This window comes from Proteus sp. NMG38-2, from assembly GCF_020640995.1.
In the GTDB taxonomy this organism is placed as follows: Bacteria; Pseudomonadota; Gammaproteobacteria; order Enterobacterales; family Enterobacteriaceae; genus Proteus.
In genome coordinates this window covers 2,421,255-2,478,925 of sequence record NZ_CP085481.1, presented here as the reverse complement: position 1 = coordinate 2,478,925, position 57,671 = coordinate 2,421,255, and the positions used below count along the sequence as shown (strand labels likewise).

The following is a 57,671-nucleotide window of genomic DNA, read 5'->3' as shown; positions in this document are numbered from 1 at the left end:
ATTTTTATTTAGCATGGTTAATACACGCATTTTAGCAAACAGAAAATCTGCTGACTGAGGAAGTTGGCGCGCAGGATATTGGCTAGCTCGGCTTCTTGCATCGGATAATCGGCTATCCGGTAAGGGGTGCGTTAATAACATTTCAGGCGGTTTAGAACTATAGCGAACTTGGTCTGCAAGAATTTGCATAAAATCAGGCATCCCTTTGGGATCAAATCCAGCTCGATAGAGTGTTTGAATTCCAATACGATCTGCCTCTTGCTCGTTCATTTGTGTAAACGTGATCATATTCTGCTGCATCCCCGCCATACTCCCCGTAAAGGTTGCAAGCCCAGCGTTGGGATTGGCCATAAATATCAAAATAGAACCTAATACGCCAGCAAGTGCAAGAGGGGTTGTTTTTGCCTGATCTTCTAGCATTCGTGCTAAATGACGTTGAGTAACATGCGTGATTTCGTGAGCCATAACAGAGGCTAATTCACTTTCAGTTCGGCTATAGCGAAAGAGTGCGGAATGTAAAACAATGTTTCCCCCAAAATAAGCAAAGGCGTTAATATTGGGGTTATTAACTAAATAAAAGTGAAAAGGAGTTTTTACTGAGTTGGCATTAGAAACGAGTTTCTGCCCTAAATTATTAATGTAGTTAGAAAGTAAGGGGTCAAAAACTAATGGTGCACTATTTCGCAGTTGGCGAGTATAGTACTCACCCATAGCGATTTCTTGATTAATACTTAGCGTTGAACCTGCAGTGGTTCCCATATCAGGTAAAGAATCTTCAATATCAATCGCAGCATGTGCTGGCACTACTGATGTTGATAGCAACGCAGAAACAAGAAGCGCGACTAATGGTTTTTTAAGTCTGAGTTTCATACAACTATATCCTGATGGCTATCTTAACGAAAAATTAATAATTAATGATGTATGATAGCAAAACCTAACGTAAAATCTGTCAAAAGATTATTGCTTATATGAATGAATACATATAGCTCTATTGTTCTGATTATTATAAAGGATCTTTATTTTCATGCTGGACTTGCTTGTTCAATGGTACAAACGCCGATTTGCTGATCCACAAGTTATCGCTCTTGTGGTTATCTTAATTGCAGGCTTTTCAATTCTGTACTTCTTCAGTGGCATACTCGCTCCTTTGTTAGTGGCAATTGTACTTGCCTATCTTTTAGAGTGGCCAACTCATTTACTTGAGAAATTAGGATGTGCCCGAATTTGGGCCGTATCGATAATTCTGACACTTTTTATCGGTATTAGTGCCATCGTTATTTTGATTTTAGCACCAACGGTTTGGCAACAAGGGATGACTCTAATTTCAGATATCCCAAATATGATCAATAAGTTCAATGCATTTGCACATGAATTACCTGATCGTTTCCCTGCATTAATGGATGCGGGTATTGTTGATATGATGGCAGAAAACTTACGTAGTAAGTTCTCAACAGTTGCGGAATCTGTCTTAAAGGTGTCTTTAGCTTCATTAATCGGTGTTATCACACTTTCTATTTATCTTATTCTTGTTCCTTTAATGACGTTCTTTTTGCTTAAAGATAAGCAACAAATGCTTAATGCTGTGCGTCGTGTTTTACCAAAAAATAGAATACTGGCAGCGCAAGTTTGGATTGAAGTTAATCAGCAAATAACCAACTATATTCGCGGCAAAGTGACAGAAATGGTTATTGTTGGCATTTTTACTTATTTTGTTTTTGCCTTCTTCGATCTACGTTATTCCGTACTGCTTGCTGTTATTGTCGGTGTCTCTGTTTTAGTGCCTTATGTTGGTGCTGTTTTAGCGACGATCCCTGTGATTGTTATTGCGCTTTCTCAATGGGGATTAGGATCTGATTTTTGGGCGTTATTCATCGCTTATCTTGTTGTTCAAGGATTAGATAGCAACTTATTAGTACCGATTTTGTACTCTGAAGCAGTGAACATGCATCCTTTAGTTATTATCTTATCCGTAATTATATTTGGTGGCATGTGGGGATTTTGGGGTGTTTTCTTCGCTATACCATTAGCAACATTGATAAAAGCAGTATTGCATGCATTACCCGATGAAATTGCGAATGAGCAACATATAAAGAAAAGCTAAGTATCGCCTTGAATGTATTAACAAAAAACAAATAAAAAACAGACAGTGTAAACTGTCTGTTATCTTATCATTTTAACCATTTATTATGGATGCTGAGCGAGATATTCGAGAACGATTTGATGGTGATTAGTTGTTTTAAAGCTATCAAAAACATGTTCAATAACGCCGTTTTTATCAATTAAGAAAGAAGTACGATGAATACCATCGTAAGTTTTTCCCATAAATTGCTTTTCTCCCCAAATACCAAATTCTTCTGCAACTTTATGATCTTCATCTGAAAGCAACGTGAAATTTAACATCTCTTTTTCAGCGAAACGGAAAAGTTTTTCTGATTTATCTGTGCTGATACCTAGCACTTCAACTTTGGCTTTCTTTAATGCATCCATTTCATCACGTAAGCCACAAGCTTGAGTTGTACAACCCGGTGTCATTGCTTTAGGGTAAAAGTAAACGAGCACACGTTGGCCAGCGAAATCAGATAAATTAATTGTTTCTCCATCTTGGTCGGGCAGACTGAATTGAGGCGCCTTTTCACCGGCTTTTAATGGGTTCATTTGGTCATTCTCCATTTTTTACTGTTTCATCATCAGACTATTTACGATACTTATTGTGCCTTGAGCATTTAGCTCTGTACATAACTGATTGAATTTCTCATTAATAACAAGACCGTGATCATCTAATGGATTATGCGCCGTGATTTGTATCTCTAAACGGGCAGGAGTGCCATCTTCTGACAGGTGGGTTTTAGAAATTAATTCAGCAAGATTAAAATTATGCTGGCTAAACAAATTAGTAAAGCGTTCTACAATACCGGGTGCATCTTCAATATCAACCTTCGCTGCAATGGTAGAAGGATAGGTAATGGGAGCCCCATTTTTAGTTCTTTTCATGACGGTCAATAAATCAAGTTCCGCACTTTTAATCGGCAACAACGCTTCTAACTGTGCGATAGCGTTCCAGCCACCTGAGAGTAGCATGATAAACGTAAACTCTTGACCAAACATCGCAAGTCGGCTGTCCTCGATATTACATCCACATTGGCTGACTAATTGTGTAATGGTATCAACAATACCTGGGCGGTCAGCGCCTAATGCAGTAATGACGAGAAAATGTTTATCAGGTATGGGCAAAATGAGGTTCCTTTTGACTTTCAGTTTATTCTTAACAGGTAAACACAAATTTTGATTTCTGCCAAGATCCCTTGCTCACTATCTTCAATTATTATATCTCTTTAATTCATATCAAAGAATATTAGCAAATTTCATTAGAAACCTAGAGTTAAGTAGTTTTCAATAGAGCAATGAATGAGTACCATTGAGTATACGTCTATCTCGGAGCAATGATTATGGTGAATAACGAATTTAATTTTACAGGCAGTATGGTGGCATTGGTTACACCAATGGACGCAAAAGGCAATGTTGACCGGGTTAGTTTACGTAAATTAGTTGACTATCATGTTAATGCAGGCAGTGCTGCCATTGTTTCTGTCGGTACAACAGGAGAGTCAGCAACATTAAGTCATGACGAGCATGTTGATGTCGTTTTAATGACATTAGATATGGCAGATGGGCGTATTCCTGTAATTGCAGGTACGGGTGCCAATGCAACATCTGAAGCCGTTTGGTTTACACAACAATTTGAAAACAAAGGTATTGTGGGTTGTTTAAGTGTGACGCCATATTATAATAAACCTTCACAAGAAGGCTTGTATCAGCATTTTAAAGCGATTTCTGAAAGCACTGCACTACCACAAATCCTGTATAATGTGCCAGGACGTACTGGATGCGATTTATTGCCAGTAACAGTTGCACGTTTAGCCAAGTTGGATAATATTGTGGCAATTAAAGAGGCGACAGGGAACTTAAGTAGGGTTAGTCAAATCCAAGAGTTGGTTAATGATGATAGTTTTATCTTATTAAGTGGAGATGACGCATCATCATTAGACTTTATGCAACTTGGTGGTCACGGTGTTATTTCGGTTACTGCTAACGTTGCTGCGTCAGAGATGGTAGAATTATGTCGATTAGCAAATGCGGGTGAGTTTGCAAAAGCACGTGAACTTAATCGACGTCTGATGGACTTGCATCATCAGTTATTTGTTGAACCTAATCCAATCCCAGCTAAATGGGCGTGTCAACGTATTGGATTGATTGAAGACGCCACATTGCGCTTACCTATGACTCCGTTGACATCATCAGGTCAGCAAATTGTCGAGAAAGCGCTGTTAACAGCGGGAATACTGTAAAACTTAGGGAATTTTAATGGCAACACTATTGCATAAATCAAAGATTATGAAAGTCGCGGGTCTGTCGCTGGTGGTTTTACTGGCAGCCTGTTCAAGTGATCAGCGCTATAAACGTCAGGTCAGTGGTGATGAGTCTTATTTAGAGACGGCAGGGCTAAAGAATTTAGCTATTCCGGCGGGTATGGTGTTGCCTTTGCAAAATGGGGAATATGATATTCCAACCCCTAAAAAAACTGAGCCAGTAGGTTTAGCGCTTGATATTCGTCCACCGACTCAAGCTCTGAACTTATTAAGTGGTTCACGTAGTGAAAATAATGCAGATAACAGCAAACTGTTCTTACCTAGCACACCTGAAAATACAACACTATATGAGCAAGTAACGGCTATCTTAAAGGATAAAGGCGTTGCTATTGTAAAAAGTGATGCAGGGCAAAAAGAAATTCATACTGATTGGATAACATGGTTACGTGCAGATGAAAACGTGCCTTTCCAAACACGTCAACGTTTAGTAATAGCTCAAGCGGGTAATGTAATTTCATTAACCGTGACTAACGAAGGTTTACGCCAAGGCGAAACAGATGTTACTGATCCAGCTGAAGTGAAACGTTATAATATTTTAATGCTTAATGAACTGGTTGATGGTTTAAACCGTATGCGTAATTTAAGCGAAAATACAGCTACAAGTAATCTTCAGGGTATTATTGATGTCCAGAGTGGCAGTGATAATGCAGGGCTTCCAGTGATTATTGTACGTGCGCCATTCGATGTTGTTTGGGATAGATTGCCAATCGCATTAGAAAGCGTGGGAATGAAAATGGGCGACCGCACACGTTCTAAAGGTTCAGTTGAAGTGACCTATAAAGGAATGAGTAGCGCAAATTGGAGCTCGTTAGGTGTTGATAGACCAACTGTAGAAGAAGCGGATTATAAATTACAAGTAGGTGATTTAAATAACCGTAGTAGCCTACAATTTATTAGTGATAAAGGTAAGCCATTAACACAATCACAGAATGATCAAATGGTTGCAGCATTGAAAGCCGCTTTCAGTAAACCTGTGAAATAAGTATTCCGCTTTATAAAATAAAGAGAAACCGCACAATTGATATTGTGCGGTTTTTTTATGTCTTTAATAGGTAAAAGTTATCTATTCTTATTTTTATTTCTAGAGATTTAAATAGAGATTCACTATTAAATCTGTCATAAATTGAATGCTCTTTTAATGATAATGTTAAATTTGATGTTATTAATAATATTAATCTTAATGCAATGATCTTAAATCTATGTAATATTGCATCAATTCTTATTCTTAATAAAAATAACAAAGCATTCTCTGACTATATGAAGGAGTATTTATGAGTGCGGGTGATATGATTATTCACTTGATATTAAGTGGGATACTTATTGTAGGTGTTTATCAATTCTATTTTTTTACTCAACGATATACATTGAGAGAAGTGAAAGTAATTAATTCACCTGTTGATGAAAAAATTCCTTTCTGGCCTTGGTGGTCATGGATTTATAGTTTCTTATATTATCCAGCAATTCTATATCTTAACTGGATTATTCAAGACTCAAGACAATTTATTATGATTGTTTTTAGTTATATAGTTCTGTTGGTCATGCAAATGTTTTTCTTTGTAGTATTTCCTGTTGCAACCCCTGCACATTGGCGAACCATTAATCCAGGAAAAACGGCATCAGAAAAATTTCTTAAGTTTGTTCAACACTTTGATGACTCATCAAACTGCTTCCCTAGTATGCACGTTTCAGTTGCAACACTTACGGCTTGTCTTGCTTATGCAACACTAGGGCCTTGGGTTTTCTTATTCCCATTATTTATTGCTTTATCTTGTATGTTTACTAAACAACACTATTTAATTGATTTGCCAGCAGGTGCCTTATTGGGTTGGTTTGCTTATGAAATTTATTGCTTTATTATGTAATAAAATTTTTATGCCATTTGTATTCGTAGGAATATTTGAAAAATACAAAGATAAATGAATAAAAATAGCTTATTGCAATTTAGTAATAAGAGATATAACCAAATTAGTTTCTAATAAAAAAGAAATTAGTTTGGTTTTTTTATTCACAATAACTAAAAATAGGTGTAATGAAAAATGAATCAATCAATTATTAAAAATAATATAACTCTAAAAAGGAGATGATACAGTGGTATAAACTAAAAATATTCTTATTTTGATTTTTTATATTATCTATATTCTATACTTTATTATAGAAATTCTTTTTATTATTTTTAGTGGTTAATTATTGTTACTTTTAATGCTAAAGCTAATAATTTGCTTTTATTGTCTATAAACAGTGTTGTTATCAGTACGTTATCTTCAAGATTTTTTAGTGATAGTTCTCACGTTTTAAAAGCTTTTTTATCTAATCTAGAGTAGAGTATGGGAAGCAAATTTCTTGTTAAACCTATCACATCTTTGGAGTGTGTCAGATGCAGAAAAAAGCTGAGTTGTATCGTGGAAAGGCCAAGACAGTCTATACCACTGAATCTTCTGATTTTCTTATCCTTGAATTCAGAAATGATACATCAGCGTTAGATGGCCAACGTATTGAACAGTTTGATCGTAAAGGCATGGTAAATAATAAATTTAACCATTTCATTATGAATAAACTGGAAGAAGCGGGTATCCCAACGCAGATGGAACGTTTGCTTTCTGATAATGAAGTGCTAGTCAAAAAACTCGATATGGTGCCTGTTGAATGTGTTATCCGCAATCGTGCGGCTGGCTCATTAGTTAAACGTTTAGGCGTTGAAGAAGGTATGCTTTTAAACCCACCTATTTTTGATTTATTCTTAAAAGATGATGCACGTCATGATCCTATGGTGAATGAATCTTATTGTGAAACCTTTAATTGGGTATCTAAAGAAAACCTCGCAGAAATGAAACGTCTTAGCTATAAAGCAAACGATGTCCTTAGTGAATTGTTTGATAAAGCAGGACTTATTTTAGTCGATTTTAAACTCGAATTTGGTCTATTTCACGGCAAAGTTGTATTAGGTGATGAATTCTCTCCTGATGGTAGCCGTCTATGGGATAAAAATACCTTAGATAAAATGGATAAAGATCGTTTCCGTCAAAGCTTAGGCGGATTAATTGAAGCATACGAAGAAGTTGCACGTCGAATCGGTGTTTCTTTAGACTAAATACGCAAACGATTACGTCAAGTTAAACAAGATGTAATTAGAAAAGGTCAGCTTAAAAACTGACCTTTTGTCTTAATAGAAGCATTTTAAATGAAATATATTAAACAAATATAGCAATGCTACTAAGCAACTATGGTGATAGCTTAATTGAATTACGTTTAATAATAAGAAAATTTATCGTAATCCTAAGCTTTCTAATAATTGTTTAATTTCATTATTAAGTGCAAGGCTATCAATATATTGGTTAATCAGTGGTGTAGGCTGGATAAGTGCATACTTGCACAAAAATATAAGGAAATAACCTACATACACATCAACGGCAGTCAGATTTTTGCCACAAATATAAGGATTAGCACTAGCTAGCCCCGTTTCTAAACAATGAAAGGCTCGTTCAAATGAACCAAAACCAGAGGATTTTTGTTGTTCTTCATTCAACTCTATACCGAGATCTTTGACTGTAAATGCCGCTTCAATGGGTCCTGCGGTAAAAAAGAACCAACGATAATAAGCTGCACGTTCGGGGGAATTTAGTGCAGGTGCAAATCCTTTCTCAATAAACTTATCCGCTAAATAAGCACAAATAGCTGCAGACTCAGTAACGACGATTTCGCCATCAACTAATGCAGGAACTTTTGCCATTGGATTAATGGCAAGATATTCAGGGGTACGCATTGGTTCGCCATATTCTAATTCAACACGCTGATAAGGCACATCTAATATTTTTAAGAAAAGCTCAACTGTGTTACCGCGAGACATTGTATTAGTATAAAGAATAAGTTCACTCATGATGTTTCCTTACTGTGTTGATTAATATGATGTTATTTAAACTGAAATAGCTAAACTATGAACAGTAAGGAAGATATTACGGAAGTTGAGTGTCAATTATTGTCAGGAGTGTCTTTGAGGATCTCTTTTTTCCATCTATCGAGCAAATAACTTTTTGGATAAGGTAAATTATCACTTAATACATCATAAGAAATAATTCTATCAAGTCTAAAATGGCGATAGCTTTGACGCAATTCACACCATGCAGCAATGACTTGTGAGTCTTGAAAGTAGCCAATCGCAATCGGCCAAATAATACGATGACTTAATTGTTTTTGAGCGTCTTTATAATCAATCTTCGCTTTTTTCTCTTCACGCAAACTTAAACGTAAATCTTTAGCAATAGTGTGGTTAACTTCAATAATTCGGTTTGTAGGAACAAATAACGTGTTTTTTTCCAGTAATGTTTGATGCTGTGTTGTGACCACGGCATTAATTTTATTAATTGCACGTAATGCCGAGTAGCTTAATTCGTTATCTGTATTATTTTCAACCCAACGTAACCCTAAGATAAGGGCCTCCAATTCATTAATATCAAAGGTTAATGGAGGAAGTAATAATCCTGATTTTAATTGATAACCCATACCTGCTTCACCCGTAATTTCAGCACCTTGATCACGTAGAGACTCAATATCACGATAAATCGACCGTACACTTATGTGTAATTTATCAGCGAGCGCTTCAGCAGTTATCGGATAACGGTTTTCTTTTAAAATTTGTAATAAAGTGAGTAAGCGTTGGGTCCGAGTCATTAAGATCTCAATGTGTTAACAAAAAATACGATGATTAGGAATAAGAATTCTATTATGAAATGACTAGAGTGTGTTGAGTTATTTTCTCTAATAGTCTCTATTACCTTGCTCTTAAAAAATAGGGAATAGAGATGGCAATTTTTTGTTATTATCTCAAATCAAGTGATAAATTTACTCATAATAAAGATAAATTAGCCTATTAAACTAGTGGGGATAAGTTATGCGTTGGAATGATCGCCGAAGAAGTAATAATGTAGAAGACCGAAGGGGGCAACCTTCCTCTGCATCTGGTGGTGGCAATCTCCCATTAGGATTAATTGCACTTTTACTGCGTACTAAATATGGTTTTATAATAATTATTGTTTTAGTTATCGCCAGCTTTATGGGATTTGATTTTAACACGTTAACGGGGGGCAACAATCAAGCCCCACAACGTAATGAGCAACAAACCGCACTTTATAATGAAGCTGCCGATTTTAGTAGTGTTATTTTAGCCAGTACTGAAGATTTCTGGCGGACAATTTTTGCACAAGCAGGAAAACAATATAGTGATCCTAAACTCGTGCTATATACCAATAGCACAACAACACAATGTGGAACTGGTACAAAAATAATGGGGCCATTTTATTGTCCCGCTGATCGAAAAATCTATCTTGATCTCTCTTTTTATAATGAAATGAAAAATAGCTTAGGTGGTGGTGGCGAATTTGCCCAAGGTTATGTTATTTCTCATGAAGTTGGTCATCATGTTCAGCATTTATTAGGCATTACAACTCAAATGCGTGAAAAACAACAAATGGCTCGCTCAAAAGCAGAAGCAAATCGTTTATCTGTAAAATTAGAGCTACAAGCTGACTGCTTTGCGGGAATGTGGGGGCATTTTATTGCAGGTGAAGGCCGTATTGATGAAAGTGATGTATTAACGGCAATTAAAACAGCGCAAGCTATTGGTGATGATAAATTACAGCAACAACAGCAAGGTTATGCAGTTCCTGATAGCTTTACACATGGCACCGCAGAACAGCGAAAAACTTGGTTTATGCGTGGCTATAACAGCGGTAGTATCAAATCTTGCGATACATTTGCTTCTTCGTCTTTGAACTAATACCATTATTTGGTAAATAAAAGACAATTAACACTATAAAGAGAAAGGGTTAGGAACAAACATGAGCAATGTTGATCCCTCATTATTAATTTTACTGGTCCTCGTTGGGCTCGGCATTATTAGTCATAATATGACTGTAACGTTAGCTATGCTGGCTTTGTTAGTTATTAAAATTACACCATTAAACCAATATTTTCCTGTTGTTGAAAAATATGGCATGACCATAGGTATCTTAATTCTTACCATTGGCGTAATGACACCCATTGCAACGGGGCGTATATCAGGACAAGAAGTTCTTAATTCATTCTTAAATTGGAAATCACTATTAGCGATTGCTATTGGTATTGCTGTTTCTTGGTTAGGCGCTAGAGGTGTTTCTTTAATGAATAACCAGCCTTCAACAGTTGCTGGCTTATTAGTGGGAACGGTGATTGGAGTAGCGCTTTTCCGAGGTGTTCCAGTTGGGCCATTAATTGCAGCTGGTATTCTTTCGTTATTAATTGGTAAATCCTAGTAGTGTCATTCTCCCATTTGCATCAATACCAACAAAAGTTAGCGCGATTTGGGCAGCGTCAATTACTGCTATTAGCGGGCGATCCAACATGGCAAGCAGAACAGATCCTGCAAATTACCCAGTTATGCGAAGGTGATTGGATAACGATTTCCTCCAGTAAACCTAATGCTATTTTACCAGCGCACGCTATTCGTTTGCTAGGACGAGAGTTTCTACATGCTGTTTTTGATGCTAATGAGGGATTTAATACCGATGCTTTAGCGATGTTAACGGGCACATTAAAAGCTGGTAGTTTATTGATCCTGTGCTTACCCGATATTGATAATTGGGATCGCTACATAGATAACGATAGTCAGCGCTGGAATGATGCTCAAGGTATACTTTCAACACCAAATTTTATGGGATGGTTAAAAGATATCACGTTGGGTGGTGGTCAAGTGATTGTGTGGCAACAATCAACATTATTGAAATTGCCTACAATGATAGAAAAAACTAAACCTTGGGTGCTTCCACAAGGTGAACCAACCACAGAGCAGCAAGTGATTTTAGATAATTTGCTTATATCGACATCTGGTGTTTGGAGTGTTATTGCACCAAGAGGACGTGGGAAATCTGCGCTTGCTGGTATGTTTATCGAGCAATGTCAAGGTAATGTGATAGTTTGTGCACCAGCTAAAAATAGCACTGATGTTTTATCTTCCCATACCAACAAAGTCATTTCATTTTACTCTCCTGATAATTTATTAGCTCTGTGCAAAAATAATGCAATTCAAAGTGATTGGTTGATCATTGATGAAGCTGCTTCTCTACCAATTGCACAATTAGAAGTGCTGTGTGGTTATTTTCCTAATGTGTTAATGACAACCACAGTACAAGGTTATGAGGGAACAGGGCGCGGTTTTATGCTTAAATTAGGAGATAACATTCCCAATTTACGCATCTATCAATTACAAACACCAATCCGTTGGGCTAAAGATTGTCCATTAGAAAATTGGCTTAATCAGTTGTTATTGCTTGATGAACCTGAATATGATTTTGAACGCCAGCAACAAGGTGAAGTCGATATCCAGCAGCTTCAAGGAAATTGGCATAATAATATTCCACAATTACATGGATTTTATCAACTTCTTACTAGTGCGCATTATCGAACAACACCATTGGATCTACGGCGTTTACTTGATGGCCAAAAACAGCGTTATTGGTCAGCGACAATCAATAAAAAAATTGTAGGTGCCGTGTGGTGTATTGAAGAAGGGGGGTTACCTTTCAAACTTGCTTATGAGGTATGGCTGGGTACTCGTAGGCCTAGAGGTAATCTACTTGCACAATCATTAGTCACCTATGGTTTAACGCCAGATGCGGTGTGTTTAACCTCATTGCGTATTAGTCGAATTGCCGTTTTGCCTCAATATCGACGTCAGAAAATTGCCGCAACTTTAATAACTAATATTGTAAAAGAGAGCCAAAAACAGGCTATTGATTACCTTTCAGTGAGCTTTGGTTACACTGAAGTTTTAGCGCAGTTTTGGATGCAATGTGGCTTTCAAATAGTACGATTAGGGGTACACAAAGAGGCAAGTAGTGGATGTTATGCCGCAATGGCAATTTATCCACTAACAGAAAAAGGTGAACAGTTATTACGCTCGTCTTTAAGCGCTTTTGCTTTGCAATATCAGAAGATAAAACAGCAAACAGGCATCTGTTTATCAATGAAATTGCTACCCCATCATATTGCTACACCACAAGATACTTGGTTAATGATGGCAGGTTTCGCATTTGCTCATCGTCCGGAGCTCACCGTTTATGAGAGTGTTGCCAACTTTTTGGTAGGTTATGAGCAACACTACCCGTTATTGGTGGCTTTTTTTGTAGAAAATAAAACAGTTGAACAGTGTGTAGCTGAGTTTTCTTTATCAGGAAAAAAAGTCTTAGCTAAGCAACTAAGAGAACAATGCGCAAAATTAATGGCTGAAAGAGATCCTCAATTAACATCGCATTATCAACAGTGGTTAGCTACTTGTTCTCATCCTTCTTGTTTTGATTTTGTTTAGGCCAATCATCTTCATCATCCCATTTATCATTAAAATCACGGTGTGGAGGTAATTTCCGCTTATTTTTAAGAAATTGTTTAGGATCGATTTTGTTCATATCTTTAATTGCGTTAATAATAATTCCCACCAAAAGAATTAAAATAACCCACCAATAGTCAGCAAACCAGTGCATAAATAAACCTTCTGTTTTAAAATCGTTATTGAGAATGAGGATCTTTTTTATTTAACGCTATAAAATAACCAAATACAGCATAAGTTGGAAAAGCACAGTATGAAACGGATATTATTGATTATAGCAGGTTGGTTATGTGTTGGATTAGCCACGCTGGGTGTTATTTTACCTGTATTACCCACAACACCTTTTTTATTACTTGCTGCATGGTGTTTTTCACGCTCATCAACACGCTTTCATCATTGGTTGCTTTACCGTTCTTGGTTTGGTCCTTATTTACGTTATTGGCAAACTTATCGTGCCATGCCTAAAGGGGCGAAACCTAAAGCTATCTTAGTGATCTTAATTACTTTTGCGATTTCACTGTGGTTAGTATCAATGCTATGGGTCAGAATATTATTACTCATGATCCTAGTTTGTTTATTAATTTTTATGTGGAGACTTCCTGTAAACGATCAACAAGAAGCCCCATGTGAGAAATAATTTTATTCAGGCAAAACAATATAACGTGAAAATATCTCGTCAAGATTCGTTAATAACCACTGCTTACCATAAATATCTTCTTCCTCTAACACTGATTTAAGAATTTCAGGTGTGTAAGCAAGTGAGGCTTCATGAGATAGAGGCCAATAACTGATATGCCAAGGTTCGTAAGCAATATCGCTCTCTTTATGAGTAAAAGGGCGATAAAAATCATATGCTGACATATTTTCCGTTAACCACTCATTAAGCTCTGCAAAATAGCCTCCGTCTTCATACTCCCAAGGCTCTAACTGTAATGATTGTCCTTCAGGTAAGCGAAAAGGATCATAAATATCAATTTCAGTTCCCCAATGGTGGCGACTTGCTCCCGGCAATGCTGACCATTTTAAAATAGCAGTACAACGCTCACCTTCTGATAGTGAATGAATATCTATTGGTTGGCTTTGTGCATCTAAGACAGGGCGCGTTCCTTCAAATTTGCCATTCCATATTGCCAGTTGGCGATTAAAATCGCGAAAAGAGCTGGCTGGCATTAATTTAAAACCTGCTTTTGTTGCTTGTTGCTGTAATGCTAAAAACGCTTTAGTGGCATTAAATTGTAAACGGTGTTGGCCTGATAAAGTGACCAAATGGTCGGTAGAACGACCCGTTAACATTAGAGGTGTTATCATAAAATAAGTTGCTCCATCACTCGCTGATAAATTCGACTAAGTTGCTGTAAGTCTGCCGCATTGACACATTCATTCACTTTGTGAATAGTTGCATTCACAGGGCCTAACTCAACAACTTGTGCTCCCATTTGAGCAATAAATCGCCCATCAGAAGTGCCTCCGCTGGTGGAGAGCTCTGGTTCTAAATTGGTATAATGTTTAACAGAATAGCGAACCGCTTCAAGCAATTTACCTTGACCAGTAATAAAAGGTTGACCTGATAAAGACCATTCTAAATGATAACTAAGTTGGTGTTTTTGCAATAAAGCTTCTGTACGTTGACGAATTTCTTCATCAGTAATTGCGGTGCTAAAACGGAAATTAAATTGGATAAACAACTCACCAGGAATAACATTATTACTGCCAGTACCTGCATGAATATTGGCAATTTGCATGGTTGTTGCTGGGAAAAATTCGTTGCCTTCATCCCAAACCGTATTGACTAATTCTTGAATAAAAGGGGATGCAGTATGAATAGGATTTTCTGCAAGGTGAGGGTAAGCGACATGCCCTTGTACACCCTGAATTAATAAATTCGCTGTTATTGAGCCACGACGGCCATTTTTTACCATATCACCTAATTGATGTTGGCTTGAAGGTTCACCGACAAGGCAATAATCGAGACGTTCGCCTCGTGACATCAAAGATTGCACAACTTTCACTGTGCCATCTGCTGCTTTTGCTTCTTCATCGGAGGTAATTAAAAAAGCCAGCCGTCCACGATGATCAGGATAAGAACGAACAAAACGTTCTGCGGCAACAATCATTGCGGCAAGAGAACCTTTCATATCAGCAGCACCGCGCCCATAAAGCATGCCATCACGTATTGACGGTTCAAATGGTGGTTGTTCCCATAATGCAGGATCACCAGTAGGAACTACATCTGTATGACCAGCAAAGGCCAGAGTTTCGCCCTCACCACCACGGCAAGCCCATAAATTCTCTGTTTCACCAAAAGGCATTCTTTCAATAGTAAAACCAAGAGGAGCTAGCCTATCAATAATCAATTGTTGACAACCTTGATCGTCAGGGCTTATCGACGGACGTGAAATTAATTGTTGTGCAAGTTCAATAACAGGACAGGACATAAATATTAGGCTCCTGTAAAGGTCAAATAGTCATTAGTATTAAAACCGACAATAAAGCGGTTATCTGATGAGACAAGAATAGGGCGCTTAATGATAGCGGGTTTATCTAACATCAGTGAAATAGCGGAGGTAACATCCGTGATTGCATTTTTTTCTTCATCAGATAATTGGCGCCAAGTTGTTCCTCTTTTATTCACAAGTGTCTGCCAATCTAAGTTTTCTGTAAAGGTGCGTAATAATGCTTCCGTCAAACCCTCTTTGCGGTAATCATGAAACGCGTAAGGAACATGATTATCATCTAGCCATTTACGTGCTTTTTTGATTGTATCGCAATTTTTTATGCCGTACATGGTATATGTCAGGTTTGTCGTGGACATGATATTTTCCTTATATGACAATACGTAATATTAGTATTGATGAGAATGAGTGTTATACAATTTCAAAATAACAGCTTTTGTTGTAGTGAAAAATCCTATTTACATTATAAAATATATCGGATATTAAACTGTCACGTTAGTGTAACGAATTGTGTAGCGTAGAGTAATACAAATACGAATAAAGATTTCCGTTGGTAAAAGAGAATATGAAAAGTATTTCACTGAGTCTTATATTACTTTTACTTTCTTCTTTTAGCTGGGCAGATGAAGAAAATGACAGTCAAAAAGTTGATGAGTATAAAATAGCCTTAGAAGCTTTTTTTAACAGTGATTATTTATTGTGTTTGGGCGAAGGGAAATGGCCTGTATATAGCAATGAAGATGATGCACCTTGGGTGTTAGAAAGAATGCATGCATTAGTTGAGGCTGGATTAATTGAACAAACAGCAAATGGAGAAGAATGGGTGTTCAATCTCAGTGAAAAAGGACGCACAGCGTGGCAACCTTACCAAGACTTCTGCTATGGTCATCTGTTTATTAGCCAAATAAAAGAGATCCAACCGATAGGATCAGGTAAAAGTAAAATTTATTTCTATTATGGTGTAAAAGGCATTCCTTCATGGGCAACTAATGAGGAAATACAATCCGCTTTTAGTGAACTTGATATTGTCATAAATGGAATTAATCGGGAGCTCTATCAGTTAAATATTGAAAAAATGCCAGATAACCATTTTAAAGTATTAAGTTACCCTGTTCCTATTGAGTAATGAATGACTTAATACATATTTAAGCCAAATATTCATTAATAACTCTGATTACCCCGACCCAGTGTCGGGGTAAAACGTTTAATACTGGTGCTTAATAAGAATAAGACTAGCAGCTAAACGAGAAGTAACTTGCAGTTTCTTTAAAATGTTACGAATGTGAACTTTCACTGTTTCTTCAGAAATAAATAAGTTTTCAGCAATTTGCTTGTTTTTCATACCAACTGACACTTCATGAAGGACATCAAGTTCTCTTTTCGTAAGAGCTGAAAGTGGATCAGAATAGTTTTGTCTAAGTTGAATATATTGCCAAACTCGCTCGCTATAAACAGGATGCCCAACAGCCGCTTTACGCAAGCTTAGTAGCAGCATATCTAATTCACATTCTTTTAAAAGATAACCGTTTGCGCCTGCATCCAACGCAGCATAAACATCGTTGCGTGAATCAGAAACGGATAAAACAAGAACGTAAGATGTTAAACCAGAACGTCGAAGTGTCCGAATAGCATCAATACCTGAACGCCCTTGTAGATTTAAATCCATCATAATTAAATCTGGATTTAATTGTTTTGCAGCGGTTACAGCCTCTTGAACATTGCCACTTTCGCTTACTACGACAAAATCCTTGTCTTTTTCTAACAATAGCCGTAATCCATATCTCATGATAGGGTGATCATCCACTATCATAATTGAGTAGCTAGGCATAACCCCTCTCCCTAAAAAAAAATAATAATGTGCGTAATCTTTCCAAAAGTAGAAAATAAAAAAGTAAATTCCAAATGAGGAATAAAAATTAGAATCAGACATCTTATTAAAACAATAAGAAAATAAAATTGACGGTTGGCAATATTACACCAATTATTGTTACGGGTAAAAAAGAAAATAACCAAAACGCCTAACAAAAAATCTAATTCTATAAAATCTTTATAGTTACAATGAGTTGTATAGAAATGAGCCTATTTAAAAAATAATCAACAAGCGAAAATAGTTATTGTTTTTTTAAACAATATAAAAAATTTAATTATTTTAAATGTTAATTTAATATCTGATAAATAATAAACAAATATTGTCTTTTTTCTGTTCGAGTTTATTACAGTGGGGAAAATTAAATGACGTTAATAATATACCTATAACTAGGTATTAATTGTATATAACAAATTTAGAGTGTGTTGACCTTTGATGGTCAGTTTTTATTCGCATTAAAATGAGTAAAACGCCTTTTAATCGAACCCAGAGGGCTGTTTTTTATGGCTGTTTTTATTTTAAGTGATCACTATTAATATCATTCAATGCCTAAAAGAGCTGAGTAGGTCGTTTTATAAGCTTTTGTAGCGATAAAAATCAGCAAAAAAGATCAGTGTGTTCTAGCTTACTAAATTGAAAAAAGTGTCGGAGCCGTCATGATTTAACGCTCCATTACCATTATACTAACGAAGCCCTTACCCTATTGATACAAAGGATATGAAGATGGAAGACAAATTAAAACAAAGCGCTCTAGATTTTCATGAATTTCCAGTACCAGGCAAAATCACAGTAACACCTACAAAACCGTTAATTACCCAACGTGACTTAGCATTAGCTTATTCGCCGGGTGTTGCAGCACCTTGTTTAGAAATTGCAGCTGATCCTCTTGCTGCTTATCGCTATACCGCTAAAGGTAATCTTGTTGGGGTGATTTCAAATGGTACAGCAGTGCTTGGACTTGGAAATATTGGGGCCTTAGCCGGTAAGCCTGTAATGGAAGGTAAAGGCGTTTTGTTTAAGAAGTTTTCTGGTGTTGATGTTTTTGACATTGAAGTTAATGAAACGGATCCTGATAAACTTGTTGATATTATTGCTTCATTAGAACCTACTTTTGGTGGTATTAACCTCGAAGATATTAAAGCACCAGAGTGTTTCTACATTGAGAAAAAATTGCGCGAGAGAATGAATATCCCTGTTTTCCATGATGATCAACATGGTACAGCAATTATCTCAACCGCGGCGATCCTCAATGGTCTACGTATTATTCGAAAAGATATCAGTAAAGTAAAATTAGTGGTATCAGGGGCAGGTGCAGCTTCTATCGCTTGTATGAATCTATTAGTCGCTTTAGGGCTAACACGTGAAAATATCACAGTATGTGACTCAAAAGGAGTTATCTACCGTGGTCGTGAAGCTAATATGGCAGAAACCAAAGCTGCCTATGCGATTGAAGACAATGGTACGCGCACATTAGATGATGTTATTAATAATGCTGATATTTTCTTAGGTTGTTCAGGGCCTGGTGTATTAACACAAGAAATGGTTAAAAAAATGGCGCGTGATCCACTTATTCTTGCGCTTGCAAATCCAGAGCCTGAAATTTTACCACCACTAGCAAAAGCGGTACGTTCTGATGCGATCATCTGTACAGGTCGTTCGGACTACCCAAATCAGGTTAATAACGTATTGTGTTTCCCATTCATTTTCCGTGGCGCCTTAGACGTTGGTGCGACTGCGATTAATGAAGAGATGAAACTCGCATGTGTACATGCTATTGCAGAGCTTGCACTGGCAGAGCAAAACGAAGAAGTCGCTTCAGCGTATGGTGATCAAGAGCTCTCTTTTGGTCCAGAGTACATTATACCAAAACCGTTTGATCCACGCTTAATTGTAAAAATTGCACCAGCAGTTGCAAAAGCGGCAATGGATTCGGGTGTTGCAACACGCCCAATTGAAGATTTCTCGGTTTATATCGAACATCTTAATGAGTTTGTTTATAAAACTAACTTATTTATGAAACCTATTTTCTCTCAAGCGAAAAAAGAGAAAAAACGCATTGTGTTAGCTGAAGGTGAAGAAAACCGCGTATTACATGCCACACAAGAACTCGTTACATTAGGTTTAGCAACTCCAATCTTAATTGGTCGCCCTAGTGTAATTGAGATGCGTATTCAAAAACTAGGTTTACATATTCAAGCGGGCAAAGATTTTGAAGTAGTGAACAATGAAAATGACCCACGTTTCAAAGAATATTGGCAAGAATATCACCAAATTATGAAACGTCGTGGTGTTTCTCAAGAACAAGCTCGTCGCGCAATGATTGGTAATCCAACGCTTATAGGTGCCATTATGGTGCGTAGAGGTGAAGCGGATGGCTTGATTTGCGGTACAGTAGGGAGCTATGCAGAGCACTTCGAAATCTATAAAAATGTGTTTGGTTTACGTGAAGGTATGGAAACGGCAGGAGCAATGAATGCACTGTTACTGCCAAGCGGTAATACTTTCATTACAGATACTTATGTTAATGAAGATCCAACAGCCGAACAACTGGCGGATATTACTCTCATGGCAGCGGACACCATTCGTCGCTTTGGTATTGAACCAAAAGCCGCACTAGTTTCTCGCTCAAGTTTTGGCTCTTTTGATAGTCCATCATCAATTAAACTCAGAAAAGCGTTAGAAATTATCAAACAACGCGCACCTGAATTAGAAATTGATGGTGAAATGCATGCTGATGCGGCATTAGTAGAGTCTATTCGCCGTGATGTGATGCCTGATAGCCCATTAAAAGGCTCTGCGAATTTACTTATTATGCCAACAATGGAAGCGGCACGTATTAGTTATAACTTATTACGAGTAACTAGTTCTGATGGTGTGACTGTGGGGCCTGTTTTAATGGGGGTCGCTAAACCAGCTCATATTTTAACGCCAATTGCATCAGTACGTCGTATCGTAAATATGGTGGCATTAGCTGTTGTCGAAGCGCAAGCACAATCGCAAAATTAATTGTTAATAATCAAATTGTTTTACACATAAAGCGCCTTTTATCAGGCGCTTTTTTTATGCCATTGAAATAGATATAAAAGCATTAAATGCAAATAAATATAAGAATGATATTGATAATTATTAGTAACAATATTAACCTATGCGCTCAACTAAAATAGGTATATATAACTAATAGGACGATTATGTTTTTCTCAATATCAAAAAGGATCTTACTACTAGTTTCATTAATAAGTCTTTCAGCTTGTCACTCAATAGAAAAGCAACCTGTATCAACTGTAGATCTGACAATTATTCAGTCGGCAAACATTATTGATACTCAAACTGGGCAATCTATCACGGCAGATATATTGCTAACACGGTTAGCAAGCCAATCACGTGTGATCATTGGTGAAAAACATGACAATGCTTATCATCATGATATTGAATATTGGTTAATGACAGAACTACCTAAAAAGCGCCCTCAAGGCGCTGTTTTACTCGAGATGTTAACACCAAGCCAGCAATCCTTAGTTGATAATACAAAGAAACGTTATTCAGGTTCTGAATATCTACGGGATGAACGCCTAATGGCGGCATTAAAATGGAATTCAGGCTGGCCTTGGAAATGGTATGGCAATATTGTTAAAGCAGGGCTAAGCGCTGATTATCCTTTATTAGCTGCCAATATTGATCGCAGTGAAATATCTAGTGCGTATAAAAATCCGCCTATTATTGAAGGTGTACATTCAACTGATGCATCTGTTCGTCAACTTATTCAAAAAACAATCGAACTTTCTCATGGCGGTGCGCTTGATAAAACACAAGCAGAAAAAATGACGGTTATTCAGCAATTGCGAGATCGTGCAATGGCGAAAAGTTTATTGGATGCTCCTACGCCTGCACTTTTAATTGCTGGCTCTTTTCATGCCACAAAAATAATGGGTGTACCTTTACACGTTGCTGATTTAGCGCCGAATGAAAACGTGACAGTCGTGATAATGACGGAAGAGGGAAGTGATATCACTCCAGTTCATGCCGATTATCTTTGGATAACACCTGTCGCATTACCTTAATTTATTGATAACACAATTATGCTTATTTCCTCTTGTATGGATCAAATGCCAAAATTTCAGCTTTGCAGTTCTAAAGCGTTAATTTTGGCTATCGGTGTACACGCTGTTTTTGTCATGGCTTATTTTTTTCTCAATAAAGAAAATACGGTATTAATACAAGAGCCTGAATTAGCTGTAATGATGAGCTTAAGTGAAAATGTACAAGCGCTCAGTGATGAAAAACAGGTTGTAGGGGTCGATCAACAACTGGCAGTGGCAAGCCAAAAAAAGGTAGAGCAAGATATTGCTGAAAAGCAGCCTGATCTTATTGTGAATGAAAATGCTGATATTTTGATCGAAAAACCCAAAAAAAGGGTCAATGTAGAGCAAACGGCTAAAGTAACTCCTGTTACCTCTCCTGTAAAACCTGCACCGATTATGAGTGAAAATGTGTCTAGCCAATCAGCACCTTCAAGTAGTCGCTCCGCGGCGAGACAGCAATCTAATGATGTTAGTGCAAATTATGACAGTGATTCGGATAGTTCAGAAAGCGCATTAGCATTATGGCAAGCTAAAACAAAAGGACACCTTAATCGCTATAAAGCCTATCCTGAAGAAGCAAAAAGCAAAGGTAGAACGGGGATTTCTAAAGTGCGCTTTATTGTTGATGAACAAGGTTATGTCATATCGAGTGAATTAATTCTCAGTAGTGGTGTGCGTTCTTTAGATAGAGAAGCACAAAGAGTACTCAAACGCGCTGAGCCCTTACCGATACCGCCAATGGAGTTATTGTCGAAAGGTAAAATAATGGTTGAAATGCCAATTGAGTTTTCTACACTAACGTTCTAACGACAGGTTAAAAAGGAAATAAAACGTTATGCTAGTCGCAACAAAAAAACGGATGACGTTGCAATTAACGAGTGCGATCATGGCTTTGTTAATTTCAACAACACCTGCATTGGCTCAAAATCAAAAGGACTCCCTAGTGACGCCACCAAAAGCGAACAAAGTGCCTCATGTGATGACAGAACATGGCGATGCACGTACTGATAATTATTATTGGCTAAGAGATGATTCACGCCAAGATCCTAAAGTGCTTGATTATCTTAATGCTGAAAACGCCTATACCGAATCTGTAATGAAAGAAGGTAAGGCATTAGAAGAAACACTCTTTAATGAAATGGTGAGCCGCATGGCTCAAAATGATGAGTCAGTGCCTTACATTTATAATGGCTATACTTATCGTACTATTTACCAAGAAGGTAAAGATTTCCCTATTTATCAGCGTAAGCCAGTTAATAGCGAGAGTGAATGGGAAGTTCTGGTTGATGGAAACGAACGTGCTAAAGGACATGAGTTTTATCAATTAGGTGATCTGACTATCAGCCCAGATAACAAACGTATAGCGATTGCAGAAGATAAAGAAGGGCGCAGAAACTATAATGTTGCCTATAAAGATTTGTCAGATAACACATGGAAAGAGAATGTGTTAACCAATATCTCAGCAAACTTAGTGTGGGCAAATGATAGCAAAACACTATTTTATGTTGATAAAGATCCGCAAACGCTACTACCTTATCAAATTTATCGCCATCAATATGGCACTGATCGCAAACAAGACGTCAAAATCTTTGAAGAAAACGACGATCGCTTTTATACATGGATGGGTAAAAGCAAATCTGAAGATTACATTCTTGTCTCTATTGAAAGTTCAACAACCTCAGAGTCTCGCTTAATTGATGCGAATGCACCAGAAAAACCGATGGTTATCTTCTCTGCACGTCAAGAAGGGCGCGAATATGATATCGACCATTTTAATGGTCGATATCATATTCGTTCGAATCATGAGAGTGAATTGTTTGGTCTTTATAAAACAGCATCAATCGATAAACCTTGGAAAACCGTCATTGCGCCACAAAAAGATGTCGATTTAGAAGGTTTTGATCTGTTTAATCGCTGGTTGGTTGTGGAAGAAAGAAAACAAGGCCTAGTGTCATTACGCCAAATTGATTGGAAAACAGGTCAATCAACTAATGTCACGTTTGACGATCCTGTTTATATGGCATGGTTAGGATTTAATCCTCAAGCAGATAGTGAAGAGCTTCGCTTTGGTTATACATCCATGACAACACCATCTTCAACTTATCAATGGAATATGCAAACACATCAAAAGCAACTGCTTAAACAACAAGAAGTGAAAGGCTTTGAACGTGATTTGTATGAAAGTGAGCGCATTTGGGTAAAAGCACAAGATGGTGTTGAAGTTCCCGTATCATTGGTTTATCGCAAAGACTTATTTAAGAAAGGCGAAAATCCTATCTTAATTTATGGTTATGGCTCTTACGGTAGTAGCATTGATCCATCATTTAGCTCACCTCGTTTAAGTTTGTTAGACAGAGGTTTTGTCTATGCGATTGTTCACGTACGTGGTGGTGGTGAATTAGGTAAACGTTGGTACAACCAAGGTAAAATGGAACATAAAGTTAATACTTTTACTGACTTTATTGATGCCACTAAATATCTAATTGCCGAAGGTTACGGAGCACCTAAACATGTTTACGCAATGGGTGGTAGTGCCGGTGGTTTATTAATGGGCGCTGTTGTGAATATGGCACCAGAATTATACCGTGGTGTTGTATCTCAAGTTCCATTTGTTGATGTTGTGACAACAATGCTCGACGCTTCAATTCCATTAACGACAGGGGAATATGAAGAGTGGGGAAATCCTGCTGATAAAGACGTTTATTTCCGCTTAAAATCATATAGCCCATACGATAATGTTGTTGCTAAGGCTTATCCTCATTTATTAGTCACTACAGGATTACATGATTCACAAGTACAATATTGGGAGCCTGCAAAGTGGGTTGCTAAATTACGTGAATTAAAAACGGATAATAATCTATTATTACTTGATACTAATATGAGTGCAGGACACGGCGGTAAATCAGGACGTTTTAATCGTTTACGTGATACTGCAAAAGAATATGCTTTTATTCTGATGTTAGAACAACCGAAAGTTTATTTTAAAGCTCAAAATATTAACTAGATTAGTATGTAAAAACAAATAAATTTAATAAAATCAGCCTGTCTCTCTTTAAGAGAGGCAGTGCTATTATTTAAGTTTATATAACAATAATAATATTATTTCTTATTTTTTGTTTTTTATATAAAGCAAAGTGAGCCTATTTAAATAAAAATAAAGAATAGGTTTATTATGAAATTTACAAGGAAAATACTTAGCACTCTTATATTATTTTCGGGTGTTAATCATCTTGTCATCGCATCTGAAACAGATAAAGCAGTTCAATTTAGTAGTTTAAAAGTCTCATCAGCACAAAAAGAAACACCAGAACAAAAAGCATTGGGAAAACCCGGTGCTTATAGCTCTATTGGTGAAATTAATAATCTCGAATCAGTTGAACAAACATTACGCTCAACGCCAGGTACGTATACTCAAATGGATGTAAGCCAACCTGGTGTTAGTGTCAATATTCGCGGGCTTAGTGGTTTTGGTCGCGTTAATATGATGGTGGATGGTGTCACACAAACGATGTATAGCACATCACCTAGTCAATATGCTCATGGTGCACAACCTTATAATCAATTTAATACGATGATTGATCCGAATTTTATTATTAAAATTGATATTTCTCGCGGTCAACAAGATGGTGAAAATAGCATCAATGCTTTAGCCGGTAGCGCTAATTTTAAAACAATTGGTGTCGAGGATGTTTTATTTGAAGGGAATTCATGGGGAGTAAGAAGTAAAGCCGCTGGTGGTACAAACGGTTTAGGTTATAACGGCATGGTCGCCTTTGCCGGGCAACGCTCTTTATTTAATGATAATGGTACTGTTGGTGCAATGCTTGCATTAAGTGGACACAAAATAGAGTCTTCTTATAAAAATGGTGCAGGTTTTAATAGTGAAGAATTTGCGACAAGTAAAGAATTTAATCAAAGACCACACTCAGAATTGACTAAAATAAATATTAAACCCAATGATTCACATGAATTAGAATTAAGTGGTCGTTTTTATCACAACAATTTTAATCGTCGCAAAATTGATGCCAAAGATTATTATGCAAAATATCGCTATACACCATTAAATGATTTATTTGATAGTGAAGTTCTGCTTAGTCACAGCCAAGCATCACAAAAATTTGAGGGTGATTCTCTTGTGAGTTTACGAGAAGCGAATGCCAAAAATATATCTGATTCATTAGTGGCGAAAAATACCAGTCGCTTTAATTATGGTGAATTAGATATGGCATTAACGCTTGGCTCTAAATTAATGTCAACAGAATATAAACGTAGTGTTATTGCGCCTTCTACTGATCCTTGGCAATCACAAAACATGGTTGAATATAACTCTTTTGCACCTCAAGGAAAAAATGATTTAACCAGTTTCTTTTCACAAATGAAATTTGAATACGATATTTATACTCTCGACCTAAATTTAAATTATGTGGATTATCATATTAAAGGGCGTAAACCTGCTTGTGATCCAACCGCTGCCTGCTTCCCTGAAGGTGAAATGAATGTTAATCGTCATGATAGAAATTGGGATCCAGGAATGCTACTTTCGGCTGAAATTATTCCTGAATTTCAGCCGTTTGTCAGCTATGCTCAAACAATGAGAGCACCAACATCGCAAGAGATCTTCTTTGCCAATGAAGGTGGCGCTTCAATGAATCCATTTTTGAAAAGTGAAAAGGCAGATACCGTTCAAATTGGTTTCAATAGTTATCGCCCAGATTTAATTATTGAAGGTGACAGCTTACGATTTAAAGGATTGTGGTATCACACAAAAATTAAAGATTACATCTCTAGTGATTCTTATTTTGTTTGTAAAGGTGGTGTGCGTTGTAAAAATGACGGTTCTTTAACGGATGAAGATTATGCAGGCATAGAATATGACGGCAATATTTTTCTGTATACCAATAGCCTTGAGCCTGTAACTTTGCGCGGTTATGAGCTTCAAGCCAATTATGATGCGGGCGTGTTTTACGCAACCCTTGCTTATAGCGATCAGCGCACATCACAGCCGACCTCAATCGCCAGTACTGATTTTGGGCAAACGCCGGCTTCTGAATTACCAAAATATTATGCCTCGATTGATACAGGTGTCCGCTTCTTTGATGATCGGTCATTAGAACTAGGAACAGTGATCCAAATCACAGGTAAATCACGTAAATCTTCACCTGAAGGTGTTGATTTTGATACGGGTAAAGTCCCTATGGTGCAACAAGATAATATTCCAACCGTTATTGATCTTTATAGTAATTACAAAATTAATAAAAATATTTCTTTGAAATTCGCAGTACATAATTTAATGAATAAAAACTATTCTAATGCGCTTGATAGAAGTAATTCAGCGCCAATGATGCAAGATCCAGGAAGTAATACTCAAACTGCTCGAGGACGAAGCTACCTTTTTGCAGGAGAGGTGCGTTTTTAATATAACGTAATGATTATCTTAAAATATAAATAATAAAAAACGGCACCAATATTATTTGGATGCCGTTTTCTTTTGTATTTATATAAATCTTAAATTACTTGATTTGACCTAATTGTTATTTTTAGCAGTTGCTTTGCGTTTTGCTCTTATCTTTTGTGTTTTCACCACTTCACTGGTGATCCAACCATCTTCAACACGTGTTTTTAATGGATCGCCCACTTTCACTTGTTTGGTGTTTTTCAGCACTTCTCCAGACTCTGTTTCGCTAATACTGTAACCACGAGAAAGTGTTGCGAGAGGGCTCACACTTTCTAAACGAGAACAACTAATAGCGAACTGTTCACGTTGACGAGATAGCTGTTGTGCAATACTTTCTCGCATACGGTAAATCAGCAGCTGTTGTTGACGAAGTAATGTTTGAATTTGGGAACTAGGTTCTTGGTAATTAAGGCGTTTTTGTAGTTGTGTTTGTTGATGTTGTTTGGCTTGTAATAATCGCTGAAAACTAGAAACTAAACGCTGTTGTGTTGAAGCCAATACATTTTGCTGACGAGCAAGGCGTAAATGAGGATGCTGTTGCTGTAAACGGTGATGAAGTTGTGTTATTGCGCGTAATTTTTTCGCTAAGTAGTAATCCATTGCCATTTCAAGGCGTTGTTGTTGTGATTGCAATTGGCGCAATAGCTCAAGCTTGTTACGGCTGATTAGTTCTGCCGCTGCAGAAGGTGTTGGCGCCCTAAGGTCAGCAATAAAATCAGCTATGGTTACATCAGTTTCATGACCAACCGCACTTACAATAGGAATTTCACTGGCAAAAATAGCACGGGCAACGCGTTCATCATTAAATGCCCAGAGATCTTCTAATGAACCACCGCCACGGCCAACAATTAAGACGTCACACTCTTTACGGCGGTTAGCAAGTTCAATAGCACGAACAATTTGCATAGGTGCTTCAGCGCCTTGAACGGCAGTTGGATAGATAAGTACGGGTAAAGAGGGATCACGACGACGAAGAATATTTAAAATGTCGTGCAGCGCAGCGCCTGTTGAGGAAGTGATAACACCAATTTGTTTTGCAGGTGATGGCAGGGGATTTTTATGAATAGCATCAAATAAACCTTCTGCACTAAGTTTTTGTTTTAATAGCTCAAACTGTTGTTGTAAAAGCCCGTCACCCGCAGGTTGCATACTCTCAACAATCAATTGGTAATCACCTCGTGGCTCATACAATGTGATTGTTGCTCGCACTAAGACTTGCTGACCGTGTTGAGGGCGGAATGTGACTTTGCTATTTTGCCCACGAAACATCGCTGCTCTAATTTGGGCGTTAGTATCTTTTAACGTAAAATACCAGTGACCAGAAGAGGGTTGAGTAAAATTGGAAATTTCAGCGCTGATCCAAATGCGACCCATTTCCATTTCTAATAATTGGCGAACGGTCTTATTTAGACGGCTAACAGTAAAAATATTATTGTTTATTGGTAGTGTCATGTGAGCCAGATCAAATTTTAAAACAAAGACTTAATTGATTGATACTACCTAAGTTTACGGCAGGATCAATAAAAATTTTGAAAAAAAGCTAGAAGCAACCGATTACGGTGTGTATAATTCCGCGGCAATATTTTCTATTTCCTAAAAGCCGCCTTGGTGAGATATTGCTATGTTACGAATTAAAAAAGAAGCACTTACATTTGATGATGTTTTGTTAGTTCCTGCACACTCCACTGTTCTTCCTAATACTGCCGACTTGTCTACTCAACTGACTGAAACAATCCGCCTAAATGTTCCTATGCTTTCTGCTGCAATGGATACTGTGACTGAAGCGCCTTTAGCTATCGCATTAGCTCAAGAAGGTGGAATTGGTTTTATCCACAAAAACATGTCTATTGAACGCCAAGCTGAAGAAGTTCGCCGCGTGAAAAAACATGAAAGTGGTGTTGTCACTGATCCTATCACCGTAACACCAGAAACTTCTTTACGTGAAGTTCAAGCAATGACTGAACGCAATGGCTTTGCGGGTTATCCTGTTGTGACTAATGATAACGAATTAGTTGGTATTATTACCGGCCGTGATGTTCGTTTTGTGACTGATTTAGACCAACCTGTTACTGCGGTAATGACACCTAAAGAACGCTTAGTGACAGTACAAGAAGGTGAAGCACGCGATATCGTTATGCAAAAAATGCATGAAAAACGTGTAGAAAAAGCGTTAGTGGTTGATAACCACTTCCACCTGAAAGGTATGATCACAGTAAAAGACTTCAAAAAAGCAGAACGCAAACCTAATGCTTGTAAAGACGAACATGGTCGTTTACGTGTTGGTGCAGCTGTTGGTGCGGGTGCAGGTAATGAAGAGCGCGTGGCTGCATTAGTTGCTGCTGGCGTTGATGTTTTACTTATTGACTCTTCTCACGGTCATTCTGAAGGCGTACTACAACGCATTCGTGATACTCGTGCTTTATATCCTAACTTACCTATTATTGGTGGTAATGTTGCAACCGCAGAAGGTGCTTTAGCATTAGCGGATGCTGGTGTAAGCGCGGTTAAAGTAGGTATCGGCCCAGGCTCAATTTGTACAACACGTATCGTAACAGGCGTTGGTGTACCGCAAATTACCGCTATTGCAGATGCGGTAGAAGCACTAAAAGATCGCAATATTCCTGTTATTGCTGATGGTGGTATTCGCTTCTCTGGTGATATTGCGAAAGCATTAGCAGCGGGCGCGGCTTGCGTTATGGTTGGTTCAATGTTTGCAGGTACTGAAGAATCCCCAGGTGAAATTGAACTGTTTCAAGGTCGCTCTTATAAATCATACCGTGGTATGGGTTCATTAGGTGCAATGTCTAAAGGTTCATCAGACCGTTACTTCCAAACTGATAATGCCGCAGACAAATTAGTACCAGAAGGTATTGAAGGCCGTGTTGCTTATAAAGGCTTATTGAAAACCATCGTTCACCAACAAATGGGTGGTTTACGTTCATGCATGGGCTTAACAGGTTGCGCAACTATTAAAGAATTAAATACTAAAGCTGAATTTGTTCGCATCAGTGGTGCGGGTATTCAGGAAAGCCATGTTCATGATGTTACTATCACAAAAGAATCACCTAATTATCGCTTAGGTATGTAATTTATTCCGAGAAAGGCTTGTGGTAATAATACAGAGCAAGCCTTTCAACTTTATGACTTTATCTGTTTTGGAATTCACCACAAATGACAGCAAATATCCATAATCATCGCATTCTTATCCTTGATTTCGGTTCACAGTATACGCAGCTTATAGCTCGTCGTATTCGTGAAATCGGTGTTTATTGTGAACTCTGGGCATGGGATGTAACCGAAGAGCAAATTCGTGAATTTAATCCTAATGGTATTATTTTGTCTGGTGGTCCTGAAAGTACGACAGAAGATAACAGCCCTCGAGCACCAGAATACGTATTTAATGCCGGCGTTCCTGTATTAGGTATTTGCTATGGCATGCAAACGATGTCGATGCAATTAGGTGGCGATGTCGAAGTTTCTGGTGAGCGTGAATTTGGTTATTCACAAGTTGAAATTCGTGAGACTTGTGCGTTATTCCGCGATATTCAAGATTCAGTAAGTGAAGATGGCAAACCATTATTAGATGTATGGATGAGCCATGGCGACAAAGTAACCGCTATCCCTTCAGATTTTATCACAGTAGCAAGCACTGAAACCTGCCCGTTTGCTATTATGGCCAATGAAGAAAAACGCTTCTATGGCGTTCAATTCCATCCAGAAGTAACACATACTCACCAAGGTTTAGCGATTTTAAAACGTTTTATTTTAGATATCTGTGGTTGTGATGCGTTGTGGACTTCTGCCGCAATTATTGAAGACACAGTTGCTCGTTTAAAAGAGCAAATTGGTGATGATCACGTTATTTTAGCGTTATCAGGCGGTGTTGACTCATCAGTAACTGCATTATTGTTAAACCGTGCAATTGGTAAGCGTTTAACCTGCGTATTTGTTGATAACGGCTTATTGCGTCTAAATGAAGCAGAGCAAGTCATGGAAATGTTTAAAGGTAAATTTGACCTAAATATTATCCATGTTGAAGCGGAAGAACGTTTCTTAACTGCACTGAAAGGCGAAAACGATCCAGAGAAAAAACGTAAAATCATTGGTCATTCTTTTATTGAAATTTTCGATGAAGAAGCACTTAAACAGCCACAAGTTAAATGGTTAGCACAAGGAACTATTTACCCAGATGTAATTGAATCAGCCGCATCAGCAACAGGTAAAGCCCATGTGATTAAATCACACCATAATGTGGGCGGTTTACCTGATGACATGAAACTGGGTTTAGTTGAACCATTAAAAGAGCTGTTTAAAGATGAAGTACGTAAAATTGGCCTAGAGTTAGGTTTACCTTACGATATGCTTTATCGTCATCCATTCCCAGGCCCTGGTTTAGGGGTTCGTGTTTTAGGTGAGATCAAAAAAGAGTACTGTGATTTATTACGCCGTGCTGATGCTATCTTTATCGAAGAATTGCATAAAGCTGACTTATATAACAAAGTAAGCCAAGCATTTACCGTGTTCTTACCTGTGCGTTCAGTCGGTGTTATGGGTGATGGTCGTAAATATGACTGGGTTGTTTCATTACGTGCAGTTGAAACTGTGGACTTTATGACTGCGCATTGGGCACATTTGCCGTATGACTTCTTAGGTCGTGTTTCTAACCGCATTATCAATGAAGTAGGCGGAATTTCCCGTGTTGTTTATGATATTAGCGGTAAGCCACCAGCAACAATTGAGTGGGAATAATCCCCCAATAAGAACTCGCTGGCACTGACTAGCAAAATAACGACTTAAGCCCATGTAAAAGTGGGCTTTTTTGTTTTTAACGCTTGCCGTATCTGGCACTGATTAGCAGCGTCAAGCACAAGTTGAATGGGGTATTAAAGTTGGTATTATCGCAAGCAGATGCCATGAACACTGACTGATACCATGTGATAGTTTTTGATCCTCACATGGTATTAAAAATAAGTAATTATTTGTTTTTAAAGGAATTTAATCATAGTTTCCTACGGTTGTTTTTGCATGGTATCAAAACGTTAAAAAAGGATGAAAATGAATGCTGACTGATACCAAACTGAGAAATTTAAAACCGAAAGAAAAACTCTATAAAGTGAATGATAGAGATGGGCTATATGTCGCTGTAACGCCTGCGGGCTCTGTCTCTTTTCGCTATAACTATGCCATTAATGACAGACAGGAAACGGTGACTTTTGGTCGTTATGGTATTGGCGGGATCACTTTAGCTGAAGCCAGAGAGCGGCTAGGAGAAGCCAAAAGAATGGTGGCAGATGGTAAGTCCCCGGCTAAAGAAAAAGCCAGAGATAAAGCGAGAATTAAAGGTGCTGAAACATTTGGTGCATGGGCTGAAAAGTGGCTTCGTGGCTATCAAATGGCAGACTCTACACGGGATATGCGGCGATCAGTTTATACCAGGGAACTCAAGGGCAAATTTGGCAACCAAAAGTTAAATGAAATCACACACGAAGACTTACGGGCGATCACTGACACTATTGTTGAACGTGGTGCACCAGCGACTGCGGTTCATGCACGAGAAATCGTACTTCAGGTTTATCGCTGGGCGATTGAACGGGGCCAGAAGGTAGAAAACCCAGCAGATTTAGTTAGGCCTGCAAGTATTGCAAAATTTGAACCTAGAGATCGCTCGTTAACGCCAGGTGAAATTGGTTTGATGTATCGCTATCTTGAGAAGGTTGGGACAACGCCCTCAATTCGGGTAGCTGTAAAACTGCTACTGTTAACAATGGTACGTAAAAGTGAGTTAACGAACGCCACCTGGGGTGAAATTAATTTCAGTGAAGCAATTTGGACAATCCCAAAAGAGCGAATGAAACGCCGTAATCCGCATTTGGTTTTCCTATCGCGTCAGGTAATGGATATTTTAGTTGCCTTAAAAACTTTTGCAGGCGGTTCTGATTTTATTCTACCATCGCGCTATGATTCAGATGCGCCAATGAGTAGTGCAACAATGAATAGGGTACTGGATCTCACCTATAAAGCTGCACAAAAAGACGGGCACGACTTTGCTAAATTTGGACCTCACGATTTACGCAGAACAGCGAGTACATTGCTACATGAAGCTGGCTATAACTCGGATTGGATAGAGAAGTGCTTGGCGCACGAGCAGAAAGGGGTTAGGGCCGTGTACAATAAAGCAGAGTACCGCGAACAGCGTACCGCTATGTTGCAGGATTGGGCAGATATGATAGATGAGTGGATACATTAAATTAAAGTTTTTATGGTATTATTTTAGGAACTGAGATAAATAAAAGGTGTGATATGATAATGCTAAAATTAAAAGGATAAAATGGGAATCTCTCTGATATGGAAGATAAGAACTCAAAGAAATTTATACTGAAATATATTATAGATGCCAATAAGAAAAAGTTACCCGAGGCTAAAAAACGTAAAAAAAATAGTGCTAATAAAACAATTGATCAACACTTTATCCCCCAATTTTATTTGAATTTATTTTCTAATGCCAATAGAGATATTCATGTGTTGAATGTGAAGTATGGTGGGATTACTTCCAAGAAATCGGCTCAAATAATGTATGAAAAAATACTTTATGATATTGATTTTTTTGATGAATGTTTTGATGAGTTTGAAGAGTATTTCTGTAAGATGGAAGGCCTATTATCAACTATGCTAGAGCAGTTACCAAAATCTATTGGTGATAGTAAGGCTTTTAGGTTATGTAAATTTCATGTGATGTTACTTTCGGCAATGCAATTTTGTAGAAACCCATATGCGGAATTATCAAACTTAATTTACATTAGTACTCACTTACATTTATTTTACACTAATTTAGTTAGGTTTCCTTATAAAGAATTTTTACCTCCTTTGAAAAAGAAAGAACTAAAATGGATATCAAAAAAAATAGCACAGTCATTAAAAAATGAAGGGATGCGTAATACATTTCCACTTATATGGACTGTCAGAATATTCATTTTTCCTTTTTTAATATTTGATTATTCAAATATTGATGAAGTAAAGATTTTAAAAATAAAAAATGATGATGAATTCATTTCTAGTGATAATCCTGTAGTTATAGATTCTACTGAAAAATTCTTGAATTTTAAATCATTTCAATTTCCACTAGGAAAAAAGCTAATTTTGTATCATTCTAATAATGATGCAAATCCAACAGTTAATGATCTGAATATGAAAACTTATAACAATGCTCATTTGAAAGTAATTTCTAGTGACCCACAGGTTTTGGATGAATTAAAATTAATCAATTTTTAATCTATTGATTAATTTTAATTGTAGTTAATTTCACATCTAAGATATATGCATGGAAATTAAATTAGCATAAATCTCCTAAGCTAATAAGCTCTTCAAGCTTGTTTGCTTTAAAGTTATGAAAATCAAGGTCATAAAATAAATCACGGAAATTGATATGATATTTATGGCCACTAGAGTTAATCAATTTAAATGTAGTAAAGATAAATTGAGCTACATTATCATCAATTGGTAGATCTAATAGTAAGCTTAATGCATGAGAATTTAAGTAAACAAATTTTTCCATGTCAATCTTGGATTTTAGGTAGAATTTGTAAAATTCAATACAGTTAGATATTTTTATCTTTTTAGATAACACTAACTCATTAAGCCCTCCAAATATAATAGATGAATTTAAGCCTGATAATGAATGTGGTTGTTCGAATTGTTTTGATGAAAGAAAAGTTTTAGTAGCATGTTCACCAGGATTTAGAAATGCATGTACTTGAATCCAATCACTTTCAAATGATTTTATTCCTAGATAATTTGCAATTACTTTGGCTATGAAAATACGTAAAAAATATAATGGGTAAATGTCATTAGATATTAATGGAAAAAATGGCTGTGCTGGGTAAATAGCTTTATTATAATAAACTCTTCTTCCATGGGCTACAGAATTTCTAGATTCAATTAAATTTTTAACCCAGCAAGATGTACGGTCATCAAAAAGTTCGTATTTTTTTAAAAAATAGGTTATTTTAGAGTATACTGAAATATCCTTATCTAATATAGATGAGATCAACTTTGTTTTTAGGGTGACTTCATTCTCTATTGTTGAGGAAGGTAATGAAAGAATAATATCATTATATTTTCTAAGAAACTCTTCAGTTAAAATTTTAGAATCATTTTTTATTTCACTAGATGATGTGTTTCCAAGTAATTCAAGGACATGAAAGTATGATAATGTAGCTTCATCATTAAAAATAAGATTTTCCTCTGTTTCTTTTTCTAAATATCTAGCTTTACGCCAACGATCTAACAAAGAAAAAATAAATTCTTTTTCATGTGTCGTTGAGTCTATGATTTTATTTATTAACTCACTTAAAGTTTGAGTGTAATCAGTGTTTTCTTTAATATAAATAGCATCTGAATTCAGGTTTGGAGGACTATCAATTATTTTTTTATGAGAAGAGTGACCAAATACATCTAGGGGTTCATCAATTAAGAATGATATTATTCCTAGGATACTTAAATATTTAGCTCGTACAAGAATAGTTGAGTCAGTAATAGATTGATAGTTTTTTAGTTGACATAGTATAGAGATTTTAAATGTAGTAGACTCAGCATCATTTTCAGTTGTAACAGAGCAGTTATCTATAGAAAAGGATAATTGCGCTACATTTTTTACTGGGACATTGACGTTGTATTCTACAAGACAATTTTTCATTAATTACTCCAATAAATTGAGTATAAAATTTATTCAGACTCTATATCTAGAGAGCCTTCTAACAAAAAATCCTTACACACAGACTGCATGGCCTTAGATACCGCTTGGTGTGATAATTTTTTACCGCTTAGTGAGCTGATTATTTCAGCTATCTCTCGTTGATTAAAACCTTTCTTGCGTAAAACTAACATGCGTTTTTTATTATCTGATAAACGTGAATTGACCATTTCACGGGCAATATTGCGTATCTTGTCTATATCATCAGGCCCCAAAGAAATTCCTGCATTTGTCATGTTATTAACAATACTAATTATTTCCTCACATGTTTTTTCATCAACGGTAATTGATCCAGAAAATGTATTTTGGATATGCTCAAAACATGTAAGTGATTGAGCGTAATTTATTGTTTTATTTTTAAGATAATAATAAAAATACTCATCTATGAGATTATCACCTAACATAGCGTTTAAACGCTCTGGTTTAGCTATTTGGCGACATAATCTTAAAACTTCCAATTCAAATTGTTTAGAAGAGCGCATTGCTTGTTTATAGGCTGGGTTCCAAGAGCCATCTTGTAATTGTGGTTTATGGTGAGCACAGTATTTATGGCTAAAATCTGGCCCTTTCTTTAGTCCATATTTTTCTTCAGTATCATCAATAAAACCGTCGTTATCCCAATTGATAATAAATGAAGAAAACTCAGTTGGGTTGCCACAAAGACGACATAATCCTTTGCCTCTTATCGTATTAAAGTAGATATCAGGTGCAAGTCTTGATCTTTTGGGGTGTTTTCCTTTGCAGTGGGAAAATAAGCTTTTTAATGTTTCTTGAGTAGCTATAAATAATTTATCTGACTCTGTATACGTAGAATGTTCAATAAAAGGCCTAAGATAATCGCCAATACAATCAGAGCAGTAACGAAAACCTCTCATTTTGATTAAATCGCTGTAAGTTAGCTTAGCTGGCGCTATTGGACTATATCGCAGATAGTTGGCAGGAAGACTATTCAAGTATTCAGATACAGCTGGGTCAACTAATTCTTTGATTAGTCTGACTATATTATGGCTTTTGGAAACTTGAGAATATGAATGCCATTGTGCCCTAAACATCGTAATGGCAGCCGCTACGGATTTATCACAGCCAGCCCATATTGGAATATAGAACTTACCTAATCGTTTTTGGATATCAAATTCCAGTTCCATTTAATAAATTCAACTTTTTTGTCCAATAGATATGATTAATGTACTAGCAAAGCCTGACATTATCTAGCAAATAATGTTTAGGAGGAGTAAGTAATGAGCATATCAGTGAAAAATAAAACGCTGATCAACCGTAAGACATTGTTGAAAATGATCCCATTATCAGACCGAACCATCTACAACCTGGAACAACGAGGGGAGTTTCCTCGTCGTATTGTGCTGACAAGCCGGAGCGTTGCCTGGGATTTGGCTGAAGTTGAAAACTGGATAGAAGAAAGACGCAGATCATTGTTAAAAGCGGCTAGGCCAGGAGATTTATGCAGGGAGTTATCATGGCGATTGAAATAATGTCTGCATTTACAAACGAACCACCTTCATTTGACTATGTTTTACCCAATATGGTCGCTGGGACTGTAGGGGCAATAGTTGCTCCCGGAGGTGTAGGTAAGTCTATGCTGGCTTTGCAATTAGCTGTTCAGATAGCGGGTGGGCCTGATTTATTAGGAATGGGGGAGCTAATAACAGGTCATGTTGCGTATTTACCTGCTGAAGATCCAACGATAGCGATATATCACAGACTATATGCTTTAGGTGCAAGTCTTACTTATAAGCAACAGCAATCCGTGGCAAATGCACTCATGATTGAACCTTTAATTGGCAAATCCCCAAATGTTATGTCTTCTGAATGGTTTGATGATTTACGTAATATTGCAAAAAATAGGCGTTTATTAATTTTGGATACTTTAAGGCGCTTTCATATTGAGGAAGAAAATGCCAGTGGGCCAATGGCGCAAGTAATTGCAAAAATGGAAGCGATAGCAACCGAGACAAATTGTTCAATCATCTTCCTGCACCATTCAAGCAAAGGAGCTGCCATGATGCGTACAGGAGACCTGCAACAAGCCAGCCGAGGTTCCTCTGTATTAGTCGATAATATCCGTTGGCAATCATATCTATCAGCTATGACGCCAGAAGAAGCAGCTGAATGGGGCATAGAGCTTAGCCAAAGAAACTATTTTGTTCGCTTTGGTATTAGTAAAGCAAATTATGGTGAGCCTTTTACTGAACGCTGGTTTCAACGTCATGAGGGCGGGGTGTTATTACCAGTTACTCTGACAAAAAAGAAACGCCAGAACGTAACCAGAAACAAAGCAGTGGTGATGAGCGATGACGATAACTGGTAATGTGGTTGTTCCAACAAGCACGGTTTTACAGGCGAGAGTGGTTATTTATCAGCCGAGTAAAAAGCCTTTAGAGCGTAAAGGTCAGTGGATTGAGACTTCGTTTGGCAAGTGCAGAGTGACAGGAAGACTCGGTCAACGTCACGCTGACATTGTTGAAAGTATGCTTTTTGTGGCAGAACGTAGGCGAGACATAAACGATGGCGGTATAGAGTTATTGGTCGATCCAGCAAAACTTAGAAAAATGCTATCAGACCATCAATATAGCGGGGGAAGATTAAATAAATTACTTCTTGAGCTTAAGGCTGCAACAATCGAAATTGTGACGCCTGAGTTGGAGCAAATAGGAGAAAGTATTATTGGTGGTTTAATTGACCATGTTATTTCATCACCAATGACTAGATACAACCCGCTTACAAGAGGAACTCGTAGATTATGGAAAGTTAGATTAGGCATCGCACTGGTTATGTTACTGGAGCGTGATTTGTCTTTATATTATCGACCTGAATTAATTGCACGACTGAAACATGGCATTAGCCAAGCGGTGGCTCGTCATGTGCTGACACATAAAAATAATCCCCCTGGAGGTTGGTATCTTGACACGCTGCTAGTTGCAGTTAGTGGTAATGATGTGAATGCGAAAACAATGAGTAATTATCGAAGCAGAATTAAAGATGATATTGAGAGATTACGTGAGATAGGTGTTGATATTAGCTCGGTAAATCGAGTTAAACGCCTCTCAGGGGCCCAGTTGAAACTCACTGGGGCCCGAGTATAACTTATAAAGGCCCGAGTTGAACTCACAAAGGCCCGATATTTTGGGGTTTTGGCAGGATCTTTAAAATTATTCAGGATATACAAAAGGTGTATTGCCCGCTTTATGCGGACATAACACCTAAATTCAATCGGCATACGCCGATGGTTTGAACGCCAAGAAAGGAACAAAGTTTTGTCTGTGAAATAAAGCTTCTTTCCTGGCGTTTGGTTCGCCCAAAGGGCGAATCAATAAAATGATGTTTTAACACTACCAGAACACAACTCAAACGCTATTGAAACGCTATTTGAGCACTATAACGACACTATTTAATCGCTGTTTTATCACTAAATTATTAAATGATAGTAAGAATGTGGCGATATAAAGCAGTTAATTTAGGTATAGCGAAAAAATAGCGATTGATTGTATGAGTATGAAGTGAAGTAATGAACTCTGAAGTTAGGGCAGGATAGGTGAAGTAGGACTACCAACAAGTTGTTAGTTGCTCTTCACTCGATTTTATTCGCACTTCGGTGCTCAACAATAAATCCTGCTCTACGAGGTTATAAGCTACCGCTATTAATGAGGTGATGATGAATAAAGAATTAAACGAAACACGGAAGAATAGCACGCCTATAAAAGTTTATTGTTTGCGAAGTGAAAAAGAGAATATTGAATCTCAAGCTAGAAAAGCAGGTATGAGTGTTGCTAAATATTTACGGGAAGTAGGTCAAGGCTATCGAATAACAGGAATAGTTGATTATGAATGTGTTAGAGAGCTAGCAAAAATAAATGGTGATTTAGGTCGGTTAGGAGGGCTATTAAAATTATGGCTAACAAATAATATCAAAACAAAAAACATTAGCAGTGTAACCATAAGAGCAGTATTAAACAAAATAGAATCTAATCAAAATGAAATAGGAAGAATAATGAAAGATATTGTAATGCGAAAATAATAGTAAATTTTAGCGGCTAAAATTATGTTTGTCGCTTCAATTACAACTGTGACTTACATACAGTCACCAATTGCTATGTCAGCAGGCATTCCCGTACTTGATGGTACGAATTTAAGCCAGAACATTATGTCTGCTATGGAAGCTGTAGCCCAAACAGCGAAGCAAATTGAACAGTATCAAACTCAACTACAACAATATGAAAATCAATTACAAAATACATTAGCACCTGCGGCTTATATCTGGGATCAAGCTCAAACTACGATTGATAATTTATTACAAGCAACAGATACACTTCAGCACTATCAGAATCAATTAGGAAGCTTAGATGCATACCTGAGTAAATTCCAGGATGTTTCATATTATCGGGGATCTCCTTGTTTCAATGGGACAGGTGGATGTACGCCATCAGAAAAAAAAGCAATGGAAGAAAATCGCATATTGGCTTTTGAATCGCAGAAGTCTGCGAATGATGCGCTATTTCGTGGATTAGATCAGCAGCAAAAAAATATACAAGCAGATGCAAGGCAATTACAACGTTTACAGCAAGCAGCCCAGGGAGCGAATGGACAATTAGCGGCAATTGGTTATGCAAACCAATTGGCGAGTAATCAGGCAAACCAGTTATTACAAATTCGTAGTTTATTAATTACTCAGCAGAATGCCGCTGCGGCTAGACTATCCTCTGAACTGGATGATGAGGCTCGCGGTGCAGCAAGAGAAAAGCAATTACGGACATGGAATTATCAACCAAGCCCAACCGATAATTATTGAGGTAATAAATATGAATAATTTATTTTTTATCGTGTTGACTTTATTTTGTATTTTTTTAACTGGGTGTGAAAGGACAATAATAGAGGCTGATAAAATAACATGCCATGAAGATAATTATGAAAAGTCTTTATCGGAAATTAAAGACAAGAGTTCACAGGAAATATTTATTGGTGAATGTAACTCCATAAGAAAATCAAAGGAAATGAGAGGGTGGAAATTTAAATCAAGTCCAGAAGACAACTTTTAAGGGAATAAATTATGAAAATCACTATCTCATGTTGTTTCTTAATTATATTAGGATTATTTCCTGATATTGCATTAGCTCAAGAATTAAGTAGTAGCGGGGTGATGAATGATGTTCTCAATCGTTTTCATAGCGCAGCTTCAACTTGGGCTCCAACAATAGAAGGCGCTGCCAGTCGGTTATTTTGGACATTAGTAACCATTTCTATGGTGTGGACGTTTGGCATGATGGCGCTACGTAAAGCGGATATTGGTGAGTTCTTTGCTGAACTGGTTCGTTTTACTATTTTCACTGGTTTCTATTGGTGGCTACTCTCGAATGCAACACACGGAATGAATATAGCAGGTTCAATAGTGGATTCATTGCAACAGTTGGGAGCTGAGGCGGGAGGGCTTGGCAGTAGTAAATTAGGCCCTTCCAGCATTCTTGACATGGGCTTTGAATTATATGACAGGACTGTTGAGGCAACTTCAGAACTAAGCTGGAAGGAGTTTGCCACAGCTTTAATGATGGAACTAATGGCATTGGCAGTACTGGTTGTATTAGCCATTATCTCAGTGAATTTATTATTACTGTTAGCTGCCAGTTGGATTTTGCTATACGCAGGCGTGTTTTTCCTTGGTTTTGGCGGCTCCAGATGGACTTCTGACATGGCAATTAACTATTACAAATCCATCCTTGGTATTGCTTCACAGCTATTGTCTATGGTGCTTATCGTCGCTATTGGTAAGCAATTTTTGCTGGATTATCACAATAAAATCAGTGAGAACATGGCAAGCCAGGAATTAGCCGTAATGTTAGTTATTTCTCTTTGCTTACTGTTTTTAGTGAACAAGGTTCCACCGATGATTTCAAGTTTAGTTTCTGGCGGTAATATTGGAACGATGGGGATTGGTTCATTCGGTGCTGGAGCCGCGATGGGGACAGTAATGACAGCAGCAAGTATGGGTGCTGCGGGGATGAAAATAGCAGGTGGTGCGATAGCAAGCGGGGCTGCTAATGCGACTAGTGGTATCAGTGCGATAAAGGCGGCTTTTGAGCAAGCACAAAGTAGCATGGCAGATGGAACAATGCCAAGTGGAGGAAGTGAGACAACACAAAATAGAAGTGGTGGGTCTAATACTGATTCAGGAGATTCACCTTTCAGTAAGGCTGCTGGTTTCGATGGCACGGATAGATCTTCTGTAAGCACCCAAAACCGTACTAAGGATGCAGATTCATCAATTCGTGATGATATGGCCGAGTTTTCCGATAATGCTTTGTCAGGAGATGATAAACACAGCATGAATCAATCAACTACTGATAATGATGAGGTTAGTGACTTTGTTAATCGTAACAAATCAGATAAATAGAGGTATTGAACATGAAACAAAGTAGCTTCTTGGTCGCATTCGATTTGCTCGACTAGACTGCAGATTTAAATGTAAAAGTTGCCTATGAGCCGATTGATATTATCCCCGCTGAAGAAAAAGCAGATGCGACAGAAGAAATAGCTAATTTCATTAAAAAGCGTGAAATTGAAGTTAAAAATGAGGAATTTTGTAGTGAACTAGCCGGTAATGTGTTTGAGGGAAAATCGGAAGATAGTCCATTTTCAATAGCTGCGGAGCTTACTAGCTAGTGTTTTTAAAGCACGCAGGCCAGTGATGGTGCACTGACCTGCATTTTCACAGACCACCTGAATATGAGGTGATATATGACAGCTCCACATAATACAGAAGTTCAAAAAACAATTCATCACGTAGCGAGCGAACTGGCAGCGTTAGAGTTTATAAATCAAGATGCTGCACGCGAGATCTCACAAGTTGCCGAAGCGGTTGCCAATATGTTTACGGTGCTTTATTACCAAGCAGAAACTGGAGATGCAACAAAACAGGATTTTCAGGAAGCACAGGCTAAGCTTCAGGAAGTGTTGTTAACATTATGATATTCGACTCCAAGGCGGCAATTAGCCGCCTTTTCATCTGCTGAAGCAGTTAGCTCTGCCGAAAATATTGATTTTTTCTTCTGGAGTTATGTTTCCAGCTTTTTCCAAGCTTATAAGTCATTGTTGGGTAGTCATCCCAGGGAGTGGCCAATTGCTTTCCCCTAGCAGAGCGCAGTCTTAACGGGTAATCTTTATATTCAAATTTGTGTAAAAAGTAGTAACCTTTCTCTTGTTTGGTACTGAAATGTTTATGTATCCAACTGCGAAGGAAAGGGTAGTATTTCCATTCCCTTTTTATTCCAAAATAAGTTTCAGGGTTCTGGTACTGCAATTTTAGTTTTTTCATAGTGCTCCTAGGTTTCTTTAAGTTACCTAGAAGTGATCTTTTGCGAAGTAGTTCATATATCTCTTATTCATATTCCCATCCCCATGAATGTAAACATTGAATTGCATGAAGAAGGGTGCATATATAAATACTTTTAGAAATGAAGAAAGGATATTTTCCGCAAATGGTTTTATCAATTTCCTCAGAAAAATGTATATGGCTTAGTGTATTTAATATTGTTTGTGTTCTTTTAATTTCATTAAAAAGAAGGTGAGATTCTTTTAGTTGAAAATGTTCTTTATTTCCTTGAGTGATTAATTCCCTAAGGTGGTTGCTACTTTTTGAAAAATCAAGCTTTAGTCTGCTATATAATTGATTAAAAGAGTGTGTTTCTTTTTGTAGACTATTTGCTAGCTCTTGTATTTTATACTGTGAAGTTCTTGATTTTACCTCTGATACTAGGTCGCAAAAATAAATATCATTAAGTAAATCTATTTCTAAATATTTATTTGGATTTAAAATATATTGTGAATTTATAACTTCTCTAAAAGAGTGTTTTCCAAAAATATGCTCAGTAGGATTTAGATTATCTTCAATGAAAGATATTTGAAGTAGGCGCCGAGATATGTTTTCTGCTGTTTGCCAGCCTAGCTGACCTTGGAATGTGCGAAAAACCATTTCAGAACTTTCATGAAGTAAATGTCTTAAAGGTCTATTTGCATTGTGATTAACATCATACTGGTCGAAATGATTAATTATATTAACCAATATTCTTCCTGCTAACGTACTTAGTTCCTTAAGGTCGCTACTATGTTTTTTTTGTATTTTAGTAAGCGCTTTTCTATAATCCGAGTGGTATTGAGATAGTTGAGAACGATAGTTATTAATATGACTCGCTTTTGCAAGTTCACTTTGTTTTTTAGTATATAACATACTGAATATAGAAACAATTAGTGCAGCAATAGCTAAAAAATCTGATAGTCCAATATTCATAACTCGATAGATCCTTACGCTTTTCACTTACCTTGAATATACAATCACTAGCTATTCTCAATTTTGGGAAACCTAATAATAAATAGAAATTTCAAGATCCCTTTTCGTTAGTGGTAATATTATAACGGTATCCTAAGATTTGGTACAATCTTTGAACGAGAGGTGGTATTTTTACAGAGGTATCCTAAATAGCTGCGCGGAATAGTGCTCCACTTTTGGACAGACTTTGCACGGCAAGGCATCAGGACTGTGTCCCTTGTCTGGCCGTGCTGCATTGGGCTTAAGATGAGTTGCTCATGTGCAACATGCTACCCATCAGTAAACGGCTGGTGTAGCGGTATTAGACGCAGCTATTTAGGCATAGGCTATGTAAGCTTATAAGCGAATAACGAGGTCAGCCGGTTGAACAATAAAGTAAGATGCTGCTCGTTTGACAGATGTAAGCAGTTAGAAAGTACAGGAGTTGATAATGGTGGTCACATAATAAATACTGAAACTGTAGCTCATTTCTGGGTAAAATCTTATTAGAATAAAAGAACTAATATCGTTTTTTGATATTGGGAAAGATAAGTTGATTTATCCATCAAAAGTTCGTTGTTGTTAAATTTTTCTCTAAGATAGAGTAATTTTTTACCCTTCTAAAATACATTGCATAGCTTTGAAAGCTGTTGGGTAGTATTATTATTCAAGTTACGTATATCAGAGTATTTTGAAATCGTTCGAATAAAAACTGGAAGATTATTACTATCTACTTCATCTGTTATTTGAATACCATCGAAGTATCCGGGATTGTAGATACCTAACTTTCCAGCCCACATTTCTTGGAGATAGCTCAACCATTCAGGCTTAGTTGTATCTATAATAGAGAGCCTAGCTTTTGAGTTTAAATAGGTAGATATGGCGCTATTGGGTATCCAATCAGATAGATAATCTTCAAAATATAATTTTTCGCCAATAGACCTTGATTTTGCTAAAGATACTATGTTGGCAGTAAAGTAATTCGAATTTTTCAAATACAAATTTGATGCAGAACAGCATGCATTCCCGTCAGAGTGTAGAAGTAAATCATTATCAGCAAAGCCAAAAGTCATTCCTTTATCTCTAACTTGTAATGCAATTTTTGTTAAGTTGAATACTCTATATTCAGCAGGAAGAGAATATTCACGCCCTTGTCTTGTAGCCCCTGATTTTATATAAAAATCAATGGGATTTCCGCCTAAGAGGCGGGTTAATTCTCTGCCAAAATTCTTATTCGCATCTATTGGACACTTTAAATACTCAGCAGATATATGTTTTACGTTTGATGAAACAGCTAAATCTAAAATGTAATTGAAGAACTCTTCATGTCCTGGAATTATTGGTTGAAACCTAAAACAGACAGGAATACCTATACTATCAAGTATCTTAGCTGAATTAGCTAGGTTTTGTATTGATACGCATCCACGATCAATTTTATGCTTTTGTTCAGGATTTACTATCGTAGTCGAAAACCTAACATAAATATTAGAGCCAGAAATAACATCCATGTAATCATCACGGGTTATATCATTGCTTTTTGTACTGATAATAACTGGATAATTAAATTCTTTTAGAATTTTCAAATATTCCAAAGTGATTTTTTCTTTAGATTCTAGCTTAGTAAATGGATCTGTCATACCACCAAGCTGAAAGGGAATTCGCCGTTCTATTAGTTCGTCGAGAGCGGAATTAACTTTACCATTTGACACTCGATCCAATCTATCTAAAAGAGAGGATGGGTTGCTAATCTTTAATTCACTGCGTCGACCATAACCTTGTCTTGTGGAAGCAAAGCAATACTCACAAGAATATTGGCAACGATTATAAGGATCTAAGCGAAGCGGGGTTGCGCAGAAACCTACTTGGCTAGTTAAGCCTGCATAATATTTATATGACTTCATCTATTGCCAAATCCTAATATCCAATCCTTTACGAATATTGCACCATTGAATATGTGCTCACCCAAAACCAATAAGAAAAGTAATAAGCTAATTATTAGTAGTACTTTTATAATAAAGCGTACTATATAATGACTTTCCGAATATCTGCCAAAGAGTTCATAGAAAACATCTTTTTCTGATTCGTTATTGCAGGTTGATGAAAGTATTGGCATTCCAAATTCATAGGATGTATTATCTACCTTAAATTGAAGTACAGTCTGTTTCTCTTCGACTACAGGTGAGTCACATAATTCTTTGTCTATATTCTCTTTCAATCGAGTTAAGTACTTTTTAGCATTAAGCCGTTCAACCAATTTTTGTTTTTGCTTATTGGTTGCGATTTTTAATAATTCATGAGTCTCCCAAGTAAGCCATCTTGGGTGATTGTTGTATGAGCGGTACTCAGAAAAACTATTGTATTTTTGAACAAACTTGGGACAAAAGAATTTAAACAAACCCAAAGCAATCACAAAAAACAATGAAGAAAGCCAAAGTAATTGCCAATGAAATGGGAGAGTTAGCTCAATTTTATATTCAACTCCCATAAGAGTTATTGGTAATGGGTTTGGTAGTTGGTCTATAAATCCAGCAATTATGGGTACTAACGAGAACCATACAATAAGGTACCGAAGTATAATTAGTTGAAAAAAAGTTTGGTAGTCTTCCCATCTATCGACTTTCATTCATTTCTCCTTTAACACCCAAGCCAGCATTTGTCATGTGTTGATTAATATACTGAGGACATTAATTCTACAGTAAATTAGCTCTAGAAGGTACTTTTAAAGTAAATGGATAGGTGTTGGTTCTATCTTGTGTCTAATACACCAATTTATTTTTCTTAATAATTAGCATGTTAAGCTTATTAATCCGTAGATGCAAACTCGATTTGGGTCCAAAATAGGTTATAGGCTTTAGATCAAGAATTAGCACAACCTATTCTTACTCGCATTGACATACTGTTACTTAGTCAAGGATTTACTAGGATTTGAAGCACGGAGTATTTTATTATCAGGTCAACGTTGATCTGGCTTGTTAGTCGACTAGGCTATTGATTTTAGCACAGGTTAAAATCAATGAGCTAATCCTTTCTTTTGTTTGGGTTATTTCTCAACGTATAATCTTTGGAGAGCACTAGTAGTTCTTAAGGCTTGTATGAAAAATAATCTAATGATATCTCCACTGTTTCTTATTGGGAACTCACGTTTTGACACAGTATTTTAAATTGTTAGTGATAAGTTGAAAGCACAAACCGAATAAAACTACATTTGAGCTGCGTTTACTCACAGTGAAAATACGAAATATGAGCTTCGTGATGGTATGGCAAAATCCTCTATATGACCAAAGCTGAGCTAAAACGTCGGTGAGCAGCAAAAAATCAAAAAAAATTCTGAGTATGGTATAGATGATGGTATCAAGTAAAGTTACCCTTATAACTAACTGTTATTTATTGGTAATATTTACTCATTGATATTAGAGTGGGAATAAAATACCGTTTATCAGTAATAGTTGATAAAGGTTAAAAAACCAATAGCCATCAGTAAGTTACTGGTGGCTTTTTTGTATATTTCTATTCATTAGTGATAGGATTATTTTTATGAATTATAAATTCAATAAAGTTTTGAATTGATATTTGCTCACTTAAAGGTAATTTAGAATAGGCTTTTCTATCGTAATTAATAGCACTTTTATCATTTTTAGGAATTAATAATTCATAAGCTTGGCGATCCATTGCTTTAGCTATAGCATCAATACTTTCAGCGGTCGCACTGGCTTCACAATTAATAATGCGGTTAACCGTTGATTGCGCAAGACCAGAGTCAACAGAGAGTTTAACTCTTGACTTGATACCATCGTTTAACATGAATGTTGTGATGTTATCTGAGAGTATCTTGCCAATTTCTGTTGGAATATATTCTTCTTTTTCTGATCCCGCATGACCTTCTTTTAAATGGTCTACATCCATCCAATATTTGCTAATTCTAGTTACATATTCAACTTTGCGTGACATTGGTTCGGTGAGTTCGCGGTGGCTTTTTAAACCTTTTGGTGATAGGTAACGAGAGATCATACTTGGTGCTACACCTAACGCATCAGCAAGTAGTTTTTGTTTGCCGTTGTAGTAGCGTTCAATAATATAGATCAGATTGTCTCTTCTAATTTCAGCAATGCTTCTTACATCGTTAGTATTCATAGAGAACTCCAATAGATAAAACCATAAAAGGATATTTTGAATCCAAGTGTAACCACTTTGGTTATTTTTATCTATAGTAATTTGCATCTGATTTAAAGGTTGCTCAATGATTTTTTTATTAATGTTTTCACTGACTCAACAAAATCTTGCTATATCGGGTAAATGGCAATTACTGCACTCCAATAAGTTTAATATAACAGGAAGAATAATGATTAAATTCATTAGTATGAACTCCCACCCCCAACAAGCTTCCTTAATTCTTTTCTAATATCTTCTTTAAACCATGTATTGTTATAAATAACAACTATTCCATCGATATTATCCGCTAAAATAATCTCAGTTTTAATATCCCTTTTATCTAATAATGTTTGCATATGTTGTAAATAACGGCGTTTACCAGTAAACCAATTTTTATTAATAGTAAGTAAATTTATAGCATAAATATATCCGCATCCTATCCATTGTTTTAAATGAAGTAATGAGATTTTATTTTCTTTGGAAAAAGTAGGGCGAAGAAGATAAAATTGACCACATGCAGTTTGGGCATCATAAATATCTTGCAGAAAATCCTCAACACTTTCTCCACTACCAACGATATCAATTTTACCCGTAGAGGTATCCACTAAATAGGCATTCACACCAACATAACAATATTCTAATTGATTATAAATTACATAACGTTCAGAGTTACAACGGATTATCCAAAAATCTTGTTTAGGCGATAACTCACAAAAATAAATAGCAAATTGTTCACCACAAGGTGATGAATGACAGTGATTAAGAACGATATCTTGTGCTTGTTGTGAGGTTATCATTTTAATTTATAAACCACCTAATTACACATGGGTAAAATGAGAATTTGACTAAGTTTGTATTGGCTTATGTCTGTGTTATAACCATAGAATATTAGCGTTGAGATGTAAATTAGTGAAAAAAGTCAAAAATAAGGAGATAAGGACATCATGCATAATGAGATATTAAAAAAATTACCGCAAATAGAACAAGAGCATCAAGTTAAATTACTTTATGTTGCAGAAAGTGGAAGTCGAGCTTGGGGATTTGCCTCAACAAATAGTGATTACGATGTACGAGGTATTTTTATACGCCCGCGTAATGCTTATCTTTCTATCGATAAACCTAAAGAGACTTTCGAATGGATAGAAAATAGCTGGTTTGATGTCGGTGCTTGGGATATTACCAAAGGACTACACCTATTACGGAAATCGAACTGTATATTATTAGAATGGCTTCAATCACCAATAATTTATCAACAATATCCTAATGTTCAAAAAGAGTTGTTTGAACTGGCAAAGCTCTATTACCAGCCAAAAGTAATTGTTCATCATTATAGAGGGATAGCTAAAGTTGTGAGTGGCTATTTTCCAGAAGATAAAACAAGAAATGAAGCTGATGCAAAACCTATAAAATTAAAAAAATGGTTCTATCTATTACGCTCTTTGCTGTCGGCTTATTGGACAGTAAAAACAGGTGATATCCCACCTATGGAGCTAAATAAATTGATAAAAATCTTATCTGTTGAAGAACAAAAAGTTATCCACGAATTAGTAGAATTTAAATCAGATAAAGATGAGCATTTTACTTGGGTACCAACGGAAACAATGCAACATCTAATCTTTTTTTTATGGCAAGAAACAGATGTGCAATTAGCAAAGCGAGAAATACCAGATAATGATGTTTTAAATAATTGGTTTAGGAAAAAATTAGATGAAACTGACAATTGAAGATATAAAGCCTTACCTTTTATTTGAAAGCATTGCGGGAAGCCGTTCACATAATCTTGCGACAGAAACATCTGATACAGATATTAAAGGTGTATTTTATCTCCCTAAAGATCTTTTCTACGGATTGGAGTACACACCACAAGTTAGCAATAAAACCAATGATATAGTTTATTATGAGCTTGGCCGATTTATTGAATTGTTATGTGCTTCGAATCCAAATATTTTAGAATTATTGAATTCACCAGAACAAGTCGTTATTTATCGACACCCATTAATGTCATTAATAAAGCCGGAGTGGTTTTTGTCTAAAACCTGCATTCAAACATTTGTTCATTACGCGGAAGGACAAATCAAGAAATCTCAAGGATTAAATAAAAAGATCGTCAATCCAGTCGAAAAGCAATTAAAGACTATTCTAGATTTTTGTTATGTGATTGAAGGTGGAAAAACGATACAAGTTAATTCTTGGTTAGATAGTCGCCACTGGAAACAAGAGCAACTAGGGTTAGCTAAATTAGCTCATGCTCAAGATTTATATGCGATGTATTATGATGATACTTCTCTTTTTCAGGGGATCATTAAAAAAGAGAATGCCAATGATGTATTGTTAAGCAGTATTCCTAAAGAAGCTAAAGTGCAAGGTTACCTGAGTTTTAATAAGGAAGGGTATAGCGCATACCGTAAGCAATATCATGATTACTGGCAGTGGGTTGAACAACGTAATGATGCACGTTACCAGAAAAATATTGATCACGGGCGAAGTTACGATAGCAAAAATATGATGCATACATTTAGATTGTTGTATGTTGCTTTAGGGATTGCACAAGAAAGTAAAGTAAAAGTTTGGCGTGATAATAGAGATGAACTATTAGCAATTAAAGCAGGTCAATTTAGTTATGATGAATTATTACTGCGTAGCAAAACTCTGATAAGAGATATTCAAAACGCATTTAAATTAAGTTGTTTACCAGAAGAAATTAATTATCAATCAGCAAAATTAGCGCTGATAAATATCAGAAAAGAACTTTATAAACTATAGATGAATAAATTAATTTAGAGTTTAATATCCCTTACATAACGTAAGGGATATGCTATTTATTAATAATTTAGTTATAAATTGATATGATAACTATTTATAAAATAGCGTTAACGTATAAAAATTTAATTAGTCGCAAGATACTCTGGGTAAGCATCTGTCAGCTTCATATATATACATTTATTCTCTGCTTTTTTTCTAAAATCTTGCTTTAAACAGACTTGAGCCATACTTTTTAGCTCAGCAGGTAAGTTCTCAGCATCAGTAGAGGCAATAATGGAAAAACGCACTTTCTTTTTAGACCGACTTAAATTATAAGGTAAACCTAAAATACGTCTTGCGACTCTGTTTGTTTTCACAACTCACTCCTTTTCATGTGTAATTTAGAGAAAGCGTATTGAGTATAGCAGATAATAACGAGAATAAGATGTTGGTAAATCTATTAAATTAGAATTTAAAACTGTTTATCTTCTATTTTTAAAAAATAGAGAATGAAAATATAAAATAATTACTTTTTATGATTTTTCATAAACAAGCTAATATTCAAGATTATTTCTATAAAAGATTGAATGCTTATGATTATATACATGTAAATATTAAAGTGGATTCATTGATAATAAGAACATATATTTAATATTAACGTGACTATACTTGTCTAACAATTGAGACATTGAAATATTTGTTATTAACAAACTATTATCATCTTCATAAAAATAATTAAAAAAGCTTTCTATAAAAGCGAATATTATTTTAATTCAACGATTGGTGTATCCAATTAAGATAACCTTTAAAACCATTTTCAATCGGTATTATAATAACCTCAGGAGTATCATAAGGATGTATTTCGATAATTGCATCAATTAAAACGTGTTGCTTGCTTTTTTCGGATTTAATCATCATAAGTACTTCATTATCTTCAATAATTTCATTATTCCAATGATAAATAGATTTTACATGGGGTATCAGATTTACACAGGCAGCCAGTTTTGCGTTGATGAGATAGTGAGCGATTTCATTAGCAATCATTTCATTTGGTGCAGTTGAGTATGCAATTATCATTGTTTTTCCTTTTGATATGAATCTATTTATTAACATTGGTGACTAGATTTGGGTGATTTTAATTTTACCAAAATAAAACTTTTTAAAACTTAAAGCTAATATTTTTATTTTTATCGAAATAAAACGGTATTTTCAAAAAAAACTTTCTCGTTATGAACCGTTTACGGCATTATTAAGGGCTTTTTACGTATTATGAGGTTCTTGTAGTAAAGAAAAATATCAGGGTGCCGATATTATTAGTAGATTAATAGAATGTATCTATTTGTGTTATAAGGCTTAATATAAGCAAAGATATTTTCATCTTCAATAATATCTCTAATATAAAATAAATTAATTAGTCAAAAGATTTATAAAAATTTGTGGGGTTTAAAATGGATAATAATTCGCTAAAGAACGCGAGTTTATTTGATAATGATCCCGTTCTCTATGCTGCGTGGCTTTACTATCAGGACGGACTCAGTCAAAGTGAAGTTGCAAATATTATGGGTGTTTCCCGAGTCACAGTCGTGAAATATTTGCATTTAGCTAGAGAAAAAGGATTCGTAAATATTAGTTTAGATTCATCAGTATTTTCTACGATTGATTATGCAATCAGAATAAAAGCAAAATTCGATCTTAATAATGTGCTTATTTTACCTGATGAAGAAAAAAATAAATCGCAACATACATTAAATATGAACAGAGAAAGACTAGCGAAAGCAGGAGCGATGTATCTTTCTCAAATAATGGGTGATGATGACATTTTAGGTGTCGCTTGGGGACGAACAATTTATAAGTTAGGTAATTATCTTCCACCCAAATCACTAAAGAATGTCACCGTACTACAAATGATAGGTGCTGTTGCACCACAACCTGATTTTAAAACGGCAGAAGCTGCTGCATTAATTGCAAATAAATTATCAGGATGCAGTATTAATTTACATGTGCCTGCTGTCGTTTCGAGTGCACGTTTAGCAATGGAGCTTCAAGCTGAGCCTATTATTAGACGTAATTTTTCAGCGCTGAATCAATGTAATAAAGCACTTTTTGTTGTGGGTAATACATTGGATGATAATCCTCTAGTGACAACCGGCGTGTTAACCAGCGGTGAAATGGCGCAATACCGTGATTTGGGTGCTGTAGGGGTGATTTGCGGACGCTTTTATGATGTGCAAGGCAATCCTCTGGTTTCTGATATTGACCTTAGGATAATGGGAATAAGCTTAGCTCAGTTAAGGCAAATACCGCAGCGACTTTTTATCGCCGGAGGTGTGGAAAATATTCAAGCAACAATAGGTGTGATAAAAGGAGGTTACGCTACTGATATTGTTATTGATGAAGTGACGGCCTTGGCATTATTAGAGTTAGAAAGCTAATAATAAAATCCTCGTGAATACGGGGATTTGTTGGCGAGCTACTACTTTTATAAGCTACTTATTTCTGATAGAAATGAACATATTGAAGTGTTTATTTTAATCAGCTTCTTTTGTAAAACTCATAGATAAATAAAAGGGTAAAAATGATAAGTTGTTAACATTTTTCTCTTTTTTTATATGAGCCTCTTGCCTTAAACTCTTATATCATTCATTATATAAAAAATTATATAACGATAGTTAGGGTTACCTATTTTATGAAACGTCAATTACTCGCTGGCTTAGGGCTAGCACTAGGATTAATTTGTCATAATACACTGGCAGCTGAGCTTCATCTTTATGCTGGTGCTGGTTTAAAACAACCAGTAGAACAAGTTGTTACTGTATTTGAAAAAGAAACTGGAAATAAAGTCACTATTGAGTATGGCGGTTCAGGTCAAATATTAACACGCTTTAATTTAACTAAGCAGGGAGATCTATTTTTTCCTGGCTCACAAGATTATGTGGAAAAGTTAGATAAAGAAGGGCAGGTTGTTAACCAATATTCTATTGTTCGCCATATTCCCGTAATTGCTGTACGCAAAGATAAAGTGGGCGATATTAAAACGTTAGAAGATCTTGCAAACAGTTCATTAAAGCTAGGTATGGGTGATGCTAAAGCTATAGCATTAGGAAAAAGTGGCGAACAACTTATTGATGCATCAGGTCAAGGTGATAAATTACGCGACAAAGTAGTTGTACGTACAGCAACGATTAAACAATTGCTTATGTATTTACTTAATGGCGAAGTGGATGCCGCTATTATTGGATATGCAGATGCAATGAAAAACCAAGATAAATTGGTTTTACTTCCAGTACCAGAAGGTAGTCCTGAAGAAGTAGCAACTCTGGCAATTTTAAAAACATCAGCAAATCCAAAAGAAGCACAATTACTTGCTGATTATTTTACACGTGCAGAGGGTATAAAAGCTTTTACTGATTATGGTTTTCTTCCTGTAATTTCGAAACCATAGATTTTTTTCTCACATAAATTGTGTTTTTTCGCCACCAACTCACTGGTGGCTTTTTTCATTATTACAGCAAAATAAATTTTATTTTTAGAAAAGGAAATAACGTGTTTCGTTGGGCATTAATTCCACTTTTTTTATTGTTATTTCTGATCTTAGGATCACTAATTGCATTAATATGCCAACTTTCATATGTTGAGCTTAGACAAGTCATTACTGATCCTGAATTTCATTTTGCTATTGGTATGTCACTTAGTACGGCATTAACTTCTTTATGTTTGGCAATTATCTTAGGTGTACCTGCCGCATGGGCAATGGCAAGAATTCCTTTTAAAGGACATCGCTTTATTGATGCGTTATTAGACTTACCTTTGGTTACTCCTCCATTAGTTATCGGTATCGGGTTATTATTATTGTTAGGAAATCAGGGACCTTTAACGGGTGTTTTTCCTGAATTATCGCGCTCTCTTTTTTCACCGTTAGGTATTATTATTGCTCAAACTTATGTTGCTAGTGCGATTATTATGAGAAATAGCCTCTCTGCCTTCAAGTCTGTTGATCCCGCTTATATTCAAACTGCGCAAAATTTAGGATTAACACCAACAAAAACATTTTTCTTGATTGAAATACCATTGTGTTGGCCAGCTTTAATGAGTGGAAGCATTATTGCATTTTCTAGAGCTTTAGGTGAGTTTGGCGCTACATTAATGTTAGCCGGTGCAACAAGATTAAAAACAGAAACGTTACCTATGGCAATTTATCTAAATATCGCCAGTGGAGACTTCACTTTGGCAATAGGTTGTGCGCTTGTTCTTATCGCTATTGCGATTACTTTATTATTTGCATTGCATCGTTTACAGCGAGAAAGGAAGGCATCATGTTAGAAATTCATTCATTAACATCGGGTATATTAAAAGATGTCTCGTTAAAGGTAGAGAAAGGAACTTGTTTAGGAATAAGTGGTACATCAGGAAGCGGTAAAACTACACTTTTAAATGCGATTGCTGGATATACTTCGTACTCTGGAGATATCTACCTTGCAAATAAAAATATAAATGAACAGCCAGTGTGGTTGCGTTCCTGTCGATATTTAAATCAACGGCTTTATTTATTTCCATTTATGACGGTGACTCAAAATTTATGGTTAGCGCAATATGGTGCAAAACAGAAACGAAGCAAGGAGAGAGAAAGGGCGATATTAGAGCAGATGGGAATTGAACATCTTGCTACACGTTATCCTTATCAAATTTCAGGAGGAGAACAACAACGCGTGGCTTTGGCAAGAGCTCTTATTAGCCAACCCAAACTTTTACTACTGGATGAACCTTTTTCGAGTTTGGATTGGGAAACACGTTATCAGCTTTGGGATTTAATTGATTCCTTAAAATCTAAGGAAATAACGATGATCATGGTTACTCATGAACCTCGTGAAATCAGAGCGCTAGCAGATAAAACGGTTTTATTGTCTAAAGGACAAGTTGTTACTGAAAATTCAATACGTTGAAATTATTGCTTTGATTATTGATTACCAAGCCATTACTGACCAATGGATGATACGGCCCATAATTTTTACAGAATCAGTTTCCGCTGATTCGTCAGGGAATTCGTCTTTATTATAGCTACGTATAATTAATTTGCCGCCTGGTTGACGATAAAGCAGTTTTATTCTGAATAAGGCATCTTGTTCGATAGCATAAATGCCACCATCAACAATGCGTGTGTTGCCTGTATCAACAGTGACCGTTGATCCATTTGGGATAACGGGAGACATACTATCACCATAAACAGAAAAACAAATGACATTTTGTGAGGAAGCGCCATAACGGCGTAATGTGCTTTTAGAAAATCTCAATTTATATCCGTTATGATCTTCGTTAGTACAACAACCATCACCAGCCGCAAGTTCAATACTTTTAAAGTAGGGGATTTCTACTTCATCAGCACCTAAAGGGGTATTGCTATCCCATTCACTAACAGGTTGCCATTCATTTTCAGGTGGAATTTCAGAAGCAACATTAGGTTGCTCTTCACCTTCTAATAGCCAAGCTAAATCACAATTTAATGCTTTTGCTAATTCAGGTAAAAAACGAGGACGTTTAGTTTTGCCACTTTCTAGCTGTTCAATAGATTGCTGTGTGGTATTTGCTAAAGTAGCAAGTTCTGACTGTGTTAAACCTAACGCAATGCGCTTGTCTTTGGTTCGTTTCGCAATAGACATTAGTGACTCCTAATACGTGTCCTTACATATTCAAGTACAAAGAGTATATCGTAAAAAGAAAACAAATTAAATTGTATTTTATCTTAATAATAAAATTAAGGGTAGGTTAACTACTTAATTTGGAAAACATCATCTGCACTGTTTGGTGGCGTGAGATAAGGATTTTCATCAGTAACATCAGGATCTCTTAAGACTTCTCCACAGAAAATAATAAGGTCAGGTCTTTTTTGTTTTAAGTAGTTAAGTCGAGTTGTGCATTCATCTTTAGTATAAATAGTTTCTGTAACAGGAACTGCATCGCAAGAATCATTTCCACAAGGACTTACCAATAACACGTAACCGACCAGCATGAGCTGTGAAGTAAACATAAAATATCCTTTTAACTATTCATGTTTGGTCATCAAAATCAGACAGCTAGATTACCTATTTGTTGATAAAAAAGCAGTTTCTATTTGTCTTAAATAGGATTAATGATGCAAAAAGGTGTATGTGATCACAATTTTTCTAGTGTTTGTTTGTATTTATTAGTGATGTGTTATAGGCAAGTAGCTCAAATAATAGGGATGAATACGAGAAAATATATTGTGAAAACAAATAGAATTGTTTTTTAACATGATTTAATGTTGTAATATTGTTATTAATGTATTGGGTTGATACATCTCATAAAATATTAATATAAATAATGCTGGTTAAGTAGATAAATTAGGACTCATTACATTATATTTAGTCTAAATTAAAGTAGTTACTATAATAAATAGCGAATAATTTTATTTTAAAGATCTTTTTAAAATATTGGTGCTTAGTATTCTTAATCTTTATCTTTAATAGGTTATTAAAAAACGAAAAAGTTAGATAATTCGATAGAGTGAGGTTTTTAATATATTGATTTATAATAATAAAAATGGTTATTTTATGGTGTTGTTTGTGAGTGTTTAAAATGTTCTTTTTATGAATACTGAAAGGCTATTTTAAAGTAATTTCTTTTCAAAAATAAATAATGATATAAAAATATGCCGAAATTTATTTTTATCACGTATAATTTAATAGAGAAAAAGTTAAAGTCGTGTTCTTTGTTGAGTTAATTATTAAATAATGTATTAATTATCTTATATCTTAATATAGGACATCTTTTTATAAGTTTCATCGGTCAAAGAATATCATGCTAAGGTAAGGATAAATTATGTTAAAAAAAGTCATGGGAGCCCTATTTTTTATATTTGCAATAATAACACTATCAGCGTGTGGTGATAAAACAGATGATCCGGGTCAGGCTGCAGTTGCATTTGTTGAAGCGATTGCTGCAGGGAATAGTGATAAAGTTATTTCATTAATTTACTTAAGCGAAATGCAAGGAGATCCAAATGCTGAACAATTTAAACGTAAATTTAAAATGATTGTAGAGGAAACGGGTAAGCAAGTTAAAAAGCAAGGT

The 57,671-nt window shown here is 36.2% G+C and carries 57 protein-coding genes (2 of these 57 cut by a window edge); 34 read left to right on the top strand and 23 right to left on the bottom strand.

Translation table 11 applies throughout. The features are described from left to right. Positions 1–870, bottom strand: the 5' portion of a protein-coding gene (locus LG402_RS11815; protein ID WP_227335503.1) for a tetratricopeptide repeat protein. 603 nt of this gene lie to the left of the window's left edge; the window shows 870 of its 1,473 coding nt (coding positions 1–870); it begins with the start codon at positions 868–870; its stop codon lies off the left edge, out of view. Positions 871–1,024: 154 nt separating this feature from the next. Between LG402_RS11815 and LG402_RS11810 the strand changes: the two genes are divergently transcribed. Next, positions 1,025–2,101, top strand: a complete 1,077-nt coding sequence (locus LG402_RS11810) for an AI-2E family transporter (protein WP_166540559.1) — start codon at positions 1,025–1,027, stop codon at positions 2,099–2,101. 83 nt (positions 2,102–2,184) lie between these two features. On the opposite strand, the gene bcp is transcribed toward LG402_RS11810, so the two are convergent. After that, positions 2,185–2,655, bottom strand: a complete 471-nt coding sequence (gene bcp / locus LG402_RS11805; protein ID WP_166540558.1) for a thioredoxin-dependent thiol peroxidase — start codon at positions 2,653–2,655, stop codon at positions 2,185–2,187. 18 nt (positions 2,656–2,673) lie between these two features. Continuing rightward, positions 2,674–3,231: a glycine cleavage system transcriptional repressor gene (locus LG402_RS11800; protein WP_166540557.1), complete on the bottom strand. Its 558-nt coding sequence runs from the start codon at positions 3,229–3,231 to the stop codon at positions 2,674–2,676. A gap of 215 nt (positions 3,232–3,446) precedes the next feature. Between LG402_RS11800 and dapA the strand changes: the two genes are divergently transcribed. From dapA to purC, 4 genes are all read left to right on the top strand, one after another. Beyond that, positions 3,447–4,346 (top strand): 4-hydroxy-tetrahydrodipicolinate synthase, encoded by a 900-nt coding sequence (gene dapA, locus LG402_RS11795; protein ID WP_072068421.1) that lies wholly within the window; start codon positions 3,447–3,449, stop codon positions 4,344–4,346. A gap of 16 nt (positions 4,347–4,362) precedes the next feature. Next, positions 4,363–5,409: an outer membrane protein assembly factor BamC gene (bamC, locus tag LG402_RS11790; RefSeq protein WP_072068420.1), complete on the top strand. Its 1,047-nt coding sequence runs from the start codon at positions 4,363–4,365 to the stop codon at positions 5,407–5,409. 289 nt (positions 5,410–5,698) lie between these two features. Beyond that, the gene (locus LG402_RS11785; protein ID WP_072068419.1) at positions 5,699–6,289 is read left to right on the top strand and encodes a phosphatase PAP2 family protein; all 591 of its coding nucleotides are present in this window, start codon (positions 5,699–5,701) and stop codon (positions 6,287–6,289) included. 512 nt (positions 6,290–6,801) lie between these two features. Next, the gene (gene purC, locus LG402_RS11780) at positions 6,802–7,515 is read left to right on the top strand and encodes a phosphoribosylaminoimidazolesuccinocarboxamide synthase (protein WP_072068417.1); all 714 of its coding nucleotides are present in this window, start codon (positions 6,802–6,804) and stop codon (positions 7,513–7,515) included. A gap of 174 nt (positions 7,516–7,689) precedes the next feature. Here purC and LG402_RS11775 read toward each other — a convergent pair whose 3' ends face one another. Together LG402_RS11775 and LG402_RS11770 are read right to left on the bottom strand one after the other, a co-directional pair. Next, positions 7,690–8,301: a glutathione S-transferase family protein gene (locus tag LG402_RS11775; RefSeq protein WP_227335501.1), complete on the bottom strand. Its 612-nt coding sequence runs from the start codon at positions 8,299–8,301 to the stop codon at positions 7,690–7,692. Positions 8,302–8,393: 92 nt separating this feature from the next. After that, positions 8,394–9,092 (bottom strand): helix-turn-helix transcriptional regulator, encoded by a 699-nt coding sequence (locus LG402_RS11770; protein ID WP_109407715.1) that lies wholly within the window; start codon positions 9,090–9,092, stop codon positions 8,394–8,396. 220 nt (positions 9,093–9,312) lie between these two features. Here LG402_RS11770 and LG402_RS11765 point away from each other — a divergent pair, with 220 nt between their 5' ends. From LG402_RS11765 to LG402_RS11755, 3 genes are all read left to right on the top strand, one after another. After that, on the top strand, positions 9,313–10,197 hold the full coding sequence (locus LG402_RS11765) for a neutral zinc metallopeptidase (RefSeq protein ID WP_227335499.1): 885 nt from the start codon (positions 9,313–9,315) through the stop codon (positions 10,195–10,197). A 61-nt stretch (positions 10,198–10,258) separates the two neighbouring features. Next, the gene (locus LG402_RS11760; protein WP_227335498.1) at positions 10,259–10,711 is read left to right on the top strand and encodes a DUF441 domain-containing protein; all 453 of its coding nucleotides are present in this window, start codon (positions 10,259–10,261) and stop codon (positions 10,709–10,711) included. A gap of 2 nt (positions 10,712–10,713) precedes the next feature. Beyond that, positions 10,714–12,762 carry a tRNA(Met) cytidine acetyltransferase TmcA gene (locus tag LG402_RS11755; RefSeq protein WP_227335496.1) on the top strand — a complete coding sequence of 683 codons (2,049 nt, stop codon included), beginning with the start codon at positions 10,714–10,716 and terminating at the stop codon, positions 12,760–12,762. On the opposite strand, the gene LG402_RS11750 is transcribed toward LG402_RS11755, so the two are convergent. Further along, positions 12,725–12,934 (bottom strand): YpfN family protein, encoded by a 210-nt coding sequence (locus LG402_RS11750; protein WP_036936107.1) that lies wholly within the window; start codon positions 12,932–12,934, stop codon positions 12,725–12,727. The two genes, LG402_RS11755 and LG402_RS11750, sit on opposite strands and share 38 nt — an antisense overlap. Positions 12,935–13,033: 99 nt before the next feature. On the opposite strand from LG402_RS11750, the gene LG402_RS11745 reads away from it, so the two are divergent. Next, positions 13,034–13,417, top strand: a complete 384-nt coding sequence (locus LG402_RS11745; RefSeq protein WP_109407712.1) for a DUF454 family protein — start codon at positions 13,034–13,036, stop codon at positions 13,415–13,417. Positions 13,418–13,419: 2 nt separating this feature from the next. Here the strand turns inward: LG402_RS11745 and LG402_RS11740 are convergent, their stop codons facing one another. From LG402_RS11740 to LG402_RS11730, 3 genes are read right to left on the bottom strand one after another with little or no spacing between them, the layout of a single operon-like run. Beyond that, the gene (locus LG402_RS11740; RefSeq protein WP_166540553.1) at positions 13,420–14,088 is read right to left on the bottom strand and encodes a M15 family metallopeptidase; all 669 of its coding nucleotides are present in this window, start codon (positions 14,086–14,088) and stop codon (positions 13,420–13,422) included. Next, positions 14,085–15,215 carry a succinyl-diaminopimelate desuccinylase gene (gene dapE / locus LG402_RS11735; RefSeq protein WP_109407710.1) on the bottom strand — a complete coding sequence of 377 codons (1,131 nt, stop codon included), beginning with the start codon at positions 15,213–15,215 and terminating at the stop codon, positions 14,085–14,087. Before dapE ends, LG402_RS11740 begins: the two co-directional genes overlap by 4 nt. A gap of 5 nt (positions 15,216–15,220) precedes the next feature. After that, on the bottom strand, positions 15,221–15,592 hold the full coding sequence (locus LG402_RS11730; RefSeq protein ID WP_072068406.1) for an ArsC family reductase: 372 nt from the start codon (positions 15,590–15,592) through the stop codon (positions 15,221–15,223). Between the two features lie 206 nt (positions 15,593–15,798). On the opposite strand from LG402_RS11730, the gene LG402_RS11725 reads away from it, so the two are divergent. After that, positions 15,799–16,359 carry a hypothetical protein gene (locus tag LG402_RS11725; RefSeq protein ID WP_109407709.1) on the top strand — a complete coding sequence of 187 codons (561 nt, stop codon included), beginning with the start codon at positions 15,799–15,801 and terminating at the stop codon, positions 16,357–16,359. Between the two features lie 78 nt (positions 16,360–16,437). Here the strand turns inward: LG402_RS11725 and LG402_RS11720 are convergent, their stop codons facing one another. Then, a complete protein-coding gene (locus LG402_RS11720) occupies positions 16,438–17,061 on the bottom strand; it encodes a response regulator (protein WP_166540552.1) in 624 nt (207 codons plus the stop codon). A gap of 762 nt (positions 17,062–17,823) precedes the next feature. Here LG402_RS11720 and maeB point away from each other — a divergent pair. The 5 genes from maeB (at position 17,824) to LG402_RS11695 (ending at position 26,595) form a co-directional block, all read left to right on the top strand. Continuing rightward, positions 17,824–20,106, top strand: a complete 2,283-nt coding sequence (maeB, locus tag LG402_RS11715) for an NADP-dependent oxaloacetate-decarboxylating malate dehydrogenase (protein ID WP_166540551.1) — start codon at positions 17,824–17,826, stop codon at positions 20,104–20,106. A 182-nt stretch (positions 20,107–20,288) separates the two neighbouring features. Next, positions 20,289–21,158: a ChaN family lipoprotein gene (locus LG402_RS11710; RefSeq protein WP_227335494.1), complete on the top strand. Its 870-nt coding sequence runs from the start codon at positions 20,289–20,291 to the stop codon at positions 21,156–21,158. A gap of 45 nt (positions 21,159–21,203) precedes the next feature. Continuing rightward, positions 21,204–21,986, top strand: coding sequence for an energy transducer TonB (locus LG402_RS11705; protein WP_227335492.1), 783 nt, complete (start codon positions 21,204–21,206; stop codon positions 21,984–21,986). Between the two features lie 28 nt (positions 21,987–22,014). Then, positions 22,015–24,183 carry a S9 family peptidase gene (locus LG402_RS11700; protein ID WP_227335491.1) on the top strand — a complete coding sequence of 723 codons (2,169 nt, stop codon included), beginning with the start codon at positions 22,015–22,017 and terminating at the stop codon, positions 24,181–24,183. 168 nt (positions 24,184–24,351) lie between these two features. Beyond that, the gene (locus tag LG402_RS11695; protein ID WP_227335490.1) at positions 24,352–26,595 is read left to right on the top strand and encodes a TonB-dependent receptor; all 2,244 of its coding nucleotides are present in this window, start codon (positions 24,352–24,354) and stop codon (positions 26,593–26,595) included. A gap of 108 nt (positions 26,596–26,703) precedes the next feature. Here LG402_RS11695 and xseA read toward each other — a convergent pair whose 3' ends face one another. Next, positions 26,704–28,086, bottom strand: coding sequence for an exodeoxyribonuclease VII large subunit (gene xseA, locus LG402_RS11690; protein WP_227335488.1), 1,383 nt, complete (start codon positions 28,084–28,086; stop codon positions 26,704–26,706). A 169-nt stretch (positions 28,087–28,255) separates the two neighbouring features. Between xseA and guaB the strand changes: the two genes are divergently transcribed. The 4 genes from guaB (at position 28,256) to LG402_RS11670 (ending at position 33,903) form a co-directional block, all read left to right on the top strand. Then, positions 28,256–29,722, top strand: coding sequence for an IMP dehydrogenase (guaB, locus tag LG402_RS11685; RefSeq protein ID WP_109398397.1), 1,467 nt, complete (start codon positions 28,256–28,258; stop codon positions 29,720–29,722). 83 nt (positions 29,723–29,805) lie between these two features. After that, positions 29,806–31,383: a glutamine-hydrolyzing GMP synthase gene (guaA, locus tag LG402_RS11680; protein WP_227335486.1), complete on the top strand. Its 1,578-nt coding sequence runs from the start codon at positions 29,806–29,808 to the stop codon at positions 31,381–31,383. 310 nt (positions 31,384–31,693) lie between these two features. Then, positions 31,694–32,881 (top strand): tyrosine-type recombinase/integrase, encoded by a 1,188-nt coding sequence (locus tag LG402_RS11675; protein WP_227335479.1) that lies wholly within the window; start codon positions 31,694–31,696, stop codon positions 32,879–32,881. A 98-nt stretch (positions 32,882–32,979) separates the two neighbouring features. After that, positions 32,980–33,903 carry a DUF4238 domain-containing protein gene (locus tag LG402_RS11670; protein ID WP_227335477.1) on the top strand — a complete coding sequence of 308 codons (924 nt, stop codon included), beginning with the start codon at positions 32,980–32,982 and terminating at the stop codon, positions 33,901–33,903. 61 nt (positions 33,904–33,964) lie between these two features. Here the strand turns inward: LG402_RS11670 and LG402_RS11665 are convergent, their stop codons facing one another. Together LG402_RS11665 and LG402_RS11660 are read right to left on the bottom strand one after the other, a co-directional pair. Continuing rightward, positions 33,965–35,326, bottom strand: coding sequence for a hypothetical protein (locus LG402_RS11665; protein ID WP_227335475.1), 1,362 nt, complete (start codon positions 35,324–35,326; stop codon positions 33,965–33,967). A gap of 29 nt (positions 35,327–35,355) precedes the next feature. Beyond that, complete coding sequence (locus LG402_RS11660; RefSeq protein ID WP_227335474.1) at positions 35,356–36,528, bottom strand: hypothetical protein; 1,173 nt, start codon at positions 36,526–36,528, stop codon at positions 35,356–35,358. Positions 36,529–36,621: 93 nt separating this feature from the next. Between LG402_RS11660 and LG402_RS11655 the strand changes: the two genes are divergently transcribed. The 8 genes from LG402_RS11655 to LG402_RS11620 all read left to right on the top strand — a co-directional run bounded on the left by LG402_RS11655 (position 36,622) and on the right by LG402_RS11620 (position 42,358). After that, positions 36,622–36,873, top strand: coding sequence for a helix-turn-helix transcriptional regulator (locus tag LG402_RS11655; protein ID WP_195569291.1), 252 nt, complete (start codon positions 36,622–36,624; stop codon positions 36,871–36,873). Continuing rightward, entirely contained in the window at positions 36,858–37,709 is an 852-nt protein-coding gene (locus LG402_RS11650; RefSeq protein ID WP_227335473.1) for a helicase RepA family protein, read from the top strand. The genes LG402_RS11655 and LG402_RS11650 overlap by 16 nt, the downstream gene beginning before the upstream one ends. Next, the gene (locus LG402_RS11645; RefSeq protein ID WP_227335471.1) at positions 37,693–38,484 is read left to right on the top strand and encodes an ABC transporter ATPase; all 792 of its coding nucleotides are present in this window, start codon (positions 37,693–37,695) and stop codon (positions 38,482–38,484) included. The genes LG402_RS11650 and LG402_RS11645 overlap by 17 nt, the downstream gene beginning before the upstream one ends. 566 nt (positions 38,485–39,050) lie before the next feature. Next, positions 39,051–39,416, top strand: coding sequence for a conjugal transfer transcriptional regulator TraJ (gene traJ, locus LG402_RS11640; protein WP_196544239.1), 366 nt, complete (start codon positions 39,051–39,053; stop codon positions 39,414–39,416). Between the two features lie 24 nt (positions 39,417–39,440). Next, positions 39,441–40,187 (top strand): P-type conjugative transfer protein TrbJ, encoded by a 747-nt coding sequence (gene trbJ, locus LG402_RS11635; protein WP_227335470.1) that lies wholly within the window; start codon positions 39,441–39,443, stop codon positions 40,185–40,187. Between the two features lie 10 nt (positions 40,188–40,197). After that, on the top strand, positions 40,198–40,434 hold the full coding sequence (gene trbK, locus LG402_RS11630) for an entry exclusion lipoprotein TrbK (protein WP_227335468.1): 237 nt from the start codon (positions 40,198–40,200) through the stop codon (positions 40,432–40,434). Positions 40,435–40,445: 11 nt separating this feature from the next. Then, positions 40,446–41,783 (top strand): P-type conjugative transfer protein TrbL, encoded by a 1,338-nt coding sequence (gene trbL / locus LG402_RS11625; protein ID WP_227335467.1) that lies wholly within the window; start codon positions 40,446–40,448, stop codon positions 41,781–41,783. A 344-nt stretch (positions 41,784–42,127) separates the two neighbouring features. Next, entirely contained in the window at positions 42,128–42,358 is a 231-nt protein-coding gene (locus tag LG402_RS11620; protein ID WP_196544235.1) for a type I toxin-antitoxin system ptaRNA1 family toxin, read from the top strand. A gap of 49 nt (positions 42,359–42,407) precedes the next feature. Here LG402_RS11620 and LG402_RS11615 read toward each other — a convergent pair whose 3' ends face one another. The 6 genes from LG402_RS11615 to LG402_RS11590 all read right to left on the bottom strand — a co-directional run bounded on the left by LG402_RS11615 (position 42,408) and on the right by LG402_RS11590 (position 48,640). Continuing rightward, positions 42,408–42,704: a hypothetical protein gene (locus tag LG402_RS11615; protein WP_227335465.1), complete on the bottom strand. Its 297-nt coding sequence runs from the start codon at positions 42,702–42,704 to the stop codon at positions 42,408–42,410. A gap of 63 nt (positions 42,705–42,767) precedes the next feature. Continuing rightward, complete coding sequence (locus LG402_RS11610) at positions 42,768–43,676, bottom strand: hypothetical protein (protein WP_227335464.1); 909 nt, start codon at positions 43,674–43,676, stop codon at positions 42,768–42,770. Positions 43,677–44,314: 638 nt separating this feature from the next. Further along, the gene (locus tag LG402_RS11605) at positions 44,315–45,595 is read right to left on the bottom strand and encodes a radical SAM protein (RefSeq protein WP_227335462.1); all 1,281 of its coding nucleotides are present in this window, start codon (positions 45,593–45,595) and stop codon (positions 44,315–44,317) included. Continuing rightward, positions 45,592–46,317: a hypothetical protein gene (locus LG402_RS11600; protein WP_227335461.1), complete on the bottom strand. Its 726-nt coding sequence runs from the start codon at positions 46,315–46,317 to the stop codon at positions 45,592–45,594. The genes LG402_RS11605 and LG402_RS11600 overlap by 4 nt, the downstream gene beginning before the upstream one ends. A gap of 884 nt (positions 46,318–47,201) precedes the next feature. Next, the gene (locus LG402_RS11595; protein WP_227335459.1) at positions 47,202–47,825 is read right to left on the bottom strand and encodes an XRE family transcriptional regulator; all 624 of its coding nucleotides are present in this window, start codon (positions 47,823–47,825) and stop codon (positions 47,202–47,204) included. 221 nt (positions 47,826–48,046) lie between these two features. Beyond that, positions 48,047–48,640, bottom strand: a complete 594-nt coding sequence (locus LG402_RS11590; RefSeq protein ID WP_227335458.1) for a hypothetical protein — start codon at positions 48,638–48,640, stop codon at positions 48,047–48,049. A gap of 147 nt (positions 48,641–48,787) precedes the next feature. Here LG402_RS11590 and LG402_RS11585 point away from each other — a divergent pair, with 147 nt between their 5' ends. Both LG402_RS11585 and LG402_RS11580 read left to right on the top strand, forming a co-directional pair. Continuing rightward, positions 48,788–49,567, top strand: coding sequence for a DNA polymerase beta superfamily protein (locus LG402_RS11585; protein ID WP_166540542.1), 780 nt, complete (start codon positions 48,788–48,790; stop codon positions 49,565–49,567). Further along, positions 49,551–50,606, top strand: coding sequence for a DNA polymerase beta superfamily protein (locus LG402_RS11580; protein WP_227335456.1), 1,056 nt, complete (start codon positions 49,551–49,553; stop codon positions 50,604–50,606). Before LG402_RS11585 ends, LG402_RS11580 begins: the two co-directional genes overlap by 17 nt. A 122-nt stretch (positions 50,607–50,728) precedes the next feature. Here LG402_RS11580 and sra read toward each other — a convergent pair whose 3' ends face one another. Then, on the bottom strand, positions 50,729–50,962 hold the full coding sequence (sra, locus tag LG402_RS11575) for a stationary-phase-induced ribosome-associated protein (protein WP_227335454.1): 234 nt from the start codon (positions 50,960–50,962) through the stop codon (positions 50,729–50,731). A 391-nt stretch (positions 50,963–51,353) separates the two neighbouring features. Then, the gene (gene cutA / locus LG402_RS11570) at positions 51,354–51,662 is read right to left on the bottom strand and encodes a divalent-cation tolerance protein CutA (RefSeq protein WP_166540539.1); all 309 of its coding nucleotides are present in this window, start codon (positions 51,660–51,662) and stop codon (positions 51,354–51,356) included. 371 nt (positions 51,663–52,033) lie between these two features. On the opposite strand from cutA, the gene LG402_RS11565 reads away from it, so the two are divergent. The 4 genes from LG402_RS11565 to LG402_RS11550 all read left to right on the top strand — a co-directional run bounded on the left by LG402_RS11565 (position 52,034) and on the right by LG402_RS11550 (position 55,525). Next, positions 52,034–53,017: a sugar-binding transcriptional regulator gene (locus tag LG402_RS11565; protein WP_166540538.1), complete on the top strand. Its 984-nt coding sequence runs from the start codon at positions 52,034–52,036 to the stop codon at positions 53,015–53,017. Positions 53,018–53,271: 254 nt separating this feature from the next. Continuing rightward, a complete protein-coding gene (modA, locus tag LG402_RS11560) occupies positions 53,272–54,027 on the top strand; it encodes a molybdate ABC transporter substrate-binding protein (RefSeq protein WP_166540537.1) in 756 nt (251 codons plus the stop codon). Between the two features lie 101 nt (positions 54,028–54,128). Beyond that, entirely contained in the window at positions 54,129–54,905 is a 777-nt protein-coding gene (locus LG402_RS11555; protein ID WP_109407692.1) for an ABC transporter permease, read from the top strand. Beyond that, a complete protein-coding gene (locus LG402_RS11550; RefSeq protein ID WP_227335452.1) occupies positions 54,899–55,525 on the top strand; it encodes an ABC transporter ATP-binding protein in 627 nt (208 codons plus the stop codon). The genes LG402_RS11555 and LG402_RS11550 overlap by 7 nt, the downstream gene beginning before the upstream one ends. Before the next feature lie 21 nt (positions 55,526–55,546). Here LG402_RS11550 and LG402_RS11545 read toward each other — a convergent pair whose 3' ends face one another. Together LG402_RS11545 and LG402_RS11540 are read right to left on the bottom strand one after the other, a co-directional pair. Then, positions 55,547–56,239 carry an XRE family transcriptional regulator gene (locus LG402_RS11545; RefSeq protein ID WP_109407690.1) on the bottom strand — a complete coding sequence of 231 codons (693 nt, stop codon included), beginning with the start codon at positions 56,237–56,239 and terminating at the stop codon, positions 55,547–55,549. A gap of 110 nt (positions 56,240–56,349) precedes the next feature. Then, on the bottom strand, positions 56,350–56,607 hold the full coding sequence (locus LG402_RS11540; protein ID WP_109407689.1) for a hypothetical protein: 258 nt from the start codon (positions 56,605–56,607) through the stop codon (positions 56,350–56,352). Between the two features lie 812 nt (positions 56,608–57,419). On the opposite strand from LG402_RS11540, the gene LG402_RS11535 reads away from it, so the two are divergent. Continuing rightward, positions 57,420–57,671, top strand: partial view of a DUF4878 domain-containing protein gene (locus LG402_RS11535; RefSeq protein WP_166540535.1) — the 5' portion only. Its footprint extends 156 nt past the window's final position; only the first 252 of its 408 coding nucleotides appear in the window; its start codon is at positions 57,420–57,422; its stop codon lies off the right edge, out of view.

Excerpts from the sequence above, each read along its gene's own strand:
- LG402_RS11810 (WP_166540559.1), top strand. The coding sequence starts at position 1,025 with ATGCTGGACTTGCTTGTTCAATGGTACAAACGCCGATTTGCTGATCCA.
- bcp (WP_166540558.1), bottom strand. The coding sequence starts at position 2,655 with ATGAACCCATTAAAAGCCGGTGAAAAGGCGCCTCAATTCAGTCTGCCC.
- dapA (WP_072068421.1), top strand. The coding sequence starts at position 3,447 with ATGGTGAATAACGAATTTAATTTTACAGGCAGTATGGTGGCATTGGTT.
- bamC (WP_072068420.1), top strand. The coding sequence starts at position 4,363 with ATGGCAACACTATTGCATAAATCAAAGATTATGAAAGTCGCGGGTCTG.
- LG402_RS11785 (WP_072068419.1), top strand. The coding sequence starts at position 5,699 with ATGAGTGCGGGTGATATGATTATTCACTTGATATTAAGTGGGATACTT.
- purC (WP_072068417.1), top strand. The coding sequence starts at position 6,802 with ATGCAGAAAAAAGCTGAGTTGTATCGTGGAAAGGCCAAGACAGTCTAT.
- LG402_RS11775 (WP_227335501.1), bottom strand. The coding sequence starts at position 8,301 with ATGAGTGAACTTATTCTTTATACTAATACAATGTCTCGCGGTAACACA.
- LG402_RS11770 (WP_109407715.1), bottom strand. The coding sequence starts at position 9,092 with ATGACTCGGACCCAACGCTTACTCACTTTATTACAAATTTTAAAAGAA.
- LG402_RS11765 (WP_227335499.1), top strand. The coding sequence starts at position 9,313 with ATGCGTTGGAATGATCGCCGAAGAAGTAATAATGTAGAAGACCGAAGG.
- LG402_RS11760 (WP_227335498.1), top strand. The coding sequence starts at position 10,259 with ATGAGCAATGTTGATCCCTCATTATTAATTTTACTGGTCCTCGTTGGG.
- LG402_RS11750 (WP_036936107.1), bottom strand. The coding sequence starts at position 12,934 with ATGCACTGGTTTGCTGACTATTGGTGGGTTATTTTAATTCTTTTGGTG.
- LG402_RS11745 (WP_109407712.1), top strand. The coding sequence starts at position 13,034 with ATGAAACGGATATTATTGATTATAGCAGGTTGGTTATGTGTTGGATTA.
- LG402_RS11740 (WP_166540553.1), bottom strand. The coding sequence starts at position 14,088 with ATGATAACACCTCTAATGTTAACGGGTCGTTCTACCGACCATTTGGTC.
- dapE (WP_109407710.1), bottom strand. The coding sequence starts at position 15,215 with ATGTCCTGTCCTGTTATTGAACTTGCACAACAATTAATTTCACGTCCG.
- LG402_RS11730 (WP_072068406.1), bottom strand. The coding sequence starts at position 15,592 with ATGTCCACGACAAACCTGACATATACCATGTACGGCATAAAAAATTGC.
- LG402_RS11725 (WP_109407709.1), top strand. The coding sequence starts at position 15,799 with ATGAAAAGTATTTCACTGAGTCTTATATTACTTTTACTTTCTTCTTTT.
- LG402_RS11720 (WP_166540552.1), bottom strand. The coding sequence starts at position 17,061 with ATGCCTAGCTACTCAATTATGATAGTGGATGATCACCCTATCATGAGA.
- maeB (WP_166540551.1), top strand. The coding sequence starts at position 17,824 with ATGGAAGACAAATTAAAACAAAGCGCTCTAGATTTTCATGAATTTCCA.
- LG402_RS11710 (WP_227335494.1), top strand. The coding sequence starts at position 20,289 with ATGTTTTTCTCAATATCAAAAAGGATCTTACTACTAGTTTCATTAATA.
- LG402_RS11705 (WP_227335492.1), top strand. The coding sequence starts at position 21,204 with ATGCCAAAATTTCAGCTTTGCAGTTCTAAAGCGTTAATTTTGGCTATC.
- LG402_RS11700 (WP_227335491.1), top strand. The coding sequence starts at position 22,015 with ATGCTAGTCGCAACAAAAAAACGGATGACGTTGCAATTAACGAGTGCG.
- LG402_RS11695 (WP_227335490.1), top strand. The coding sequence starts at position 24,352 with ATGAAATTTACAAGGAAAATACTTAGCACTCTTATATTATTTTCGGGT.
- xseA (WP_227335488.1), bottom strand. The coding sequence starts at position 28,086 with ATGACACTACCAATAAACAATAATATTTTTACTGTTAGCCGTCTAAAT.
- guaB (WP_109398397.1), top strand. The coding sequence starts at position 28,256 with ATGTTACGAATTAAAAAAGAAGCACTTACATTTGATGATGTTTTGTTA.
- guaA (WP_227335486.1), top strand. The coding sequence starts at position 29,806 with ATGACAGCAAATATCCATAATCATCGCATTCTTATCCTTGATTTCGGT.
- LG402_RS11675 (WP_227335479.1), top strand. The coding sequence starts at position 31,694 with ATGCTGACTGATACCAAACTGAGAAATTTAAAACCGAAAGAAAAACTC.
- LG402_RS11670 (WP_227335477.1), top strand. The coding sequence starts at position 32,980 with ATGGAAGATAAGAACTCAAAGAAATTTATACTGAAATATATTATAGAT.
- LG402_RS11665 (WP_227335475.1), bottom strand. The coding sequence starts at position 35,326 with ATGAAAAATTGTCTTGTAGAATACAACGTCAATGTCCCAGTAAAAAAT.
- LG402_RS11660 (WP_227335474.1), bottom strand. The coding sequence starts at position 36,528 with ATGGAACTGGAATTTGATATCCAAAAACGATTAGGTAAGTTCTATATT.
- LG402_RS11655 (WP_195569291.1), top strand. The coding sequence starts at position 36,622 with ATGAGCATATCAGTGAAAAATAAAACGCTGATCAACCGTAAGACATTG.
- LG402_RS11650 (WP_227335473.1), top strand. The coding sequence starts at position 36,858 with ATGGCGATTGAAATAATGTCTGCATTTACAAACGAACCACCTTCATTT.
- LG402_RS11645 (WP_227335471.1), top strand. The coding sequence starts at position 37,693 with ATGACGATAACTGGTAATGTGGTTGTTCCAACAAGCACGGTTTTACAG.
- traJ (WP_196544239.1), top strand. The coding sequence starts at position 39,051 with ATGATGAATAAAGAATTAAACGAAACACGGAAGAATAGCACGCCTATA.
- trbJ (WP_227335470.1), top strand. The coding sequence starts at position 39,441 with ATGTTTGTCGCTTCAATTACAACTGTGACTTACATACAGTCACCAATT.
- trbK (WP_227335468.1), top strand. The coding sequence starts at position 40,198 with ATGAATAATTTATTTTTTATCGTGTTGACTTTATTTTGTATTTTTTTA.
- trbL (WP_227335467.1), top strand. The coding sequence starts at position 40,446 with ATGAAAATCACTATCTCATGTTGTTTCTTAATTATATTAGGATTATTT.
- LG402_RS11620 (WP_196544235.1), top strand. The coding sequence starts at position 42,128 with ATGACAGCTCCACATAATACAGAAGTTCAAAAAACAATTCATCACGTA.
- LG402_RS11615 (WP_227335465.1), bottom strand. The coding sequence starts at position 42,704 with ATGAAAAAACTAAAATTGCAGTACCAGAACCCTGAAACTTATTTTGGA.
- LG402_RS11610 (WP_227335464.1), bottom strand. The coding sequence starts at position 43,676 with ATGAATATTGGACTATCAGATTTTTTAGCTATTGCTGCACTAATTGTT.
- LG402_RS11605 (WP_227335462.1), bottom strand. The coding sequence starts at position 45,595 with ATGAAGTCATATAAATATTATGCAGGCTTAACTAGCCAAGTAGGTTTC.
- LG402_RS11600 (WP_227335461.1), bottom strand. The coding sequence starts at position 46,317 with ATGAAAGTCGATAGATGGGAAGACTACCAAACTTTTTTTCAACTAATT.
- LG402_RS11595 (WP_227335459.1), bottom strand. The coding sequence starts at position 47,825 with ATGAATACTAACGATGTAAGAAGCATTGCTGAAATTAGAAGAGACAAT.
- LG402_RS11590 (WP_227335458.1), bottom strand. The coding sequence starts at position 48,640 with ATGATAACCTCACAACAAGCACAAGATATCGTTCTTAATCACTGTCAT.
- LG402_RS11585 (WP_166540542.1), top strand. The coding sequence starts at position 48,788 with ATGCATAATGAGATATTAAAAAAATTACCGCAAATAGAACAAGAGCAT.
- LG402_RS11580 (WP_227335456.1), top strand. The coding sequence starts at position 49,551 with ATGAAACTGACAATTGAAGATATAAAGCCTTACCTTTTATTTGAAAGC.
- cutA (WP_166540539.1), bottom strand. The coding sequence starts at position 51,662 with ATGATAATTGCATACTCAACTGCACCAAATGAAATGATTGCTAATGAA.
- LG402_RS11565 (WP_166540538.1), top strand. The coding sequence starts at position 52,034 with ATGGATAATAATTCGCTAAAGAACGCGAGTTTATTTGATAATGATCCC.
- modA (WP_166540537.1), top strand. The coding sequence starts at position 53,272 with ATGAAACGTCAATTACTCGCTGGCTTAGGGCTAGCACTAGGATTAATT.
- LG402_RS11550 (WP_227335452.1), top strand. The coding sequence starts at position 54,899 with ATGTTAGAAATTCATTCATTAACATCGGGTATATTAAAAGATGTCTCG.
- LG402_RS11545 (WP_109407690.1), bottom strand. The coding sequence starts at position 56,239 with ATGTCTATTGCGAAACGAACCAAAGACAAGCGCATTGCGTTAGGTTTA.
- LG402_RS11540 (WP_109407689.1), bottom strand. The coding sequence starts at position 56,607 with ATGTTTACTTCACAGCTCATGCTGGTCGGTTACGTGTTATTGGTAAGT.